Raw genomic sequence first — 56,464 nt, 5'->3', positions numbered from 1 at the left:
ATACGGACGTACGGCGCCCGGTGAGGCCCGACGCACCGGATCCCAGGGCGACTCCGGCGCCGACCAGCGCACTGCCCACGGCCTGTGCGGCGCCGTACGCGCCGGTGTCGACGAGCGGCGCGGTGCAGGCCGCCGCGACGGGGATCAGGCCGGAGAAGAGCGTGGCGCGCTCCGCGCCGATGCGCTGCATGCCCATGTACCAGCACACGAAGCCGACGACCGTGACGACCACCGTCTGCCACAGCAGCGCGGTGGCCTCGGTGGCGTCCGGCGTCCGAAGCCATGCGCCGCCGTCGGTGAGCACCCCGGCCACCGCCGACTCGACCGCGGCGATCCCGCAGACGGTGGCCGACAGCAGCCGTGGCCCGAGGGGGCGCAGCACGGGCACGGCGAGGACGGCGAAGCCCACCTCTCCGACCAGCGCGCACAGGGAGTACGCGAGGCCCGCCCCGTCGGTGCGACCCCAGCCCTGGACGGTGAAGGCGCCCAACGCGACGAGCGACGCCCCGTACAGGATCGGGCGGCGCGGGCGGCGGCGCTCGAGAAGGGGCACGACAACGGCCACGACGACCGGAGCGCAGCCCACGAAGACCCCTGGAACCGCCGGTTCCGCGGTGCGTTCCGCGGCGATCACGGCGAGGTTGAAACCGACCATGCCCACCGCGGCGAGCAGCGCGAGGCGCACCCACTGGTGTGGCGCGAGTCGTCGCAACGGCGCCGCACCACCCCGGCCGACCAGTGGCAGGAGCAGCACACAGGCGAGGCCGTAGCGCAGGAACTGGCCGCCCGCGTACGGGTAGTGGACCAGGACGCTGTTGGCGGTGAAGGATCCTCCGACGAGGACACAGGCGAGGGCGGCGAGCAGCGACCCCCGGGTGGTGGCGTTCATGGTGGTGACGTTATGAACGGGCGCGGTCCGGTTTAAGGTCCACTCTCATGTCGTCTTCGGGGACCAATCGCGGGGCCGCCGCCTGGGAGCTGCTTCTGCCGGCCGCTTCGGCGCCGCCGCGCGCGCGTGGCCGCACCCTGCAGGCCGCGTTGCGCGAGGCGGTCCGCTCGGGTCGGCTCGCGCCGGGCACCCGGCTGCCGTCCAGTCGCGAACTCGCCGCCGATCTCGGGGTGTCGCGGGGGCTGGTCACGGAGGCGTACGAGCAGTTGACCGCGGAGGGGTACCTGCGCAGCGACCGGGGCGCCGGGACCTGGGTCGGCGGCGCCGTCCGGGCGGCCCACCCACGCGCGCGTGATCTCGCGCCGCGCCCCGCCCCGGGCCGCGCCGACTTCCGTCCCGGAACACCGGACCTGTCCCTGTTCCCGCGCGCCGCCTGGGCGGCCGCACAGCGCGGAGTGCTCGCCGAACTGCCGCACCACGCGCTGGGCTACCCGGATCCGCGCGGCCTGCCCCGGCTGCGCACCGCCCTCGCGGAACTGCTCGCGAGGCGCCGTGGCGTGGTCGCGGACCCGGAGCGCGTCGTCGTGGTCTCCGGGGTCGCACAGGCGATGACACTGCTCGGATTCGTGCTCCACGCGCGCGGGGTGCGCGAGGCCGGTGTCGAGGACCCCGGAAGCCCCGAGCACGGCTCCCTGTACGCCTCGGCCGGCATCGGCGCCGTACCGCTGCCCCTGGACGAGGAAGGGCTGGCGACGGGACCGCTGAAGGCGTCGGGGGTACGTGCGGTGGTGACGACGCCCGCCCACCAGTTCCCCTCGGGGATCGCGTACTCCGCGCGGCGCCGCGCGGAGCTCCTGGACTGGGCGCGCTCGGTGGACGGTCTGGTGATCGAGGACGACTACGACGGGGACTTCCGGTACGACCGGCAGCCCGTCGGAGCCCTGCAAGGGCTCGACCCGGAACACGTCGCCTACACGGGGTCGGTCAGCAAGTCGCTCGCGCCGGGGCTGCGGCTCGGCTGGCTGCTGGTACCGGCGTCGCTCGCCGAGGAGGTCGTCGAGCGCAAGCGCACCATGGATCTGGGCAACCCCGTCGTCGACCAGGCCCTCCTGGCCCGTTTCGTGGAGCGGGGCGACTACGACCGGCAGTTGCGCCGCTGCCAGCGGGCCTACCGGGAACGCCGCGACGCCCTCGTATCCGCCCTGGCGGAGCACTTTCCCGGCACGGAGGTGTCCGGTATCGCGGCGGGTCTGCATGTCATCGCCGCGCTGCCCGAGCGGTACGGGCCACCGGACCACTTCCTCGAGCGGGCCGCTGCGGCCGGGGTGGCGGTGCGTCCGCTGACGGACTACGGGCAGACGGTCGACCGCGGTGGGGTCCGGCTGGTGCTCGGGTACGCCCACCAGTCCCCCGCGCGGATCCGCGAAGGCGTACGGCTGCTGGCGGAGGCGGTGCGTTCCTGAGGCACCCGGGTGGGTCGCCCCAGCGCTCGGGCGCCCGCCCGAAGTCGTACACCGGTCCCTTGTCCTCGGGGCAGTTGTTCATTTGTGGTTTGCGTGTGCGCTGCGGCGCACCAGTAGTTGTGGCCTTGCACCCGGCCGAATCCGTCCCTGGAGGCGCATTCATGTCAGACCGTCCGCAAGGCCCCTTCCCTGGTCGGCGCAGCGTGCTGCGCGGCTCTCTCGCCGCGTCGGCGGCACTGACCCTGCCCGCCACCCTCGGCGCGGCCCCGGCGTTCGCCCTGTCCGGACGCCCTAAGGCAGGTTGGGGCGTCCAGACCGGAGACGTGACCGCCGACTCCGGCCTGGTGTGGGTCCGTTCCGACCGCCCGGCCCGGATGATCGTCGAGACGTCCGCGACCGAGTCGTTCCGCAACACCCACAGATGGCATGGTCCGCTGCTCGGCGCGGACACGGACTTCACCGGCACGACGCGGCTGCGCGGGCTGCCCGCGGGGGAGCAGATCCACTACCGCGTGCTGCTCGCCGATCCCGACGACCCCAGGCGCACCGGCGAGCCGGTGTCCGGCACGTTCCGTACGACGCCGGCCGGGCGGCGCGGTGGGGTGCGCTTCCTGTGGTCCGGCGACCTGGCGGGGCAGGGCTGGGGCATCAACCCGGACCTCGGCGGCTACCGGATCTACGACGCGATGGCGAAGCTCGACCCGGACTTCTTCCTGTGCAGCGGCGACAACGTCTACGCCGACGGGCCGATCGCGGCGACCGCGGCGCTGCCCGACGGCAGTACCTGGCGGAACATCACCACCGAGGAGAAGTCCAAGGTCGCCGAGACGCTGGCCGAGTTCCGCGGCAACTTCCGCTACAACCTGCTGGACGAGAACCTGAAGCGCTTCAACGCCCAGGTGCCGTCGATCATCCAGTGGGACGACCACGAGGTGCGCAACAACTGGTACCCGGGCGAGGTGATCACGGACTCGGACCCGCGGTACACCGAGAAGAGCGTCGACGTCCTGGCCGCTCGGGGCCGGCGCGCGTTCAGCGAATACTTCCCCCTCTCGACGCTGCCGCCGGGCAGCAAGGACGGCCGCGTCCACCGGGTCATGCGGCACGGTCCGCTCCTGGACGTCTTCGTGCTGGACATGCGCACCTACCGCAACGCCAACTCTCCCGACAACCAGACCACCGATCCGCAGGGCATCCTCGGCGCCGAGCAGTTGGAGTGGCTGAAGCGGGAGTTGTCGCGGTCGCGTGCGGTGTGGAAGGTGATAGCCGCCGACATGCCGCTGGGCCTGGTCGTGCCGGACACGACCGAGGGGAAGCCGAACATCGAGGCGGTGGCGCAGGGCGACCCGGGCGCACCGCTCGGACGGGAGCTGCAGATCGCCGAGCTGCTGCGGTACATCAAGCACCGGCGGATCACAGGCACCGTGTGGCTGACGGCCGATGTGCACTACACCTCGGCGCAGCACTACCAGCCGTCGCGGGCCGCGTTCACTGACTTCGAGCCGTTCTGGGAGTTCGTCTCCGGCCCCCTGAACGCCGGTGCCTTCCCGGCGAACACGCTGGACGGCACGTTCGGTCCGGAGCGGGTGTTCGTGAAGGCCCCGACCGCCTCGAACGTCTCACCCGCCGGTGGCTACCAGTTCTTCGGCGAGGTCGACATCGACGGCGACAACGGCGAGTTGACGGTACGACTGCGTGAGCAGGACGGCAGCGTGCTGTTCACACAGGTGCTGCAGCCGGGACGAGTGGGGCAGTAGTCCGACCGTACGGCGGTGACGCGGCATTCGGGTCGCTGCCTCCCGTACCCTCGACGCGTCGGGCCGCGCACCGGAGTCATCCCCCGGTGCGCGCCCGCTTCGCCGTGCAGGTACGTAACCAACCCGGTCCAGCCGAGGCAAAACACTCGTAAAAAGAACTGCAAAAGGTGCAGAACGACACTTTACCGATCAGTCACAGACCGTTCGCGATCACGCAACACCGCTCCTTCACAGTAGGTGCATGACTCGAGGCATGTCAGATGTGAGCCGTGCACGGCACGGTCGCCCCGTCCACCACTGGCGGCGGGACGTTGTCGAACTGGCCGCCCTGTTCACGGCGGTCGCGGTCGCGGACGCCGTCGCCAACCTGATCGGGCACGGCCCCGACGGGCCGGCCCTGCTGGTGATCTCGGCCGCCGTCCTGGTCGCCACGGCCGGGTTCCACACATGGTGGGCACGGCGCCACGGTCACGCACCGCCGGCCGACGATACCGGTACCCGGCCGCTCGTCGACGGGCGAGCGGCCGGGCCGTCCGAGGAGACCGCGGCGGCACCGAAGGGCGTCGCCGCAGCGACGGTGCTCTGGCGGATGCGGACGACGGTGAAGGACGAGCCGGGTTCGCTGGCCGCGCTGTGCACCGCGCTGGCGCAGCGACAGGTCGACATCCTGAGCCTGCAGGCGCACCCGCTCGCGGAGGGCACAGTGGACGAGTTCCTGCTGCGCGCGCCCGCGGAACTGGCCTCCTCCGAGATCACCCGCGCGCTGTCGCAGGCGGGCGGCAAGGAGACCTGGATCGAGCGGGCCGATGCCCACGACCTGGTGGACGCGCCGACGCGGGTACTGGGCCTGGCCACGCGAACAGCGCTGGACGCGGCGGAACTGCCCCTCGCACTGAGGCAGTTGCTCGGCCGGTGCACCATTCGTTCACTGCCCGCCAAGTCCCCGGGGTCCGGCCGAGCGGAAGAAGACGCTCCGGTCGAGGGGGCGCTCGAGGACACGGTGATGCTGCTGCGCGCGCCGGAAGGCGGGGTGATCACCGTGGAGCGGCCGTATCTGCCGTTCACACCGACCGAGTTCGCCCGGGCGCGGGCGCTGGTGGAGCTGGACGCGCGGCTCGGTCCGCGCATGCCGCGCAGCCAGGACATGCTGACGATGTCGGAGGGCAGCGCCATCACCGTGCGCCGTGCCGATGTCTCCGACGTCGAGGCTGCGACGGCGATGCACGAGCGCTGCTCACCGCGCACGTTGACCATGCGCTACCACGGGCCGGTCGGCGACGCGGACCGTTACCTCAAGCACCTGCTCAGCCCACGGTTCGGGCGCACCCTCGCCGTGCAGACGGCGTCAGGGCGCATCGTCGGGCTCGGCCACCTCCTCTGGGACGGCGACGAGACGGAGATCGCTCTGCTCGTCGAGGACGACTGGCAGCGGCGCGGTATCGGCAGCGAACTGCTCGGCCGTCTCGTGACGATGGCCGTCGAGGCGGGCTGCGAGAGCGTGTACGCCGTCACACAGGCGTCCAACACCGGCATGGTCGCGGCGATGCGCGGCCTGGGCCTCCCTCTCGACTACCAGATCGAGGAGGGCACCCTGGTCATCACGGCCCGCCTGGACGCGACACCGGTGACGTCCCGGCTGCCGTACGACCACGGCCAGGGCCAGGTTCAGGGCCGGCGCGGCGCGCGGATCGTGCGGGACCAGTGACATCCGGCGGCCCCGGGCACCTAGGGGGTGTCGTTTGGATCACCCCGGGTCCGCGACGCCTGGCACGGCACCTCGCCGCGTTGTCGCATCACCCGAGTACGCCCAGTACGCGGGTCATGCTCCGCCTTGCGATGCACCGCACCATGCGCCGCGGCCTGATCCGAGGTGATCCAAACGACACCCCCTAGCCCGGGGCCGCCTCCGCCCCGCTGGTGGGGCTGACGCGGCACCCGTCCTCGTACGAGGATGTCCGCATGTCAGAGACGAAGAGCCCGCTGCCCCGCGAGGTCGCCGACGCCTATGTCGACGACCTCGTCGCCCTCGATCCGGTCCTCGGTACGTACCTCGGTGTGAAGGAGAGTTCCGGCAAGCTCCCAGACCCTTCGCCCGCGGGCCAGGAGGCCGTCGCGGAGCTGGCTCGGGCGACCCTCGCGCGGCTCGACGAGGCGGAGCGCCGGCCGGGCGCGGAGCGTGACATCGAGCGCCGCTGCGCGCGGCTGCTGCGCGAGCGGCTCACTGCCGAACTGGCCGTGCACGAGGCCGACGAGGGCCTGCGGTCCGTCGGCAACATGCACACCGCCGCGCACTCCGTGCGCCAGGTGTTCACCATCACGCCGACCGAGACGGACGAGGACTGGGCCGCGATCGCCGAGCGGCTGCGTGCGGTGCCGACCGCGCTGGCGGGGTACCGCCAGTCGCTCGCCCTCGGCCTGGAGCGCAAGCTGTACGCGGGCCCGCGCCCCACCGCGACGTTCATCGAGCAGCTCACCGAGTGGTCGGACACGGACGGGCAGGGCCGCGGCTGGTTCGAGGACTTCGTGTCGGCCGGCCCCGACTCCCTGCGCGACGAGCTGGACACGGCCGCCCGTACGGCCACGGGGGCCCTGGTGGAACTGCGGGACTGGATGCGCGACGTCTACGCGCCCACGATCGAGGGCGCGCCGGACACGGTGGGCCGCGAGCGGTACGCGCGCTGGTCGCGGTACTTCAACGGTACGGATCTCGACCTCGACGAGGCGTACGCGTACGGCTGGGCCGAGTACCACCGGCTGCTCGCCGAGATGCGGGCCGAGGCCGAGAAGATCCTGCCGGGCGCCGAGACCCCGTGGGTGGCACTCGCGCACCTGGACGAGCACGGCAAGCACATCGAGGGTGTCGACGAGGTCCAGGCATGGCTGCAGGGTCTGATGGACCAGGCGATCGACGCCCTGGACGGCACACACTTCGAACTCGCCGAGCCGGTACGGAAGGTGGAGTCCCGCATCGCGCCACCGGGCGGCGCCGCGGCCCCCTACTACACCGCGCCGTCGGCGGACTTCTCACGGCCCGGCCGTACCTGGCTGCCCACGATGGGGCAGACCCGTTTCCCCGTCTACGACCTCGTCTCGACCTGGTACCACGAGGGCGTCCCCGGCCATCACCTCCAGCTCGCCCAGTGGGTCCACGTGGTCGACGACCTCTCCCGCTACCAGGCGACCGTCGGCCTTGTCAGCGCCAACTGCGAAGGCTGGGCGCTGTACGCCGAGCGGCTGATGGACGAGCTGGGCTTCCTCACGGACGCGGAGCAGCGGCTCGGTTACCTGGACGCGCAGATGATGCGCGCGGCCCGGATCGTCGTCGACATCGGCATGCACCTGGAACTGGAGATTCCGGCGGACTCCCCCTTCCACCCGGGCGAGCGCTGGACTCCCGAGCTGGCGCAGGAGTTCTTCGGCGCGCACAGCAGCCGGCCGGCGGACTTCGTCGAGAGCGAGCTCACCCGCTATCTCTCGATCCCCGGTCAGGCCATCGGCTACAAACTCGGCGAGCGGGCCTGGCTGCTGGGCCGTGAGAACGCGAAGAAGCGCCACGGTGACGCCTTCGACGCCAAGGGGTGGCACATGGCTGCCCTGTCGCAGGGATCCCTGGGCCTGGACGACCTGGTGGACGAGCTGTCCCGACTCTGACGGCCACCGTCGGCGGCCGCGCGCGAGCCCGGCCGCCGTTCGCCGGCATCTCCACCGTCAGCGGTGGAAGCGAAGGCGGTCGGGCATGTCCGCGTCCGGCACCTTGATCACCTGGTCGCCCTTGCTGTGGGCCCGGGCGGGGTTCAGCAGCCGCAGTCCGCCGCGTCCACCGGCGCCGTCAGCGGGTCCGCCTCGCGCCGCTGCCGCCCCTCCCAGGTCTCGAACTCGAAGCCCTCGCGCACCCAGTACTCGAAGCCGCCGAGCATCTCCTTCACCTGGAAGCCGAGTTCGGCCAGGGCGAGGGCGGCGCGCGTCGCCCCGTTGCAGCCGGGGCCCCAGCAGTACGTGATCACCGGCACCGACCTGTCGAGAAGTTGCCCGGCCTGCTCGGGGATGAGCGCGGTGGGCAGATGGATCGCGCCCGGCACGTGCCCCTGGTCCCAGGACTCGGTGGAACGGGAGTCGAGGACGACGAAGCCCGGGTCGCCACCGGCCGCGAGCGCGCCGGCGACATCGGACACGTCGGCGTGGAAGGCGAGGCTCGCACCGAAGTAGGCGGCGGCCGCGGCCGGGGACGCCGGCGCCACGCGCAGTACGGGGTTCGTTGCATGCACAGTCATAGCCGAAAATCTATGTCCGGTGATCCACTTCCTGAAGGGGCGATCCACGGCATCACTCTTGATCTGCCGGGGATCTCCCTGCTACTCATCGCACATGACCGCGTATTCCCCGGACGCCACCGACTGGCGCATACTCGATGTCCTTCAGCGTGAGGCCAGATCCAGCTTCGCCGAACTGGCCCGTGCCGTCTCGATGTCCGCGAGCGCGGTCACCGAGCGGGTTCGGCGCCTGGAGGAGGCGGGCGTCATCCAGGGGTACGCGGCCGTCGTCGACCCGGAGCGCCTGGGGCTACCGATCCTCGCCTTCGTCCGGCTGCGCTATCCGAACGGCAACTACAAGCCGTTCCACGACCTGGTCGACGCCACGCCCGAGATCCTGGAGGCGCACCATGTCACGGGCGACGACTGCTTCGTCATCAAGGTCGCGGCACGCTCGATGAGCCACCTGGAGGAGATCTCGGGCAAGATCGGCGCCCTTGGCTCGGTGACCACGAGCGTCGTGTACTCCTCGCCTCTCCCCCGACGTCCACTGGGCCGCTGACACCGCCGCCACCCCACCCAGTCCGGTCAGTCCTGAAGGCCCCGCTGCCGCACGACCGACCCCGTTCTCCCCTTCACGACCTCCAACTGGGCGTGGATACGCCGCCGCAGGTCCGCGACATGGCTGACGATGCCGACGCTGCGGTCGCGTTCCCGCAGGGCGTCGAGGACGTCGAGGACCTCGTCGAGGGTCTGGTCGTCGAGGCTGCCGAAGCCCTCGTCGATGAAGAGCGTGTCGAGCCGCACTCCGCCGGCCTCGTCCGTGACGACGTCCGCGAGGCCGAGAGCCAGCGCGAGGGAGGCGAAGAACGTCTCGCCGCCGGAGAGCGTCGCCGTGTCGCGCTCACGCCCGGTCCAGGCGTCCACGACATGCAGCCCGAGCCCGCTGCGGCCACGGCCTGCCCGGTCGTCGGAGTGAACGAGGGTGTAGCGCCCGGACGACATGCGCCGCAGCCGTGCGGTCGCGGCGGCGGCGACCTGCTCCAGGCGGGCGGCGAGGACGTACGACTCCAGGCGCATCTTGCGCTCGTTCTCCGCAGAGGTGCCCGCGGCCAGCCCGGCCAGGCGTGCCACCCGGTCGTACTCCTCGCGCAGCGGCGCCAGGCGGCGTACGGAGGTGGCCGCGCGCGTGGACAGCCGGTCGAGCTCCGCGCAGCGCCGGGCGGCCGCGTCCTGGGCGGAGGCTGCGTCCCGGACCCGTCGGGCGGCGGACTCGGCCGCCTGCTGGGCGGACCCCGGGTCGGCGGGCGGCTGCTGGGCGGCGGCCGCCGTGTCGGCCTCGGCGAGCAGCGCGCGGACCTCCGCCTCCTCCGACTGCCAGGCGTCGAGCCGCCGTTGGAGGTCCCGGTGGGCCGCGTCGTCGAGGAGTGCGGCGGCAGCGGCCAGCGGCGTGTCGAACCCGGAGCGGAAGGCGGCGTCGGCGAGGCGCGCGTCGGCGTCCTTGAGGCGCTGCGCGGTGTCCTCGGCCGCGCGCACCGCGTCCGCGGCCTCGATGAGCAGCTCGACCTGTCGCTCCAGCTGCGCGGACCGCGCGGAAACGCTGTGGGCGGCGCCCCGGGCCCGCGCCAACTCCTCCTCCAGTGACGCCCTTTCCCGGTCGTTGCGGTCGCGGTGAGAGACGCGGGCCGCGGCGCGCAGTGCGGCCTCCTGCTGGGCGGCGACTCGCCGTTCATGCTCGAGCTCGGCCTGCGCGAGACGTTCACGCGCCGCGTGCAGCCCGGAAGCGGCAGCGCGCGCCGTGGCGTGCTGCCGCTCCAACTCTGCGGCCGCTTCGGCGAGTTGCTCGGTGGAGGCGATGCCCGCCGCTGCGGTCGCGGCGGCCAGCGACTCGCGTACGACGCCGAGTCGCCCCTCGAGCTCGGTGGCCTCCTCGTCGGCGCGCTGGTACGCGGCCAGGGCCCGCTCCTCCGTCCCCCGGTCGACGTGCCCGGCGACCTTCCGTGCGGGCGCGGGGTGTTCGGCGGCGCCGCAGACGGCGCAGGGCTCGCCGTCGACGAGACCGGCGGCGAGTTCCGCGGCAATGCCCTTCAGCCGCTGTTCCTTCAGGTCGAGCCAGTGGACGCGGGCGTCCGTCGCGCGTTCACGTGCGGCCAGGGCCCGCGCGTGGGCATCCTCCGTCTCCCTGGCGAACCGGTCGCGCCGGCGGGCGGCGTCGAGGCGGGCCTGGCCGGGATCGCGCTGCACGGCCAGCTGCTCGGCGCGCGCCGCCGCCGCCTGCGCGGACTCGACACGGTCCTGAAGGTCGGCCCGGGTCGCCTCCCAAGTGGCGAGCCAGCTCTCGGCGTCCTGGCGGACGTCGTCGTCGGCGCGCTCCTGACGGTCCAGGGAGGCACGCTCCGCGGTGAGTTCGGTGAGCCGGCGCTCGGCGCGGCGCGCCGATTCCAGGCCGCCCAGCTCCTCGGCCGCCTTGCGCGCCGCCGCCGCGAGCCCGGGCGCGCCGGCTCCGGCGAAGGTCTCCGGCAGGTCGGCACGCACGCGTGCCTCCGCCGCGGCCGCGCGCCGGTGTTCGGCCTCGACGTCGTCGCGCAGGTCGAGCGCGGGGGCCACCGCCTCGGCCTTGCGGGCACGCTCCATCCTCGCCCGCGCCTCCCGGTGGGCGTCGGCACGCTCCTCCAGCCGCGCGGCGCGCTCCCGCGCCTCCGTGAACCTGCGCTGCAGCCGCGCCACTTCCCGTACGTCGTCGAGTACGTGGTCGGCGGCGACCCGCGCGGACTCGGCGGCCGTTTGCGCGGTGCGCGCGACGGTCAGCCGTTCGCGGGCGGTGCTGCGGGCGTGGGCGGCCCAGGTCAGGACGGCGGCGGCGAGGCCGGGGTCGCCGGGCGCGAGCTCGGGCAGCGGCACTTCGACGATGTCCCCGGCAGCCTGTTGCATACGGTGCGCGTCGGCGAGCAGCCCCGTGTCCCCCTCGCGCACTTCGGCCTCGGCCGCGCGCCTTCGCTCGGCGAGGCGCTTCTCGACCTCGGCGAAGCGGTGCGTGTCGAAGAGGCGGCCCAGCAGCTTGCCGCGGGACTCGACATCGGCCCGCAGGAAGCGCGCGAAGTCGCCCTGGGGCAGCAGCACGACCTGGCAGAACTGCTCGCGGCTCATACCGAGCAGCTGGGTGATCTCCTCGCCGATCTCCTGGTGGGAGCGGCTGAGGTCCTTCCAGGAGCCCGCCGCCGCGTCGTACTCGCGCAGCCAGCTCTGTGCCTTGTCGGTCGTCGTGCCCGCGCCGCGCTTCTTGGGGCGGGCCCAGGGCGGCTGCCGGGTGATCTCCAACCGGCGTCCGGCGACGGTGAGTTCGAGACAGATCTCGGTGCGGGTGGCGGGTGCCGCGTGGTCGCTGCGCAGGGTCATGCCCTGGCCGCTCTGGCGTGCGCCGGGGACCGCTCCGTACAGCGCGTAGCAGACCGCGTCGAGGACGGACGTCTTCCCCGCGCCCGTCGGGCCGTGCAGCAGGAAGAGTCCGGCGGCCGACAGCTCGTCGAAGTCGACCTTCTGGGTGCCTCCGAAGGGCCCGAAAGCGGTGATGTCCAGGCGGTGCAGCCTCATCGGCCCCCCTCGAAGTCGCACTCACGTGGTCTGGTCACCGGGCGATCTCCCGTACGGCCTCGTCGGCGCGGACGGCGTCGAACGCGTCCCGCAGCACGGCCTGTTCCTGTGCGTCGACTCCCGCGCCGCGCACATGGGCCACGAAGTCCTCCGCGATCTGCTGCTCGCTGCGGCCCGCCAGTCGCCGGGCGTAGGAGACGTCCGGGTCCTCGGGGGCCCGCTCCGGGTCGAAGGCGAGGCTGAGCGTGTGCGGGAAGCGCTCGGTCAGTCGCGCCATAGGTTCGGCCGGGCGCACCGGGTCGGTGAGGGTCGCCTCGACCCATGCCTCCTCGTGGCGGACCAGCTCCGGGTCGGCGAGCAGTTCCTCCAGCCGGCCACGGATCCGGGCGAGCGCCCGCGGGACGGGGCAGTCGACCCGCTCCGCGCTCAGGGAACCTTCCGGGCCCAGGTCCACCAGCCACATGCTCTTGCGGTGGTCGGCCTCCGAGAAGGAGTACGGCAGCGGGGAGCCGGAGTAGCGGACGCGCTCGGTGATGGTCTGGCTGCCGTGCAGATGCCCCAGCGCGGCGTAGTCGACGCCGTCGAAGACCCCGGCCGGCACGGCGGCGACCCCGCCGACGGTGATGTCCCGCTCGCTGTCGCTGGCCGCACCGCCGGTGACGAACGCGTGGGCGAGGACGACGGAGCGGGTGCCCGGCGCGCGCGTGGCGAGGTCGGCGCGGACCCGGTCCATGGCGGCGGCGAGCACCGCCTCGTGCCCCGCCTTCTCGACCCCGAACTCGTCCTTCACCAGGGCCGGTTCGAGATACGGCAGTCCGTAGAAGGCGACGTCACCGTGGGCGTCGGCGAGGACCACGGGGGTGCCGCACGCCGAGGGCGCGGTCCGCAGGTGGATGCCCGCACGGCCGATGAGCCCGGCGCCGACGCCGAGCCGGCGCGCCGAATCGTGGTTCCCGGAGATCATCACCGTGGGCACACCGAGGTCGGCCAGTCGGTGCAGGGCGTCGTCGAAGAGCTCGACCGCTGCCAGCGGCGGCACCGCCCGGTCGTACACGTCCCCGGACACGACCACCGCGTCGACATCGCGCTCGCGCACGGTCGTGACGAGGTGGCCGATGAATTCGGCCTGGGCACCGAGCATGTTCACCCGGTGGAACGCCCGGCCGAGATGCCAGTCGGACGTGTGCAGCAATCTCAAGAAACCGCTCCGACCTGCACGTTTTCCCTCGCTACGCCTCTAAAACCAGCACGAACCACCACGGGCCCCCCATCAGCACCCACCACGCTAACGCCTATGGGCTCGTGATCCACACGAGTCTCAGCTACGCACCCGCTTCCGGCGCCACATTGCCGGACCACTCCCGGCGCGGGCGGCACACTGGACGCTGCGGTGGAACCCGTCGCCCGCCCGGTGCAGGGCCGGGGCGGGCGACGCGTTCGGGGATGTCAGAGCGACGTCATGACGTGCTTGATCCGGGTGTAGTCCTCGAAGCCGTACGCGGAGAGGTCCTTGCCGTAGCCGGACTTCTTGAACCCGCCGTGCGGCATCTCGGCGACGAGTGCCATGTGGGTGTTGATCCACACACAGCCGAAGTCGAGGTTCTTCGACATCCGCATCGCCCGCGCGTGGTCCTTGGTCCACACCGAGGAGGCCAGTGCGTAGTCGACGCCGTTGGCGTACTGCACGGCCTGGGCCTCGTCCGTGAACGACTGGACGGTCATGACCGGGCCGAAGACCTCGTTCTGGATGATCTCGTCGTCCTGTCGGAGGCCGGAGACCACGGTCGGGGCGTAGAAGTAGCCCTTCTCGCCGACCCGGTGGCCGCCCGCCTCGATCCTGGCGTGCTCGGGGAGGCGCTCGATGAAGCCGCTGACCTGGGCGAGCTGGCCCGCGTTGTTGAGCGGTCCGTACAGCACGTCCTCGTCGTCCGGCTGCCCGGTCCTGGTGTCGGCCGCGGCCTTGGCGAGGGCGGCGACGAACTCGTCGTGGACCGACTCGTGGACCAGGACGCGGGTCGCGGCCGTGCAGTCCTGACCGGCGTTGAAAAAGCCGCCGACCACCAGGTCCTCGACCGCCTTCGCCAGGTCGGCGTCCTCGAAGACCACCGCCGGGGCCTTCCCGCCGAGCTCCAGGTGGACCCGCTTCACGTCCTTGGCCGCGCTCTGGGCGACCTGGATGCCGGCGCGTACCGAACCGGTGATGGAGGCCATCGCAGGGGTCGGGTGCTCCACCATCAGGCGGCCGGTCTCACGGTCGCCGCAGACCACGTTGAAGATGCCGCGGGGCAGCGCCAGCTCCTCCAGGACACCGCCGATGATCTCGGCGATCAGCACCGTGGAGGCCGGGGTGGTGTCCGAGGGCTTGAGGACCACCGCGTTGCCCGCCGCGAGCGCCGGGGCGAACTTCCACACCGCCATCAGCAGGGGGTAGTTCCACGGCGCGACCTGTGCGCACACACCGACCGGCTCGCGGCGGATGATGGAGGTCATCCCTTCCATGTACTCACCGGCCGAGCGGCCCTCCAGCATCCGCGCCGCGCCCGCGAAGAAGCGGACCTGGTCGATGGCGGGGGCGAGTTCCTCGCTGCGGGTGAGGTGGAGCGGCTTGCCGGTGTCCCGGCTCTCCGCGGCGACCAACTCGTCGGCCCGTGCCTCCATCGCGTCGGCGATCTTCAGCAGCGCGCGCTGCCGCACGGACGGTGTGGTGTCGCGCCAGACGGGGAACGCCGCGGCTGCGGCCGCCATCGCCGCGTCGACGTCCGCCGCCCCCGAGAGCGGGGAGGTCGCGTAGACGTCACCGGTGGTGGGGTCCACCACATCGAGCGTGCGGCCGTCCGAGGCATCGGCAAGTACACCGTCGATGTAGTTGCGGAACGTGGTGCTCATGGAACGTCTCTCCTGGTCAGGCGGCGGTACGGGCGGACAGGTGCTCGTGGACGGCGGTCCAGCCGCCGTGGGCGGCGCGGGTGAAGACGATGGTCTCCCGCTCGTGGACCGTCTCCTCACCGGTGTCGGTGGCGACCCGGGTCTCCACGTCGTGGCTGAAGACGGCCGTGTCGCCGAAGTGCTGGATCAGCTGTGCGGACGAGACACAGCCGAGGATGCGGAAGCCGTCCTCGTCCACCCACCGCTGCCACAGCGCGCGGTACTCGGCCGTGGAGCCGAGCCGCTGCGGGGTGGTGTGGAAGACGAAGGTCGCGTCCGGAGCGAAGGCGCCGAAGTAGTCGTCGAGGCGGCCCTCGGCGAAGGCGGCGACGAGCGCGTCCGCGGCGGCCCGGACTTCCTGGACGGTGGTGGTACTCATGCACAGCTCCTGGTCACGGGCGTTCGGCGGCGGGGCCGGAACGCCCGGCGTTCGGTTACGGGGGTGACGGCGAGGGCTCAGTGGGCCACGGCGGTCTCGGTGACGGTCTCCTCGGTGCCGCCGGTGATCGGCGGCACCGGGGCGTCCGACGCCCGGACGAAGCGGGGTCCGGCCGGTCCGTACACGGCGCGCGGCTCGGGGAACAGGGCGAGCAGGGCGAGGTAGAGCACGGTCGCGAGGGCGAGGCCGACCGGCAGCGAGATGTCCGTGCCGCCCGCCAGGTCTCCGAGCGGGCCGACGAACTGGCCGGGCAGGTTGGTGAAGAGGAGCGCCACGACGGCGGAGACGAGCCAGGTGGACATGCCGCGCCAGTTCCAGCCGTGCGTGAACCAGTAGCGGCCGCCGCGCTGGCGGCGGTTGAAGACCTGCAGCGCCTCCGCGTCGTACCAGCCGCGCCGGGTGACATAGCCGAGCGTCATGACGATCATCCACGGTGCGGTGCAGGTGATGATCAGCGTGGCGAAGGTGGAGATGGACTGCGCGAGGTTGAGCGCGAAGCGGCCGACGAAGATGAACGCGATGGACAGGGCGCCGATGAAGAAGGTGGCCTGGACGCGGCTGAAGCGCGTGAAGACGCTGGAGAAGTCGAGACCCGTGCCGTACAGGGCCGTCGTGCCGGTGGAGAGGCCGCCGATCAGGGCGATCAGGCAGAGCGGCAGGAAGTACCAGCCGGGCGAGATCGCGAGCAGTCCGCCCACGTAGTTGGGGGCGGCCGGGTCGACGTACTTCGCAGCCTTCGACGCGATGATCGACGCGGTGGCCAGGCCGAAGAGGAACGGCAGCAGGGTGGCGATCTGGGCGAGGAACGCGGCCCCCATCACCCGGCGGCGCGGGGCCCCGGCCGGGATGTAGCGCGACCAGTCACCGAGGAACGCACCGAAGGAGACCGGGTTGGAGAGCACGATCAGCGCGGCGCCGATGAACGACGGCCAGAACAGCGGGTCGGCGGTGGAGGCGAAGGCTCCCGCGTAACCGGGGTCGAAGTCGCCCGCGAAGGCGAAGGCACCGAGCACGAAGAGGGCCGACGCCGCCAGCACCGCGATCTTGTTGACCAGCAGCATGAACCGGAAGCCGTAGATGCAGACGACCAGGACGAGCCCGGCGAAGATCGCGTACGCGATGCCGTAGGTGACGTCCGACTCGGGGACGTCGACGAGCCGGTGCGCGCCGCCGACGAGCGCGTCTCCCGAGGACCACACCGAGATCGAGAAGAACGCGATGGCGGTGAGCAGGGAGAGGAACGAGCCGACGACCCGGCCGTGCACGCCCAGGTGCGCGGAGGAGGAGACGGCGTTGTTCGTGCCGTTGGTGGGGCCGAACAGTGCCATCGGGGCCAGCAGCAGCGCACCCACGACGAGGCCGAGGACGGTCGCCGCGAGGCCCTGCCAGAAGGAGAGGCCGAAGAGGATCGGGAAGGCGCCCAGCACACAGGTCGCGAAGGTGTTGGCGCCGCCGAAGGCGAGCCGGAACAGATCGATCGGGCGGGCCGTGCGGTCCTCGTCCGGGATCCTCTCGACACCATAGGTCTCGATTTCGGTGATCGAGGTCGTCACGGGCGCTCCACCTTCCGTTCATGCATGGGGGACGATCCCACAGTGTGTGGCCCTGGGATGACCAGCCACAATTGTGTCCGTCACAAAGCCGTACGCTTTCTTCTGTGGCCAGCAACAAACTCACCGTCGAGGATCTGCTCTCCTTCCCCGCACTCCAGCTCTCCGTGAAGGCCGGCAGCGGCGGTCTGGGCCGGTCCGTGTCCTGGGCGCACGCCAGCGAGCTCACCGACCCGACGCCCTGGCTCCTGGGCGCCGAGGTGATCATGACGACGGGCCTGGCGATCCCCCGTGGCGCGGCCGGACAGCGCGCCTATCTGGAGCGGCTGGACGACGCCGGGGTATCCGCTCTCGCGCTCTCCGCACAACTGCACATGCCCCCACTCCACGACGCGTTCTTCCGGGAGGCGGAGGAGCGCGGCTTCCCGGTCCTCGAGGTCCCACTCGCCGTCCCGTTCATCGCTGTCGCCCAGGAAGTCGCGGCCTCGGTCCAGGAGGACGCCCGGCACCGGCTGGGCGCGCAGCTCCAGGTCTTCGGCTCACTGCGCTGGCTGGTCTCCGAGGACCTCGACACGCCGACACTTCTGCGCCGTCTCGAAGGCCTGTCGGGTTACGACGTCTACCTTTGCACGCCGCAGGGCCGCCCGCTCCTGCCCGGCGTTCCCACGCCGGATCCCGCTGTCCTGCCCGCTTCCGTCGACGCTCCACCGACGGTCCCCGGCGGATTCGTCCTTCCGGTGCCCGCACCCGGCGGCCCGGCGGGCTTTCTCGTCGCGTACGAGCGTCAGGGCGCCCAGCCCGCGGGACTCGCCGTCGTCCAGCACATTGCCACCGTGGCGGCGCTGCGGCTGGCGATGGTGCGCAACGAGCGCGAGACGCTGCGCCGCGAGGGCGCGGAGACGCTGGCCGAGCTGCTGCAGGAGGTGCTCGACCCGGAGGCGGCGCGCCGTCGGCTCGCCCGGCACGCGATCGAGGGCGACACCGTGCTCCTCGTGGTGCGCCACACCACCGACGAGGCGCTGCTGCTCTGTCTGGAGGACCATCCCCATCTGCTGCTCACCCGGGGCGAGGACCGCTACGTCCTGGGGGCGCCGGAGCTGGCGGTGGCCGTCGGTGAGCTGCCGGTCGTGGCAGCCGGGATGAGCCGCCCCTTTTTGCCGGGCGCCGCACTGAAGGTCGCCCAGCGCGAGGCGCTCTGGGCGGTCTCCAAGGCCGTGGAGTCGGGCCGCCCCGTCGTCCGGTACGGCGACGACTCGACGGGCCGGTGGCTGCCCGACGACCCCGCTGTCCTGACCGCACTGGTCGAGCACGTGCTCGGCGAGGTCCTGCGCTACGACGAGGCGCACGACTCGCAGTTGCTGGTCTCCGTCCGCACCTGGATGGAGCGCGACCGCCGTACCGAGACGGCCGCGGCGGCGCTCCACATCCACCCGAACACCCTCGCCTACCGGCTGCGCCGCTTCGGCGCTCTCGCCCACCGTGACCTGACGTCGACGGGGGCCCTGGCCGAGGTCTGGCTGGCGATCCAGGCAGCTGGGGCTCTGGGCCTCACCGACTGAGTACGGCTCGTGGCAGGCCGGGAGCGAGGAGGGGGCGGCGGCCACGGCGGGGCGTGCCGGGGATAACACCTGGTGGGGTCGTGCCACCTGCACGGTCAGCACCCGCTCGAGAGTGATCCCGGCCTGGGTGAAGAAGGCGTGGGCCCGCTGCCGGAAGCCGGTGGCGGTTTCCTACTTCTTGTCTGCGTGAAGGGCGGGTCGGAGGACATCACGGGCGGCTACCAGGTCTTCCACGGCGATCGCTCGGTTCTCGCGGATCGGGCGGGATGGCGTGGTGGCCCGCCTATGCGTCCCCGTACGCCTCTCCGCCCAGTTCGAACCCGGCCGTCCCCGCCGTTATATCGGCGAGCCACGCACGGAAGGGCTCCACGTCGGCGTCCGGCAGCCCGATCTCGATCGTGACGGCCTCGCCGTACCGCACGTCACGCACCTCGCGCCCGGTGGAGCGCAGATCGTTCTGGACCTTGCCCGCGCGCTGATGGTCCACGGTGACCGTGGCCAGCCGGAAACGCTTGCGCGTCAGCGTGCCGAGCGTGTCCAGCGCCTCGCCCACCGATCCGCCGTACGCCCTGATCAGTCCGCCCGCGCCGAGCTTGACGCCGCCGTAGTAGCGGGTGACGACGGCGACGACGTACCGCATGTCGCGGCGCAGCAGCATCTGGAGCATGGGGACGCCGGCGGTGCCGCCCGGTTCGCCGTCGTCGCTCGCCTTCTGGACGGCGGCGTCGGCTCCGATGACGTAGGCGTAGCAGTTGTGCGTGGCGTCCGCGTGTTCCTTGCGGATGCCCGCGATGAAGTCCTGGGCCTCCTGTTCGGTGGCCGCCGGGGCGAGGGCGCACAGGAAGCGGGAGCGGTTGACCTCGGTCTCGTGCACGCCCGCGCGGGCCACTGTGCGGTACTCGTCCTGCATCACGCCAGCGTATGCGCTGCACGCGGGCCTGCAGCACCACGGACCCCCCGCCGCCCTGCACGCGCGCGCGTGCAGCACCACGGACCCCGCCGCCCTGCACGCGCGCGCGTGCGGTCAGAGGCAGGGGCGGGGGATCTCCGTGCATCGGCCCCCCGCAGGCAGCGCGACGGCCCGGTCGTGGCGGGCAGATCCCCCCACGACGGACGGCCCGACCCGGCACCGGAATCCCCGCGCGGCCACCCCGGTCGACGCGCGGCCTCCCCGTACGACCACCCCCGCGGCAGGCAGATCTCCCCATGACGACCCGCACCCGGCACAGCGATCCCGTTCGACGACTCCGGCCATGGCGCGGCGAACCCGTGCGGCACCCCCGGTCGAGGTGGAGCCGCTCCGCGCGATCGCCCCCGGCGCGGGTGCGTGGGGCGATGTGGTGGATACTCGCTGATCGTTGCCCGACGCCGGAACGCCGGCCCGACCGATCGCAGGGAGATCGCAGCATGACCGGCATCCAGGTGGACACCACGGACTCGGCCGATCCTCTCGATCCGGCGCCCTCCAGCCCCACTCCCCGTTGGCGGGCATGGCTTTTGGAGGGCCTCAGCGAGCGGTCGGCCCGGCACCCGGGTCCGCACGCCACCCCGGACGCGGAGCACCGGGGCCACAAGTGGTGGCGGGTCATGTGCCTGACCGGCGTGGACTACTTCTCCACGCTCGGCTACCAGCCGGGCATCGCCGCCCTCGCGGCCGGACTGCTGTCGCCGCTCGCAACGCTCGTCCTGATCGCGCTGACCCTGCTCGGCGCGCTGCCGGTCTACCGCCGGGTCGCCAAGGAGAGCCCGCACGGCGAGGGCTCGATCGCGATGCTGGAGCGGCTGCTGCCCTGGTGGGCGGGGAAGGTCTTCGTTCTGGTGCTGCTCGGCTTCGCGGCCACCGACTTCATGATCACGATCACTCTGTCGGCGGCGGACGCCTCCGCGCACGTCGTGGAGAATCCTTTCGCTCCGCACTGGATGCACGGCGGGAACACCTGGATCACCCTCCTCCTGGTCGCCGCGCTGGGCGCGGTCTTCCTGAAGGGCTTCAAGGAGGCCATCGGCATCGCCGTGGCGCTCGTGGCGACGTATCTCACACTCAATGTCGTCGTTCTCACCGTCTCCGCCTGGGAGGTGCTGAGCCACCCGGTCAGGATCGGCAACTGGACCGACGCGATGACGGCGGAGCATTCCTCGCCGCTCGCGATGGTCGGCGTCGCGCTCCTCGTCTTCCCCAAGCTGGCGCTCGGCATGTCCGGCTTCGAGACCGGTGTGGCGGTGATGCCGCAGGTCAAGGGCGACGCGACGGACACGTACGAGAAGCCGACGGGCCGGATCCGCGACACCCGCAAGCTGCTCACCACCGCCGCCGTGATCATGAGCTGCTTCCTGCTGCTGTCCAGCCTCGCGACGACGATCCTGATCCCGCAGGACGAGTTCGAGAGCGGCGGCTCGGCGAACGGCCGCGCGCTGGCGTACCTCGCGCACGAGCACCTGGGCGAGGCCTTCGGCACGGTCTACGACATCTCGACCATCGCGATCCTCTGGTTCGCCGGCGCCTCCGCGCTCGCCGGCCTCCTCAACCTCGTCCCCCGCTATCTGCCGCGCTACGGCATGGCCCCCGAGTGGACGCGCGCCGTACGGCCCCTGGTGCTCGTCTTCATGGCGGCGGCCGTCTTCATCACGCTGTGGTTCCAGGCGGACGTCGACGCCCAGAGCGGGGCGTACGCGACCGGTGTGCTGGTCCTGATGCTCTCCGCCTCCTTCGCCTCGACGGTGGCGGTGCACCAGCGGGGCCACCGCGCCGCCGCGATCGGCTTCGGCGCGATCACCACGGTCTTCGGCTACACCCTGGTCACCAACGTCATCGAGCGCCCCGACGGCATCAAGATCGCGCTGATCTTCATTCTGGCCATCCTGCTCACCTCGCTCGCGTCCCGCGTGCGCCGCGCCTTCGAACTGCGCGCCGCAGACGTCACCTTGGACGAGGCGGCGGCCCGTTTCGTCGACGAGGCCGCGGCCGGCGGACCGCTGCGGCTGATAGCGAACGAGCCGCACGAGCACAGCACCCGGGAGTACCGCGCCAAGGAGTACAGCCAGCGCGAGCAGACCCACATCCCGGACGGCCGCCCCGTGCTGTTCCTGGAGGTCTTCGTGACGGACTCCTCGGACTTCACCGCCGACCTGACCGTGCACGGCGAGGAGAAGCACGGGGTGCGCAGGCTGCGCGTCGAGGGCGCGACCGTGCCCAATACCATCGCGGCCGTCATGATGCAGCTGCGCGACCGCACCGGCCAGGTCCCGCACGCCTACTTCAACTGGACCGAGGGCAACCCGCTGAGCCACCTCGTCCGTTTCCTCGTCTTCGGCGACGGCGAGGTCGCACCGGTCACCCGCGAGGTCCTGCGCCGCGCCGAACCCGACCCGGAACGACGGCCGCGCATCCACGTGGGCTGAGGCCTCAGGACTTCTTCTTGCCCCGCGGCACGGTCACACCCGTCAGCAGTGCCGTGCCCGGGGCCAGTTCGTCCCAGGAGCCGCCTTGCAAGTCGAGGAGCGCGATGGCGGAGGTCGGGAACTTCGTCCGTACGACGTCCAGCGCGTCATCGAGGCTTTCGCCGGCGAGTTCCAGCACGAGGTCCTCCAGCCCCGGGTTGTGCCCGACCAGCAGCAACGTCCGGATCCCGTCGGGGACTTCACGCACGGCCGCCAGCAACTCCGGTACGTCGGCCCCGTACAGCCGCCGATCCAGTCGTACCGGCGGCGGGGTGCCCCACTGCCGCGACGCCAACTCCCAGGTCTGGCGGGCGCGTACGGCGGTGGAGCACAGGGCCAGGTCCGGCAGGCAGTCGGCCTCGGCCAGGGCGCGCCCGGCGGCCGGGGCGTCACGGAGGCCGCGCGGGGCGAGGGGCCGTTCGTGGTCGGCGACGCCCGCGGGCCAGGCGGACTTGGCGTGCCGCAGGACGACGAGTCTGCGCAGCGGACCGGTTTCGGCGCGCTGACCGGCTCCGGCGCGCGCGATCACAGCGCCGCGCCGATGTCGCGGGTGAGTTCGAGCCCGAGGAGACGGTCCGCGTAGGCGTACGTCTCGAAGCGGGCGCCGTCCGGCACGTCCTCCGCGCTTTCGACGCGCCGCAGCACCTCGAGTACGGCGGGCACGTCGAGGTCGTCCTCCCATGCGGCGCGCAGTTCCTGTCGTACGCCCTCGGGCACGGGCTTGGACGGCCGGGTGGCCCAGGAGGCCACGGCCTTGCGCCAGCGGGCGAGCGTCTGCCGGGCGCCGTCGAGGTCGGCGACGGCGAGGTCGACGGCCTCCTGGCGCGGGGTCGCGAGCAGGACCATCCGCAGCAGCGACGGGTCGGCCACGCCGCTCACCCGGGCGACCTCGACCCGGACGCCCTCCGCGGCCGCCTCTCCCGACGTGAGCACATGAAGGGCCGGGCCCGCACCGCTCCGGTCGCCCTCGGCCGGGCGGATGCCGAGCTCGGCCGCGCGCGCCCGGAGCCCCGCGGGTGGGTCGGCCACCGTGACGACGGGGGTCCCGCCGATTTCCAGTGCCCTGGCGAGCACGTCGGCGACCAGCAGCACCCGCAGTGCGGACAGATCGTCCCGCTCCACGTGCGCCTCGACGCGGGTCAGACCACGGCGGGCACGGACGGCTTCGATGGGCTCGCCCGTTCGGGCGTCGGTGATACGCAGCACGGGGTGAGCGTAGGCGTGCGGAGGGCCGAGCGCAGGGAGGTGGGACCTATTCCGGACATGTCCGCCCCTGTGGTGCAGCCCGCTTCACCAGGGGTTCGGGAGGGCGCTCCCTCGTGGCGGCGGGCGGCGGACGGGATCGTTGATCTCGGCGGTCGACACCCCGTTGACCTCGAAGAACAGAGCGAACAATGCCCCGCTCCCCCGGCCCCGAAGAGGACCGCTCCCGATGACCATCCGTGTCCTGCTCGCCGACGGCCAAGCCCTCCTGCGGGCGACGTTCCGCATCCTGATCGACTCCTGCTCCGACATGGAAGTGGTCGACGAGGCCTCCGACGGCGAGGAGGCCGTCGACCTCGCGCGCACGCACCATCCCGACATCGTCCTCATGGACATCCGGATGCCCGGCGCCGACGGACTCACCGCCACCGCCACCATCCGCGCCGACCCCGGCCTGTCCACCACCCGCGTCCTCATCCTCACCACGTTCGAGACCGACGAGGACGTGGCCCGGTCCCTGCGCGCGGGGGCCAGTGGCTTCCTCGGCAAGGAGGTCACCGCGGACGTACTCCTGGACGGCATCCGGACCGTGGCCGCCGGCGACGCCCTCCTGTCGCCCCGCGCCGCGCACACCCTGGCCACCCGCTTCCTCGCCACGCCCGCGCCCAGCGCACGGCTGGCGCTCCCCGAACACCTGGCCGCTCTGACCGCCCGGGAGCGAGAGGTGACGGCATTGGCGGCCGAGGGAAAGTCGAACGCCGAGATCGCCGAGAAGCTCTGCGTCAGCCCACTGACCGTCCGCACCCACATCCACCGCGCCATGACCAAACTCAGGGCCCGCGACCGCGCCCAACTCGTCGTCATCGCCTACCAAACGGGCCTCGTGCAGATCCTTCGGCCCCCGCGATGACCGGTCGGTCCCGCTGCTCCCGGGCGGCGGCACCCTGGCGGCCGGCTGCCCGCCCGAATACGGCGGAAGCGCCGGCAGTCGCCCCGTACCGCCGGGTACGTGGCATCAGGCCTCGGGCGAGAAGGCGCGCACGGCGTCGATGTCGTCCTCGGCGTGGTCGAAGAAGTCGTCGGCCAGCCGATGGCACAGCGTGGCGAGCTGCCGCAGGTCTTCCGGGGACCAGTCCGCCAGTGCCACCAACATGCCTCGGCGGCTCGCCTCGCGGGTACGGTCGACCGCGTCCTGGCCGGTCGGCGTGAGCTCGATGCGCTGGGCGCGGCGGTCGTCGGGGTCCGGGACGCGCGTCAGATAGCCGGCCTTCTCCAACTGCTGCACCTGCCGGGTCACGTGGGACGCCTCGACCGACAGCAGGTTCGCCAGCTCACTGGGGCGCAGCGAGCCGGTATCGGCGACCTGCCGCAACAGCGCCACGGCGGCTCGGTCCAGCGGGAGTCCGGCCAGCGCCATAAGGCGTTCGTGCTGACGAACCCTGCTGGTCAGATACGAGATGCGGGTGAGTGCGCGCTCGATCTCGGCCACGTCCGTCGACGCGAGGGCGGCTGCTGTTGGCGGTGGTGTGGACATGGGGAGATTTTACCATCTACTTGCCTAAGTCAAGCAATGCGGGGCGCAAGATTGTTTGACCTCCCCGCTTCCCCGCCCACGGGGAATCACCGTGTGCCGGACGCTGTTTCCCGGCTGAGCATCCAGCCGACCTAGGAGACCGCCCGTGTACGGCGCCCCGGCAACGACCCGCAAGATCCTGACCGAGCTCGGTGACACCTGGGCGATCGTCGGCCTCTCGTCGAACCAACAACGTGCCGCATACAGAGTCGCCGACGTCCTGCAGCGCTTCGGCAAGCGCATCGTCCCGGTGCATCCGAAGGCCGAGACCGTCCATGGCGAGAAGGGGTATCCCTCCCTCGACACGATCCCGTTCGACGTCGATGTCGTCGACATCTTCCTCAACAGCGAACTGGCGGGTCCCGTCGCCGACGAGGCCGTCACCATCGGCGCCAAGGCCGTCTGGTTCCAGCTCGGCGTCATCGACGAAGCCGCCTACGAGCGGACCCGCGCCGCCGGACTGGACATGGTCATGGACCGCTGCCCGGCGATCGAGATCGGGTCCCTGCGTTAGGGGGTGTCGTTGGGATCACCTCGGATCAGGCCGCGGCGCCTGGTGCGGCGCATCGCAAGGCGGAGCATGACCCGCGTACTGGGCGTACTCGGGTGAGGCGACAACGCGGCGAGGTGCCGTGCCAGGCGTCGCGGACCCGGGGTGATCCGAACGACACCCCCTAGATCGTCGCGGGCCGAGCACGCGGCACGACGACCGGGGAGCCGTCGCCGGGGGCGCGGAGGATGTCGGCGTCCACGGCGTAGAGCCGGAACCCGGTTGACGCCCGGCGACGCGCCCGGGTTTGCTGCTCCGGTGTCCACCCTTGATTTCAAGATGCCGGACGACGAGGCCACTCTCGAGGACTGGCGGTACGTCCACAACGTGATCGTCCCTCCCGCCGCCCTGTCTCTCGACGAGGTTCGAGAACGCGCCGGGCGCAACCATCTCGAGGTCGCCCACCTCGGCGACGTCCTGGTGGGCTGTACGACCGTGCGACCGCCCAAGGAGGGCACCTCCACAGCCACGGTGATCGCCCGAGTGCTGCCCGACCACCGAGGTCAGGGGTTCGGCGGGGAACTCTACGAGCGCGGGCTGAAGCAGGCACGAGCGCTGGGCGCCGACGTGATCGAGACGGTCGTACTGGCGTCCAACGAGGACGGTCTCCGCTTCGCCCTGCGCCGCGGTTTCGTCGAAACGGAGCGCTACCTGCTGCCGGGCGACAGCGTCCACTGGATCGACCTGCGGCTGGCCTGAGCCCGACGCGACCGCATCACCGCTCGCGGTCGAGGAACGCCACCACCGTTTCCGTGAACCGTCGGGGGTCGCCGAGCCACGGGAAGTGACCGGCCTCCGGCTGAACGGTCAGCTCGGCCCGGCGGAACAACTCCACGACGGCGGCAGCGACAAGCGTGGAGCAGGGCGAGATCGCCGCCGGCCGAGTGGGCGCGGAGATCGACGCGTTCCAGCCCGAGGTGAGCGCGGAGGGCCTCGACATCCTCGACCTGCCGGTCGCAGCGGTACGTCGCCGGGTCGGCCGGGACCACGCGGGCGGGGACGGCCCGGCCGGACACCTCGGCAAACATGTGTTCACCTTTACTCCAGCGCGCGCACGTTGCCTCCGGTTCGCCCGGCGTACGCCTCCGATTGCTTCCCTCAGCGGATGGACCACATCAGGCGACTGGCCGAGGTGCGCCGGGGCGCAGCGGACCGGCTGGTGATCGTGTGGCTGGTCACTCTGCCCGCCGCCGCACTGGTCGGCGAGGTCGCCGCGGTGAGTACCGGAGTTACTGTCGAAGTAGTCATCGTCTTCGCCCTCGGCGCGCTGGGGCTCGCCCACGTCGAGGCCGCGCGAGGGCGACGGGGGCGCCGACGGCGGAAACGCCCTGGGATTCGCCCAGGCCGGGCTCTGCTTCCCCGCCTGCGCGGGCGTGGTGGCGTACGGCATGTATCTGATCGTGCCCCGGTTCCACTGACACGAGTGTCACGGGAGAAGACGGAAGAAGGGGTGGGCCGGATGACGGAACTGCTGACAGGTATGCGGGTCGACTACAGCGACCAGGACGAGCCCGTGCTGATCCGGCCGGACGGCAGCCCGGTGGAGACCTGGCGGGAGAACTACCCGTATGAGCAGCGCATGGAGCGCAAGGAGTACGAGTGGCACAAGCGGCTCCAGCAGATCGAACTGCTGAAGCTGCAGAGCTGGATCAAGGAGAGCGGGCGGCGCCTGGTCATCGTCTTCGAAGGGCGGGACGCGGCCGGCAAGGGCGGCACGATAAAACGGTTCACCGAGCACCTCAATCCGCGCGGCGCGCGGGTGGTGGCCCTGGAGAAGCCGACCGAGCGCGAGCGCGGGCAGTGGTACTTCCAGCGGTATGTCGAGCATCTGCCGACCGCCGGCGAGATCGTGATGTTCGACCGTTCCTGGTACAACCGCGCGGGCGTCGAGCGTGTGATGGGCTTCTGCTCGGACGACGAGTACCTGCGCTTCATTCGGCAGGCACCCGCCTTCGAGCGGATGCTCGTCGACGACGGAGTGGACCTGATCAAGTTCTGGTTCTCGGTGTCGCAGGGCGAGCAGCGCACCCGTTTCACCATCCGCCAGGTCGATCCCGTACGACAGTGGAAGCTGTCCCCCATGGACCTGGCCTCGCTGGACCGCTGGGACGACTACACCGCCGCCAAGGTCGCCATGTTCCGCGAGACGGACACCACGCAGGCGCCTTGGACCGTGGTGAAGAGCAACGACAAGAAGCGGGCCCGCGTCGAGGCCATGCGCAGCGTCCTGGCCCGCTTCGACTACGCCGACAAGGACCACGAGGTCGTCGGAAGCCCCGACCCGAGCATCGTGGGCGCGGCGGCGACCCTGCTGGAGGCGGGCGAGGACGACACGGCCCACTGAGTCTCAGTCGTGCGCGGGCCGGTCCGTGAGGCGGTGGTCCGCCAGGCTGAGCGCCTCGTCCACGACCCGGCGCAGATGGCCGTCGCGGAGGGAGTAGATCACACGGCGGCCCTCCTTGCGGGTGGTCACCAGGCCGGCCAGCCGGAGCCTCGCCAGGTGCTGGCTGACGGCGGGCCGGGCCGCGCCGCACTCCTCGGTGAGCGTCGAGACATCGGCCTCTCCCCCGCTCAGGGTGTGCAGCAGGGCGAGGCGCGTGCGGTCACCGAGCAGGGCGAGGAGTTCGGCGGCGAGCGCGAACTGCTCCTCGCCGGGGGTACGCGGGTGCGCATCATGCGCAGGTGACAGGTGCATGCGTGCGCTCATACGCACATAATGGCGTCAGGGATGCCGACGCGTCCACTCCCGCACCCGGAAGGGGACCGATGTGAGCGAGCACCAGCACCGTCACGAGCACTCTCACGGGCACGCCCATCACCATCCTCACCCCCACCCGCGCCCCCTCGTGAGTCGCCTGCGCCACCTCCTCGCCCCCCACTCCCACGAGACCGCCGACCAGCTCGACTCCGCGCTGGAGTCGTCGGCCCGCGGTATGCGTGCCCTGTGGATCTCCCTCGTCGTGCTCGGCGCGACGGCCCTGGCGCAGGCGGTCGTCGTCGTGCTCTCGGGGTCGGTCGCGCTGCTCGGCGACACGGTGCACAACGCGGCCGACGCCCTCACCGCCGTACCGCTCGCCGTCGCCTTCGTACTGGGCCGCCGCGCGGCGACCCGGCGCTTCACCTACGGCTACGGCCGGGCGGAGGACCTCGCGGGCATCGTGATCGTGCTGACGATCGCCGCGTCCGGGGCCTTTGCGGCCTGGACGGCGGTGGAGCGGCTGATCGACCCGCGTCCGATGCGACATATCCCGGTCGTCGCCGCGGCGGCGCTCATCGGATTCCTCGGCAACGAGTGGGTCGCCCGTCACCGCATCCGGGTCGGCCGCGAGATCGGCTCCGCCGCGCTCGTCGCGGACGGCCTGCACGCGCGTACCGACGGATTCACCTCACTGGCCGTGCTGGTGGGCGCGGGCGGAGCGGCGCTCGGGTGGCAACTCGCGGACCCACTCGTGGGGTTGGCGATCACGGCCGCGATCCTGCTGGTGCTGCGCGATGCCGCCCGCGAGGTGTTCCGGCGCGTGATGGACGCCGTCGATCCGGAGTTGGTGGACCTGGCCGAGCGGGCGCTGCGGGCGGTGCCGGGCGTGCGCGGGGTGAGTGAGCTGCGGCTGCGCTGGATCGGGCACCGGCTGCGCGCCGAGGTGGCAGTCGTGGTCGACGGCGAGGCGAGCGTGCGGCAGGCCCACCACATCGCCGTCGAGGCCGAACACGCCCTGTTGCACGCCGTACCGAAGCTCACCGCGGCCCTGGTGCACGCCGACCCGGCCCCGGCGCCGGGCGAGACGGACCCGCACCTGGCACTGGCCCATCACGCACTGCCGTGAGCCGTCACGCGACGCCCAGACCCTCCAGCACCACCGCGTTCGGCAGCTCGGCGAAGGCCTTCCCCGGCACCAGCAGCTTCCCGCGCCGCCGACCGCTGCCCACCAGTACATACGGCAGGTCGACGACCGCCGAGTCCACCAACACCGGCCAGTCGCCCGGCAGTCCGATCGGCGTGATGCCGCCGTACTCCATGCCGGTCTCGCCGGTCGCCGTGTCCATCGCCGCGAACGAGGCCTTGCGGGCGCCGAGTTGGCGGCGCACAACGCCGTTGACGTCGACCCGGGTGGTGGACAGGACGACGCACGCGGCGAGCGTGGTCTCACCGCCGCGCTTGCCCGCGACGACCACGCAGTTGGCGGACTGGTCGAGCAGTTCCTGGCCGTAGTGCTCGACGAAGACCGCGGTGTCGGCCCACTCGGGCTCCGTGTCGACGTGGACGATCTGGTCGGCGGGGACGGTGCCGTGCCAGTGACGTACGGCGTCGGCGACCGGGCGGACGAGCTCGTCCAGGCAGTCGGGGGCGGGCGTGGCGTGGTCGAAGTGTCCGATGGGTGCGCGCATGACCGCACGCTAACAGCCGTGCCGCCGCGCCCGGCCCGGGGTCTCAGTGCACCGGCGGGACGGACACGGTCATGATCATTTCCACCGGCACGTCGCCGTCATTGCCGTACGTGTGGGCCGTATTGGCCTCGAAGGAGGCGCTCGCGCCCGCCGGTACGCGGTGCTCCACGCCGTCGACGGTGAGGGTCAGTTCGCCCACCGTGACATGGACGAGTTCGACCGTGCCGACGGGGTGCGGGTCCGAGGCGCTGCCCTCGCCGGGCATGAGCCGCCAGTCCCACATCTCCAGCGGCCCCGGCGCCTCGGTGCCCGCCAGCAGCCGGTTGTAGCTGCCCGCGTCCGTGTGCCACAGCCGCACCGCCTGCTCGGCCGGGACGATGCGGACCTTGGGGCCCTGCTCGTAGTCGAGGAGGGTCGTGATGCTGACGCCGAGCGCGTCGCCGATCTTGACGACGGTGCCGAGGCTGGGGTTGGTCCTGGCCTGCTCGATCTGGATGAGCATGCCGCGGCTGACCGCGGCGCGGGCGGCGAGCGCGTCCAGGGTGAAGCCGCGCTCGGTGCGCCAGCGCTTGACGTTGCGAGCCAAGGACTGGGTCAGCAGGTCGAGATCCGACACGTTCCGTCCAATATTCTAAATGACAGAGTTCAATAAAGTGAACTATGGTGTGGTGCACCCCATCGTTCACCGAACTGTACTGCGAGGCGCGTCATGACAGCACTCTTCGCCCTGGCCACGAGCCTCCTGTGGGGCCTGGCCGACTTCGGCGGAGGGCTGCTGGCCCGACGGACCCCCGCCCTCACGGTCGTCGTCGCCTCGCAGACGATCGCGGCGACCGTCCTCGGCGTGATCGTGGTCGCCACCGGCGGCTGGAGCGAGGCCGGTCCGCAGCTGTGGTTCGCGGTGGCCGCGGGCCTGGTCGGCCCGGTCGCCATGCTCGCCTTCTACAAGGCGCTGGCCCTCGGCCCGATGGGCGTCGTCTCGCCGCTCGGCTCCGTGGGCGTGGCCGTCCCGGTCGCGGTGGGGCTCGTCCTGGGTGAGCGTCCGGGGCTGTTGCAGTTCGCGGGCATCGCGGTCGCCGTCGTCGGCGTCCTGCTCGCAGGGGGTCCGCAGCTCAAAGGCGCCCCCGTGCAGCGCCAGGCCGTCCTGCTCACCCTGGTCGCCGCGTTCGGCTTCGGCGCGGTGATGTCGCTGATCGCGGAGGCCTCGACCAACCTCACCGGCCTGTTCCTCGCACTCTTCGTGCAGCGCGTGACCAATGTGGCGGCGGGCGGAGCGGCCCTCTGCATCTCGGTGAAGCGCGGCGCGCCGGCCCTTCCCCCGGAGGGTTTCCCGTGGAATTCCCTCCCCGCGCTCGCCTTCGTCGGCCTCGCCGATGTCGGGGCCAACGGCACGTACTCCATCGCCGCCCAGCACGGCCCGGTCACCGTGGCCGCCGTCCTCGCCTCGCTCTATCCCGTCGTCACGGCCGTGGCCGCGCGCGGCATCCTCGGCGAACGGCTGCGCGGAGTCCAGGCGGCGGGCGCGGGCCTGGCGCTCCTCGGCACGGTACTGCTGGCCACGGGCTGAGCGCCGGGTCCGGCGGCCGCCTCAGGACTCGGCACGTACATCCCCGGGTTTCGCCCGCACGTCGCCGGAGGTGACCTCGGCGTCGAGGTCCAGCTCCGCGAGCCGGGCCGCGGACTCCTCGTCCAGCTCCGACAGCGCCAGCAACTGCTCCGGTGTCACCCCGTCCGGAATCGGTACCGGTGCCGGAGTCCGCAGCGGCGGCTGCCAGCCGTCCACCGCGTCCCAGCGCCGCACGACCCGCGCCGGAGCGCCCGCCACCACCGAGTGGTCCGGCACCACACCGCGTACCGCCGCACCGGCCGCCACCACGACGTTCCGCCCGATCCGCGCCCCCGGCAGGATCACCGCCCCGGTCCCGACCCAGCAGCCCGGCCCGATCTCCACCGGTTCCATCCGCGGCCACTGCTTCCCGATGGGCACGTGCGGATCGTCGTACGAGTGGTTGGTGGAGGTCACGTACACATACGGGCCGAAGTAGCAGTCGCTGCCGATGGTGACCGTCGTGTCGGCGATGACATGGCTGCCGCGGCCGAGCACGACACCGTCGCCGATGCGCAGGATCGGGTCGGAGCCGAGGTCGAGGTCGGGCATCAGACCGGCGGTCAGGGTGACCTGCTCGCCGACGATGCAGTGGGCGCCGAGGTGGATCCAGGGTTCGCCGAAGACGGTGCCGAGCGGGAAGGCGAGTCGGGTACCTGTTCCCATCGCGCCGAAGCGGAGACGCCCCGGCCGCTCTGCGGTGACGGAACCCGTGCGCTGCACCCAGGCCCAGCCCGCGTGGACGGCGCGCTGCGCGAGGCGGCGACGCCATGACGAGAACGTGTTCCTGCTCCTGGGCACCCGCTCACGGTACTCAGGGTGACGGGGGCCCAGCAGAGATCCCGGCTGTGATCTTCACCCCACCGGGGCCGGAGGCGATGGCATACGGTGCCGCTGTACCGACGACGACGAGGAGACGGCGATGACGCAGCAGGCGCTGATCAAGGGGATCGGCGGCAAGGATCCGCAGCTGGACGAGGACGCGTTCACGGCACCCACGTCCGTGGTCATCGGGGACGTCATCCTGCACGCGGGCGCCAGCGTCTGGTACGGCGCGGTACTGCGGGCCGACTGCGGCCCGATCGTCATCGGCGCAAACAGCAATGTCCAAGACAACTGCACCCTCCACGTCGACCCCGGCTTCCCCATCACCATCGGCGAGCGCGTCTCGGTCGGGCACAACGCCGTCGTGCACGGCGCGACCGTCGAGGACGACTGCCTGATCGGGATGGGCGCCACAGTCCTCAACGGGGCCGTGATCGGCGCCGGCTCGCTGGTGGCGGCCCAGGCACTGGTACCGCAGGGGATGCGGGTGCCCCCGGGCTCGCTCGTCGCGGGCGTCCCCGCCAAGATCAAGCGGCAACTGACGGACGAGGAACGCGAGGGCATCTCACTGAACGGCGCCCAGTACGTGAACCTGGCAAAAGCACACAGCACGTTGTAACGGGCAGGGGGAAACGCGCCCCTTCAGGGGCGCGGGGCCCTGACATCTGCGGCTCCGCCGCGTGGGCGCGACCAGCCGCATACGGCCCGCCGTCACAAACCGGCAGCCGCACGCGGCCCGCCGTCACAAACCGGCCGAAACCTACTCCGCGACCGCCACAGGCTCCGGCTCCGCCGCCGACTTCCTCGCCTTACGCCGAACGACCAGCATCGACGCCAGCCCGATGAGGACCGCGACCACCAGACCCAGCCACGAGAACCGCTTGAGCCAGGACTCGGCGACGACACCGACGTAGTAGATGACTGCGGTCGTGCCGCCGGCCCAGACGATGCCACCGAAGACGTTGGCGATCAGGAACTTCCAGTACGGCATCTTCAGCACACCCGCGAGCGGGCCCGCGAAGATCCGCAGCAGGGCGACGAAGCGGCCGAAGAACACGGCCCACATGCCCCACTTCTGGAAGGACCGCTCGGCCGTCGCGATATGGCCCTCGCTGAAGTGCTTGGGGAACTTCCCGCCGAGCCAGGCGAGCAGCGGTCGTCCGCCCTTGCGGCCGATGGCGTACCCGATGGAGTCACCGACGATCGCGCCGACGCTGGCGCACGTCCCGAGGATGACCGGGTTGATGCCTTCGTGCTGGGAGGACAGCAGCGCCGCCGAGACCAGGATGATCTCGCCGGGCAGGGGGATGCCCAGACTCTCCAGGCCGATGACCAGGCCCACCAGCGCGTAGATGCTGACCGCGGGCACCGTCTCGAGCCACTCCTGGACGTGCAACGCCGGTTCCTCCCGAATCACGTACTTCCGCGGCGTGCGCCCGGAGCGGGCGCACGCCCGGGAAGCCTACCGGTCAGCGCGGCACGGCCGTGTCCCACAGATCACATCGATGCTCCTGGTGCACGGTGGTGCTCAGCGTGTTCCCGCCCTGGGACGCGGTCCGCAGCGAGAGCGCCAGACCGGTGCGGTCGGGCATCCCGGGCTGCCCGACCGCCCGCGGCACCCCACCCCGGATGAAGGATCCCCAGTACTGGATCATCTGCCGCGACAGCGTCCGCTGCTCCGCGTTCAGCGGGGTCGTGAGACCGAAGTGCTTGAAGAGGTACTGCACCTCGTTCACGTGCGTCGCCCCGAAGTCGAAGCTGGTGCCCAGATTGCGCAGCGAGGCGAAGGGCGGCGAGGTGCGGTTTGCGGTCGGCGAACTCGTACGATTGAAGTGCTCTCCCAGCTGAAGCAGGGAGATTCCTACCTACCTTGCGGTGGCGGGCTTGACGCGCGGTGCGCGCCTGGCGACTGCCCTCCCGGCAGCCGGGATGAGCGCGTGGCCCATCCGGTACAGGTGCAAGATGTTCCGGGCTGCGTTGTGGTCGGCGTTGCCCGTCCATCCGCAGTCGGGGTTCTTGCACACGAACAGGGCCTGGGTCTCCCGGCTGCCGGGCGTGGTCAAGCCGCACGCGGAGCAGCGCCGGGAGGTGTTCGGGGCGGGGACCTTGGCCAGGGTGCCGCCGCGTCGGGCGAGCTTGTACGTCAGCATGGTGACCGTGCGGCCCCATGCCTCCCCGCTGATCGAGCGGTTCAGCCCGGATTTCTGGGCGACGTTCTTGCCTGGTTTGTCCATGGTTCCCTTGGCGGACTTGACCATGTTCGTGATCGTGAGTGCTTCCACCACGACGGTGCCGTACGCGTCGGCGATCTTGATGGTGGTCTTGTGCTGCCAGTCCGCGGCCCGGCGCTTGGCTTTCGCGCGGAGCCCTGCGATCTGGTCGTAGGTGTGGCGCAAGCGACCGGAGGTGCGTTCGCCGGGCTTGCGGTGCTTCTTGCGGCGGGCGGCGCGCTGCTCCAGGTCCAGGAGCCTGGCCTGTTCCCCGACGGTCAGCCATTCGCCGTGCCCGTACGTCTCGCCGTCAGACAGGGCGAGGGGCACGGTGATGCCCACGTCGAGGCCGGTTTCCGGCCCCTGGTGGGGGTCGGGCTGCGGTTCGAGGGTCTGGACGCGAAAGGCGATGTGCCAGCCGAGCGGGCCTTTGACCAGGCGCGCACCGGTGATGCGGGTGTCTTTGCCGGCGTGCTTGCCCACGGGGAGGTCTTTGGTCCAGCGGAAGCGGACACGGCCGATCTTCGGCAGGTTGACCATGCCCCACCGGCGATGGACACGAACGACGTTCAAATCCCGACCCTGCGGCACATCCACGGTCATCGCGGTGCGGAGGCGGGCCTTGAAGTTCGGGGCGTCCGACCGGCCGTCCCAGCAGTTCTTCCACGCCTGGAAATACGTCTTCAAGACCGCCTGCGCGGCCTGCGCGGGAAGGGCGGCGAGGAAGTCGATGTCCTGGCGGGCCCGGCGGATCGCGGCGTCCGCGTTCGCGAGAGTCCGCTTCTCCTTCGGCATCATCTGCCACCAGGCGTGCAGGAGATTCCACATCGTGCGGGCCGCGTGCGCCTGGTCATCAGCCTTGAGGGCGTCGGCAGGAGTCAGTGCCAGCCGGGCACGGTGCCCGAACTGCCGCTTCTCCAAGCCGCGATCACTCACCGTCGGCCGGCGGACGTGGCTGTCGTATTCCTGGCGCATGAACTGCTTCAGTTCGGCCTCGAAGTCCGTGCAGACCTCGCGCATGACCTCCTCGCAGCGGGTCAGCATGGCGTCGGTGAACGCCTTCCGCCGGTACTTGGTAACGAAGACCAAGTGGACGTGAAGGTTGTAGACGACGTGACGGCCGGTCCGTGTATTGGTTCATGTCACCACGATGGAACCCAAACCCAGATGTACCTGTGGGGCGGACACTTCTGGTCCGGCTCCTACTTCGCCGGGTCCTGCGGCGGGGCACCGCTGACCGTCGTCAAGCAGTACATCGAGAACCAGCAACGCCCCGCCGCCTGAGGACAACCCTGCGGACCCGTGCACCCGCGCGGGTCAGAGCAGTCCTGAGATGGCCTTCACCCCCGCCGTAAACGACTCCGTCGGTAAAGGGACAGGGCGGACATTGCGGCTCGTGTGCCGGTTGGATGCGGATCACTCGACCTGCGAGTTCACAGGCCCGGGTGATCCTCGCAGCCAAACCGTCAGAGAGCACGGGTACGGCGGGAAAACTATGACCGCCGGTGACTCGTGTCAATGAAATGAACAGAAACGGCTGACGCCCCGACAACAACCGAAGGGAGACTCAGAAACGCGGGAGCGGGGACGGGGCGGGGGCCGGAGCGGGGACGGGACGGGGACGGAGGCGGCGGAAACCGTCACGCCGCCGCGGGACCGGCCGCCACCACGAGTTCCGCGTTGCGGTCCCCCGCGCCGCCCGCCCAGCCCTCCTGAACACCGGCGGCCATGCCCTCGGCCAGACCGGGAGCGTTGTACGCCAGTTCCCGGTACAGCGAGGCGAGCCCGACCGCCGACAGGTCGCCGAAATCCGGGGCGGTGCGGTGCGGGGCGGCGGATTCGACGAGGGTGGTGAACAGGGACAGCGTCCCGTCCTGGTTGTCGGTCAGTTCGATCAGGCGGGCGTGGTGCGGATAGTCCACGTGGGACGCGGTGTTGACCTCCCAGAAGGAGCGGGTGGGCGTCGCGTGCGGGTGCGGTGTGATCCGGTTGACGTGGCTGTGGCCGTTGATCCAGGCGACCACGTTCGGGAACCGGCTGAGCAGGGCGATGACCTCCGCGCCGTCGTGCCGTGGCTCGTCGGTGCGGGCGGCGTCGGGGCGGCGGGTCATGCTCGGGCTGTGGTGGTGGCTGAAGACCAGGATGTGGGCGTCGTCGGCGCCAGGATTGCGGACGAGACGGCCGTCCGCGTCGTAGGACCGGGAACTGTGCGCGGCCAGGGTCCGTTCCAGCCAGCGGAGTTGGTCGGTGCCGAGGGAACCCTCGTAGTGGCCGCTGCGATAGGTGGTGTCGATGCTGATGCCGAGGACGCCTTCGGCCACCCGGAAGGTGTAGTACATCCGCTCGCCGTCCAGATTGTCCTGCGTATACCCGTGACCGACCGGACCGGCACCCCTATGGGCGGGGTCGAGGTGCGCGGCCAGATAGTCGTGCGGGGTGATGAGCCGGCGCCGCTCGTCGGCGATCACCGTCCGCGTCGACGCCCTGTGCCGGCGCAAAATCGCCTCGAGCACCTCGCTCTTGGGGTCGTCGCCCGTGTCCAGCGCCTTGGCGTAGGCGGCCGCGTCCGCGTCGGGGACGGACAGCAGCTTGCGGGAACCGACGGCGAACTCGTTCAGCGCGGGCGACAGACAGCCCCCGGGCAGATCGTCGTGGTTGCCGACCGTGGAGTACCAGGGGATGCGCAGCCCCGGGCTGGTCACCGGTCGTATCGCCGCGTCGAGGAAGCCGGGGATCAGGGGCAGCCCGCGCCGCTTGTCCAGGTCGCGCAGAGCCGCGTCGCCCGGGTGCCAGTAGAGCGGAAGGCCGGAGTTCTGTACGCCTTCGTACGCCGTCGGGTCCCCGGTGTTGGGCGTGATCCGGCCACCGCCCATCAGGGTCAGGAACCACTCCAACTCGATCGCGGAGTTGTTGTCGACGTTGTCGCCCGTCGTCATCACGAACGCGGGGCGCAGGCCCGTGTACGGACCGCCACCGAGCGCGTTCACCTGCTCCACGAGCGCCACCGCACCCGCCACCGTCAGCGCCTCCTGCGCTCGCCACGCGGTGGCACGGCGCGAGCGCAGGAACTCCGTGCGCAGCGGGTTCTGCACGTCGGCGAGATGAAGATCGGTGAACTGCACGAAGCACGCGAGCGCGGTACGCCGGTCCTGTCGCCCGGCACCGGGAGCGGCGAGCTCTCCCCGTACGGCCAAGGGCCAGCCGGGACCGGACACCAGCCGCCGATAGCCGCCGACGCGTGTCTCACCGCCGAGGCGGGCCGTGGTCTCCAGGGTGGTCGTCGCATACGGCGCGGACCGCCCGGCGGCGCGGGCCGGCTGCGGGGCGACGCCCGGTGCGTCGGACGCGGCGGAGGGGTGGCTGCGCGGCCTCGGGATGAGCACTGCCTCGCTTCCGGCCGCCCTCGACACCGCGCCCGCCGCCGCTCCCGTTCCCGCGACGGCGGCGGCGCCGGAGGCGAGCAGAAAGCGGCGACGGTTGATGGCTGACGCGGGTTCGATTCCGGCCATGGGGCGACCCTCCGGTGCCTTCGAGTGACTCACTGAGCGGAACCACTCATTCAGGCCACGGGGACGGAGGTGTGACCTCTCCATGAACGCCGCCGGAACAGGGCGGACAGCGAGAATCGGCCGGCACCGGCCGCGCGGCGGCGCTCAGCCAGTACGTCTCCGGCGGCGCCGCCAGTACCAGAGCGCACCGACCGCCGCGGATGACGTGGCCAGCGTGATGGCGAGTACCGGCCAACCGCTGCCGGCGATACGCAGGTCGACCAGGACGACCACGGCGGCCAGAAGGAGCGAGGCAAGGGCGTGCAGCACGGCCCCCAGCATCTCCGGATCGACGTGCACCCTCCGACGGCGCTTGGGGGTGCCGGTGCCGACGTCGGCGAAGTAGTGGGCCAGGGCACGGTCCGCCAGACGGGCATCGGCGCGCCGGTAGGACGCCGCCATGTACGGGAGCCAGACGAGGGGGGCGATCAGCCCCACCAGAAAGACCGCCGCGAGGAGCAGCCAGCGCCAGGCCTGGACCGCGAGACGCCGCACGGGCCCCGAGCGCTGCCCCGCGTCGGCGGGGACGAGCAGACCGAGCATGCGAGCCATGCGCAGGGTGACGTCCCAAAGGGCCGCCCATCGCCTCCGGCGCGGAGCGGGTCCGGCGCGGCTGACCCGGGACAGCGCCTCCTGCGCCTGTCGCGTGTCCTCGTACACACCCTGGAGGACGAGGAGTTCGCCGGCGCGGGCTCTCGCCGTGGGGTCACGGCCGTCGAGGGCGGCCAGTTCCAGGACGGTACGCGCCTGGCGGAGCAGTGCGGCGCAGAATGCGACGGGAACGAGCACGAGGAACGGGCCGCCCACGACGGCCCCCTTCGACATGACCGCTCGGCGACCGCGGACGATCACCCTGGCCCGGAGTTCCGCGTCGGCGGCATCAGGGTGCTCGCGCCGAAGCCGGTCCACGGATTCGGATACGGCCGGGCCTGTCCGGCGGACGGCGAAGGCGGCCAGGATCTCCGGGAGGTGCCCGGGATCGGCGAGGATCAAGGCCAGCAGGAAACGTTCCGGCGAGGGTTCGGCGGACCCGTCGGAGGGGGCGCCGGTCACCGGTGACCACACCGCCGTGGCCGGAGCGGCAGCCGTCGCGAGAGATGCGCTCGCCCCGCGTGACTCGGCCACCACCGGCCGCGGTGTCCTGCCGTGATCAGACTGCCCGAGTACGACATAGGTCGTATCTAGCACGAATCATCATCAATCAGGTGTCGGACGACCCCGGCAGAGGAACGACGGCCCGGCAGAGGAACGACAGCCCTGCGGAGGAACGACGGAGCCTCCGCACCACCCCCGCCCGCTCGCGCGCTCAGCGGCGACGACATCCCCCGACGACATCCCCCAAGGCTTCCAGGCCTTCGTCCGGATGGACCACGCCGCGCGCGGTACGCGCGATCAGCAGGTCTGCTGGCAACCAACCGCCCACCACCGAGGTGCACGGGAGGAGCAGGTCGTGCCCGAGGACGAGACCAGCCACGCCAAGGGGCCGGACCGCGCCCAGGACGAGTGGGAACGGCTGCGCGCACGCGTCGCCGCGCTCGAGACGGACCAGGCCGCACGCGCCCCCCGGCACCGGGCGAGATCTCTCCTCGCCGTGGTGCTCATCGTCCTCGGCTGCTTGCTCGCCCCGCTCGGCGCGGTCGCCTCCTGGACCGCCGGCGAGGTCGGTGACACCGACCGCTACGTGGCCACCGTCGCGCCGCTCGCCTCCGACCCGGACGTCCAGGACGCCGTCGCCCGTCGCGCCACCGACGCCCTGATGGAGCACCTCGACCTGTCCGCCCTGCTGTCGGAGGTGGCCCCCGAGGATCGGCCGCGCCTGGAGAAGGCGCTCGGCGCGCTGGGCGGCTCCCTCGAGAACGCAGTCCGCAGCTTCGTCCAGGACAAGGCACGCGCGGTCACGGCGTCCGACGCCTTCGCAACCATCTGGACCGATGTCAACCGCGGCGTCCACGCCGCCGTGGACAAGGCCCTCACCGGCAGCGGCGGCGGCGCGGTGAAACTCAACAAGAACACCGTGACCGTGGACCTCGGCCCGGTCATCGACCGCGTCAAACAGCGCCTGGTCGACGAGGGGATGACGGTGGCCGGGAAGATCCCGGAGATCCACACCGACTTCACCGTCCTCAAGGCCGACGACATCGGCAGGCTCAAGACCGGTTTCCGGATCCTGCAACTCGCCGGCAACTGGCTGCCGGTGCTCGCCGTTCTCCTGGTCGCCGTCGGCGTCCTGCTCTGCGTCCACCGTCGTCGCGCCCTGGTGGCGGCCGCGCTGGGCGTCGCCTTCGCCACGGGACTGCTCGGCATCGGTCTGACCGTCTTCCGCACCGTCTACCTGGACGCGCTGCCTGCCGACGTGTCCCAGCCCGCGGCCGCGTCCGTGTACGACACACTCACCCGGTTCCTGCGCACCACGGTCCGGATGGTGGTGACGCTGGGCGTGGTGATCGCGATCGCCGCGTGGGTGACCGGCCCGGGCCGCCACGCCACGGCCGTACGACAGTTGTGGACAGCGGGCATCGGAGCGGTCCGCTCCACCGCAGACCACCTCGGCCTGCGCACCGGACCCGTGGGTCCCTTCGTTCGTCGTCACCGCCGCTGGATCGCCTGGATCCTGGTCGCCGCGGCCATCCTGACGTACGTCCTGTGGAGCTACCCCACGGGCTGGGTCGTCGTCGGTCTCGCACTCGCGCTCCTCTTCGCGCTGGCGGTGGTCGACTTCCTGGCCGGGGAGACCGCGACTCCCCACGGCTGAATCAGGAGAGCGGGCCGCGCCTCCTCAAAGTCCCTTGACGCACGGGATGTTACCGATAACATCACTGCCCTGGGAACGCTCCCCGACCTCCACCGCCACCCGCGCCACCTCCACCCGCGCGCCGCCCCACCGGCGCGCGCTGCTCCCGCCGGCGCCCCGCCCCGTCCCGCCTCCCGGACCGGAGAAGTCCTGATGCCGCACCTTCTGCGCGTCTCCGCGCGCCCCGCACCGCCCCTGACCGGCCACCTCCCCTTCGCCGACGCACCGGCTGCGCCCGACCCCATCGAGGTGACCAGCCGCTATCTCACGCGCGGCGGCCGCCCCTGGTTCCCGGTCTCCGGCGAGTTCCACTACTCCCGCCACCCGGCCCGCCACTGGGAGGAGGAGCTGCTGAAGATGAAGGCGGGCGGTGTCACGGTCGTGGCCGCCTACGTCATCTGGATCCACCACGAGGAGGTCGAGGGCCGCGTCCGCTTCGACGGCGACCGTGATCTGCGGCGCTTCGCCGAACTGTGCGCCCGGCACGGCCTCGACTTCATCGCCCGCATCGGCCCCTGGTGCCACGCCGAGGTCCGCAACGGCGGCCTGCCGGACTGGCTGCTGGCCCGCGCCTGCACACCCCGCACCGACGACCCCGCCTATCTGGAGCCCGTACGCGGCTGGTTCGCGGCGATCGCCGAGCAGCTGCGCGGACTCGACCGGGCCCACGGCGGTCCGATCGTCGCGATCCAGATCGAGAACGAGCTGTACGACCAGCCAGGACACCTGCTGACGTTGAAGAGGATGGCGCAGGACGCCGGGCTGAGCGCACCGCTGTGGACGTCGACCGCCTGGGGCGGGGTCCAACTGCCTCCGGACGAGCTGCTGCCGCTGTACGGCGGCTACACGGAGGCGTTCTGGACGGAGGCGGACGGCGGCTGGCCGGAAACCTGCCGCAAGCACTTCTTCTTCACCCACCAGCGCGACGACGAGGGCATCGGCGCCGACCTGCGACCGACGACCGTACGGGGCGGTGATCCCGCGCCCACGGACCGCTTCCCGTGGGCCACCTGCGAGCTGGGCGGAGGCATGGCCGTCGCCTACCACCGCCGGCCGCGCGTCGAGCCCGACGACGTGGGCGCACTCGGCCTCACCAAGATCGGCTGCGGTTCGGTCTGGCAGGGCTACTACATGTTCCACGGTGGCACGAACCCGCTCGGCGAACTCAGCACGCTCCAGGAGTCCCACGCCACCGACTACCCGAACGACCTGCCCGTCCTCACCTACGACTTCCAGGCACCCCTCGGCGAGTACGGCCAGGTCAGGCCGTCGTACCACGAACTGCGCCTCCAGCACCTGCTGCTGGCCGACTTCGGCCCGCTGATCGCTCCCATGGAGTCCGTCCTCCCCGAACGGCAGCCCTCGGGCCAGTCCGACCGGGACACGCTGCGCTGGGCCGTGCGCAGTGACGGCACCGCGGGCTTCCTCTTCGTCAACAACCACCAGCCGCACGAACCGCTGCCGGCCCACCCCGGCACGACCTTCACGGTCGACTTCCCCGACGCCCCCGCACTGACGTTCCCCAGCACCCCGGTCACCGTCCCGACCGGCGCGTACTTCTGCTGGCCGCTGCGCCTCGACGTCGCCGGTCTACGGCTCGACTGGGCCACCGCCCAGCCGGTGTGCACGCTCGACGACAGCGGTCGTACGGTCCTGGTGCTGGCCGCCACCGACGGCATCGCGGTCGAACTCGCCCTGGACGCGGACACGGTGACGTCCGTCGACGCGCCCTCCGGAAGCGTCACCCAGGCCGACGACCGCATCCTGATCACCGGTCTGCGCCCCGGCACGGATGCCCTCGTCCAGGCGAAGACCGCGGACGGACACGACGTCGGCCTGCTCGTGCTCGACGCCGCCACCGCGCGCACCGCGTACCGGGGCGTGGCCTGGGGCGCCGAACGGCTGGTCCTCTCCCCCGACAGCGTCGTCTTCGACCACGACGAACTCCGCGTGCACGGCTCCGCGGCCCGGCCGTCCCTCGCCGTCCTGCCCAGTCCGAGGCGGCCGTTGACGGTGGCCGGATCCCCCCTGTCGGCGACGGCGGACGGCGTGTTCACCCGCTACACGACCGGGACCGACGAGGGGGCCGGTGGCCAGGACACCGCACTCGCCGCCACCTTGGTCCGCCCGGCGGGTCCGCCGCCCGAGACCGTGACCGGTCCGCTGGGCCGGGCGAGCGCCCCCGCGGACCAGCACTTCGCCGCCTCCGCGGCCGAGTACCGCGTGGACATACCGGGCGAACTCCCGCGCGAGGGAACGCTCCTGCGCATCCACTGGACCGGTGACGTAGGACGCGCGTACGTCGGGGACGCCCTCGTCGCCGACCAGTTCTTCTCGGGCCGCGTCTGGGACATCGGCCTCGACCGGCTCCCCGCGGACGACCTGCGCACCCACGGCCTACGGCTGCGGCTGCTGCCGCTGGCGGCCGACGCGCCGGTGTACGTACCCGAGCAGGCGGCCGACGGCACCGCGACGGCCGCCGTGCGGCACATCGAGTGGGTGACCACCCGCTCCTGGTCGGTCAGGGCGGACTGAGGAGCGGGAGCCACGTCCGGCGGGCCTATCCTGTGGGCCAGCCGGGCGGGTCAGGACCGCCGCCATGACGTCGGAGGACGCACCACCATGAGCCGAGGTGCCACGGACGGCGCCGCCCCCAAGGGACGCAGTCGACGCAGCTTCGCGGGGGCGCGCCCGGTGATGGACGACGTGGCCCGCCTGGCCGGTGTCTCGAAACAGACCGTCTCCCGCGTGCTCAACGACAGTCCCGCGGTACGCCCCGAGACCCGGGAGGCGGTCCTGGCAGCCATGCGCACGCTCGGCTACCACCCGAGCCGCAGCGCGCGTTCCCTGGCCAGCGGCAGGACGCGGATGCTCGGAGTGATCTCCTTCGACGCGGCGCGCTACGGGCCCGCCTCCATCCTGACCGCGATCAACACCGCGGCCCAGGAAGCCGGTTACCTGGTCAGCTCCATCGCGCTCGACACGGCCGACGGGGACACCCTGGTGAGCGCCGTGCACACACTGTCGGCCGAGGGCGCGGACGGCGTGATCGCCATCGCCCCGCAGCGCTGGGTGGGCCGGGCCCTCGCGGAGGCACAGTTCGACGCCCCCCTGATGGTGCTGGAGAACGACCTCGGGGACGACGTCTCCTACGTGACCGCGGACTCCCGCGACGGAGCGCGCCAGGCCACCGAACACCTGCTGGCGCTCGGCCACTCCACCGTCTGGCACCTTGCGGGCCCCACGGGCTGGCTGTCCGCGGAGCGCCGGGCGGAGTCCTGGCGGGCCACACTGGAGGCGGCGGGTGCCGCGGTCCCCGAGCCGCTCATCGGCGACTGGAGCGCGGACTCCGGGTACGAACTGGGCCGCCGGCTGGCCGGGCGCCCGGACGTCACGGCGGTGTTCGCCTCCAACGACCAGATGGCGCTCGGCGTGCTGCGCGCCCTGCACGAAGCCGGGCGGCACGTCCCGGGCAACGTCAGCGTCGTCGGGTACGACGACATCCCCGAGGCCGCCCATCTGCTGCCCCCGCTGACCACCGTGCGGACGGACTTCGCCGCGATAGGCCGACGCTCGCTGCGGCTCCTGCTGGCCCGCATCGACGGGGCGGCCGAGCCACGGACCGATCACGTCGAGCCGGTTCGGCTCGTGGTCCGCCGGAGCACGGGCCCCGCACCGCGGAAGCGTTGAGTCGTCGACATCGAAAGAGGCGGGCAGCCGCATCCGACCCCCGTCCGGTGCGGCCGCCCGCTGTCTTGAGGTGCTTGCCTCAGCCGTTCGGCCGCAAGGTCCACACCACGGTCATCTCGCCGGTCACGGCACCGTCCGCGCGCTGGATGGCAATGGCGACGGGGAACTCGGGGCGCCGGCCCGCGTCGAGCTCGGCGACGACCTCGGCGGCCGGGCGGCCGAGGGTCGCGGTGGCCGTGACCGGCCCCATCGCGAGCTTCTTGTACGCGATCTCGGCACTGACCGCGAGCGGCACGGCGCGCGACAGTTGCTCCCCGAACGCGGCGAGGACGATCGCCCCGCTCGCCGACTCGCCCAGCGTGAACATCGCTCCGGCGTGCGGCCCGCCGACGTGGTTGTGGTAGTCACCCTGGTCGGGCAGCGCCACCACGGCCCGCTCCGGCGTGGTCTCCACGAACTCGAGGTTCAGGGTCCGGGCCATCGGCACCGTGGCGGCGAGCATCTCGCCGATCGTCATCTGGTCTGCGCTCATGGCAGCATGTTACCCGTGAGTAGCGATCTTTGACCAGCACCGGGTGATGATCGTCGTATCGTTACGCCGCATGTGGCCAGGAGAGCAGCCGCCAGGGGGCGGGCGGAAGCCGCAGGACCGGAACCCGTACCAGCAGCCGGGGTACCAACAGCCGAACCCTTTCCCGCCGACTGGGGGCTGAAGTCGACCAGTTGGGCCACCTACGTGTCGGAGAAAGACGACCCCGAGGACAAACCGCTCATCGGCAGGGCGGCCCCCGCGCTCCTCAAGGAGGAGTGGTGCGGCTCCGACGACGACAAGGACGGCAACACGGACGAGACGGCGCTGGCCGCCGCGGGCACCAAGGGGCAGAGCGGCGCCAAGAACACCGCCGAAGTGGCACGCAACGACTCGGCGTGGTGGGCCTTCGGCGGCTACACGGACCAGAAGGAGACGTCGAAGAAGGTGCTCACCGTCGGCAAACCCAAGGCGTATACGACGACTTCGGGCATCACCGGCAGCGTCGCGACGACGTACTCGACCGGCGTCGCCAAGAAGAAAAAGTGCGACTCCGACGGCAAGGCCACCACGTTCGCCTTCAAGAACTCGGCGGGTGACTTCGTGTCCTGGACGCTCTACGGGGCCAAGGGCGTCGACGAAGAAGTGCCGGACGCGACCGTGCGGAAGTTCCTCGGCACGGTACGGCTGCACGGCGATCCGACGGGGGCCTGAGCTGCCCTGCGGGGTTCTGACCCGGCCTGTGGAGGGCCGGGGGCCCTGGAGCCACGGGAGGCGCCTGAGCCCGTGTCCGGTCCTCGTGCAGAGGGTTTGGCAAGCCGAGTGCGCTGCGGCGATAGTCAGCTTGTGACCTCTGCCGCCAACTCCCCACGACACCCGCGCCACCCCCGTCGCCCGTCCTGGGCGGGCCGCAACTACACCCTGCTGACCGCCGCGGCGGTCGTCACCAACCTGGGCAGCCAGGGCGCGCTGATCGCCTCGGCGTTCGCGGTGCTCGACGCGGGCGGCGACGGGGGTGCCGTCGGTCTGGTGGCGGCGGCGCGGACGCTGCCACTGGTGCTGTTCCTGCTGATCGGCGGCGCGGTCGCGGACCGGCTGCCGCGCCATCACGTGATGGTCGCGGCCAATGCCCTGAACTGCGTCTCGCAGGCGGCGTTCGCGATGCTTGTCCTCTCCGGTGAGCCGCGGCTGTGGCAGATGATGCTGCTGTCCGCGCTCGGCGGCACCGGGCAGGCGTTCTTCAGCCCGGCGGCCGAGGGCATGCTGATGTCCACGGTCAGCGGGGAGCAGGCAAGCCGCGCCTTCGCGATGTTCCGGCTGGCGATGCACGGCGCCGGGCTGGGCGGCGCGGCCCTCGGCGGAGCGATGGTGGCCGTGATCGGGCCCGGCTGGGTGCTCGCCGCGGACGCGGTGGCCTTCGCGGTCGCCGCGGCACTGCGTTCGCTCCTCGACGTGCGCCACATTCCGCCGCGCGAGCCCGGCGGCGGGCTGCTCTCCGATCTCCGCGAGGGCTGGCGGGAGTTCGTCGGACGACCATGGCTGTGGACGATCGTCGCGCAGTTCTCCGTGGTGGTCGCGGTCGTCGGCGCCGCCGACGCGGTCTACGGTCCGCTGGTCGCCCGGGACAGCCTCGGTGGAGCCGGGCCCTGGGGACTGGCCCTTGGCGCGTTCGGCGCCGGAACCGTCGGTGGCGCGCTGCTCATGATGCGCTGGAAGCCGCGCAGGCTCCTGCTCGCGGGCACCCTCAGCGTCTTCCCGCTCGCCACCCCGGCCGCCGCACTCGCCGTGCCGGTGCCGCTGGGGCCGCTGTGCGCCGTGATGTTCGTCAGCGGTGCGGCGATAGAGGTGTTCGGCGTCTCATGGATGACCGCGCTGCACCAGGAGATCCCCGAGGACAAGCTCTCGCGCGTCTCGGCGTACGACTGGTTCGGTTCGATCGCCATGGTCCCGCTGGCCACGGCCCTCGCGGGCCCGGCGGAAGATGCCTTCGGTCGTACGCCCGCCTTGTGGGGCTGCGCGACGCTGGTCGTCGTGGTCACGGCGGCGGTGCTGTGCGTCCCGGACGTACGGAATCTGACGCGGCGGACCAAGTCGGTGGCGCAGGGCGTGCCGACCCCGGACGTCGGGCCGGCGTCAGCCGATGCTGAAGGCTCCGCCGGGCGGCTCGGGTGAGGGGACCGCGTTCTCGTCGCGGACGGGTTCGGCGGCGCCGATGAACTCCCGCAGCGCGGGGCCGTGTTCGACGCGTGCGGGGAAGGCGTCGGAGGCGGTGCGGCGGGCGAGGGGGGCGGTGTCGAGCGGGCGGTGGGACGCCACGAGCACCGCGTTGCCGAAGCGTCGGCCGCGCAGCACGCCGGGTTCGGCGATCAGCGCCAGCTCCTCGAACACCGTGGCGAACGTGGCGAGTTGGGAGCGCAGGAAGGCGAAGGGCGCGGCGTCGGCGAGGTTGGCCAGGTAGACACCGTCGTCGCGCAGCACGCGCTCGGCGGCGTGCGCGTACGCCGTGGACGTCAGGTGCGCCGGGACACGGGAGCCCCCGAAGACGTCCGCGATCACGATGTCGGCGGACCCCGGCGCGGCGTATTCGAGCCAGCCGCGGGCGTCCGCGCCGTGCAGCGTGACGCCGGCGTCGTCGGGCAGCGGCAGGTGCTCGACGATCAGGGCCAGCAGGCCCTGATCGAACTCCACCACGTCCTGCCGCGAACCGGGCCGGGTCGCGGCCACATAGCGGGGCAGCGTCAGCGCGCCCCCGCCGAGGTGCAGCACGTCCAGCGTCCGCCCCGGTTCCACCACCGTGTCCAGCACATGCCCGAGCCGGCGGGCGTACTCGAACTCCAGATGGGTCGGCTCGTCCAGATCGACGTACGACTGCGGTGCCCCGTCGACCGTCAGCAGCCACGCCCGCTTCCGGTCGACGTCCGGCATCAGCTTGGCGGTCCCGTGATCCACGGCCCGTGTCACGGGTATCGGCTCGTCCACCGTTCCATTGTGCGGCCAGTTCTCAGCCCGTCCGACGTTTGAGGACGAGCCCTTCGGGCGAACGGGGGTCTGGGGGCGGAGCCCCCCCAGGTACGGGATGGGTAGGGGCGGAGGAGCGAAAACCCACAAGCCCGGCACCCGCCCCGGTACGGGAGAGCGGGTGCCCACCCTCCCAGGCAGGCACCCGAACCCCCCGACGCCGGTCAGCCGACCGACGTCACCGTCCCCGCACCCACGGTCCGACCCCCCTCGCGGATCGCGAAGCCCAGGCCGGGCTCCAGCGGCACCTCGCGTCCCAGCTCGACCGTCATCGTGACGGTGTCGCCGGGCCGGGCTACCGCCCGCTCGCCGAGGTCGACATCGCCGACCACGTCCGCGGTGCGGAGGTAGAACTGCGGCCGGTACCCGGTGGAGACGGGTGTCGTACGACCGCCCTCGCGCGTCGACAGGACGTACACCCGGGCCGAGAAACGGCGACTCGGGACGACGCTGCCGGGCGCGGCGACGATGTGCCCGCGCCGTACGGCGTCCCGCGGCACCCCGCGCAGCAGCAGCGCCACATTGTCCCCGGCCTGCGCCTCCTCCATGGGCTTGCCGAAGGTCTCCAGGCCGGTGACCACCGTGTCGACGGCCGCGCCGAGCACTTCGACGCGGTCGCCGACCCGGATCGTGCCGCGCTCGACCGCCCCGGTGACGACCGTGCCGCGCCCGGTGATCGTGAGCACGTTCTCGACCGGCAACAGGAACGGCGCGTCGAGGTACCGCTCGGGCATGGGCACGTAGGTGTCCACCGCGTCGAGCAGCGCGTCGATCGCCGCGGTCCAACGGGGGTCCCCCTCAAGGGCCTTGAGACCGGACACCCGTACGACGGGTACGGACTCGCCCCCGTAGCCGTGCGCGGAGAGCAGTTCGCGGACCTCCAGCTCGACCAGGTCGTGGAGCTCCTCGTCGCCCGCATCGGCCTTGTTGAGGGCGACGATCATGTGGTCGACGCCCACCTGCCGGGCGAGCAGCACGTGTTCGGCGGTCTGCGGCATGACCCCTTCGAGTGCGGAGACGACGAGGATCGCCCCGTCGAGCTGGGCCGCGCCGGTGACCATGTTCTTGACGTAGTCGGCGTGACCCGGCATGTCCACGTGCGCGTAGTGCCGGGTGTCGGTCTCGTACTCGACATGCGCGATGTTGATGGTGATGCCGCGCGCGGCCTCCTCCGGAGCCCGGTCGATCCGGTCGAACGGGACGAAGGTGCCGGAGCCGCGCTCGGCCAGGACCTTGGTGATGGCGGCGGTCAGGGTGGTCTTGCCGTGGTCGACGTGACCCATGGTGCCGATGTTCAGGTGCGGTTTGGTGCGCACGTAAGCCGTCTTGGGCATGGCTGTACCTCGAAGCCTCTTCAGTGTCAGCGGAGCTGAGTGATGGCCCCGGCGCGTAACGGCCGGGACGGGGACCCCAAGGGACTTGCCGACCCTCCCCCTGCGGGGTCCGCCGGACGATCCGGGAAGGGTCAGCTTCGGGCGCCGTCGACTGCGGCGACGATGATCGGGACGGCAGCCTTCGGCGCATCCGCGACTGCGGATGCTGCGAGAAGGAAGGCGTGCCGGAACATGAGGCGATCATTGCGGACGTATCCGGCCACGTCGAATGGTTTTTCGCGGGTGCTGACGACACGACGCGTCACCGGCCGCACAGCGGAGGAGAGTTGCCTCACATGGCGGCACGGACAGTCGACGGCGAAGTGGCGGTACGCGCACTTCGGAAGGGTGTCTGCGGGCGAACCGTTCGGCATGTCGAACCGTGCACCCGGCGTTCCCGAAGGTGTGACGCCCATGAGACGAACCATACGGCGATCACACACGCTGGTCGGTTACTGTCGCCGGATGCTCGATGCCACCACCCTCTCTGGGGGCACCGCCACGGCCGTTCCCGCGGTCCCCGCCACGGAGCTCTCCCTCGCGTCGGAGTTCGCCGTCGCCACCCCCACGGGCCTCGCCGCCCGCTGCACGAGAGTCCTGCTCTCGCCGTGGTCCCGGCTCTCCCTGCTCCTGGTGCTGCTCGCGACGGCCGCGGCGAGCGTACTGTTCTTCGAACCGCAGCGGCTGCTCTCCGACGGCTGGCCGCCGCAGCTCAGCGGTGCCGCGGCGGCCGCGGTGTTCGCGGTGGCGTACGGATTGTGCACGGTCGCGTTCGTGCCTCGGCCACTGCTCAATCTCGCGGCGGGCGCCCTCTTCGGCTCCCAGCTGGGCCTCGGCACCGCGCTCGCGGGCACGGTCCTCGGGGCCGGTGCCGCGTTCGGGCTCGGCCGGATCCTCGGGCAGGACGCGTTGCGCCCACTGCTGCGCGCCCGCTGGCTGAAGGCGGCCGACGGGCAGCTCAGCCGGCACGGCTTCCGCACGATGCTGATGGCCCGGCTGTTCCCCGGAGTCCCCTTCTGGGCGGCGAACTACTGTGCGGCCGTCTCCCGCATGGGCTGGCTGCCGTTCCTCCTCGCCACCGCCCTGGGCTCGATCCCGAACACCGCCGCGTACGCCGTCGCCGGCGCCCGCGCCTCGGCGCCGACCTCCCCCGCCTTCCTGATCGCGATGGGCTTCATCACGCTGCCGGCCCTGGCCGGCGCGGTGGTGGCCTGGCGCAAGCGGCACCACCTGCGCCGACGCTGAAAAGTACGAGGGTGCGGCACGGGACCCGGGCCGTGCGCGTTACACGGCCTCCAGCACCATCGCGTTGGCGAGGCCGCCCGCCTCGCACATCGTCTGCAGCGCGTAGCGCGCTCCGCGGGCGCGCATCGCGTGGACGAGGGTGGTTGTCAGGCGGGTGCCGCTCGCGCCGAGCGGGTGGCCGATGGCGATCGCTCCGCCGTGCACGTTGACCTTGAACAGGTCGGCGCCCGTCTCCTGCTGCCAGGCGAGGACGACGCTCGCGAAGGCCTCGTTCACCTCGAAGAGGTCGATGTCGCCCAGGGCCAGCCCCGCCTTGCGGAGCACCTTCTCGGTGGCGGGGATGACGCCCGTGAGCATCAGCAGCGGGTCGGAGCCGGTGACGGCGAAGCTGTGCAGGCGTGCGAGCGGGCGCAGGCCGAGGCGGGCCGCGGTCTCGCTCGACATGATGAGCACGGCCGACGCGCCGTCGTTGACGGGGCTCGCGTTGCCCGCCGTGACGGACCAGTCGATCTGCGGGAAACGCTCGGCGATGCTCGGGTCGTAGTAGGCGGGCTTGAGCCCGGCGAGTATCTCCACAGTGCTCGCGGGCCGCACGCTCTCATCACGGGCCACCCCCTCCAGGGGCGCGACCTCCGCGTCGAAAAGACCGTTGTTCCAGGCCGCGGCCGCTTTCTGGTGCGAGCTCACCGCGAAGGCGTCCAGCTGCTCGCGCGACATGCCCCACTTGGCGGTGATGAGCTCGGCGCTGATGCCCTGCCGCACCAGACCCTCCGGGTAACGCTCGGCGACCCCGGGTCCGAAGGGGTCCGTCGCGCCGAGCACGTTGGACCCCATCGGTACGCGGCTCATCGACTCCACACCGCAGGCCACGGCGATGTCGTACGCCCCGGACAGGACACCCTGCGCCGCGAAGTGCACGGCCTGCTGGGACGAGCCGCACTGGCGGTCGACCGTGGTCGCGGGCACCGCTTCGGGGAACCCCGCCGAGAGCACCGCGTACCGGGTGATGTTCGCGGCCTGCTCGCCGACCTGGCTGACGGTGCCGCCGACGACGTCGTCGATCAGCGCCGGGTCGACTCCGGAGCGCTCGATCAGGGTGCGCAGCGTGTGGGCGAGGAGTTCCACGGGGTGGACGTGGGCGAGGGAGCCGCTCGGCTTGCCCTTGCCGACGGGGGTGCGTACGGCTTCGACGATCACGGCGTCACGCATGTTCGATCTCCAAACTCATTGAGTTTGCTTTCCAAACCCGCTTGTGACTCCACGGTAGCTCAGCGGGTTGGACAAACCAACCCACCCCCTAGACTGGTGGCATGAAAATCGGTGGCATGAAAGACGCCCGCCCCTGCTCGATCGCCGCGACACTCGCCCTCGTCGGCGAGAAGTACTCCCTGCTCGTGCTGCGCGAGGTGTTCCTGGGCGCCACCCGCTTCGACCAGCTCGTCCGCAACATCGGCGCCCCGCGCGATGTGCTGACCGCGCGCCTCAAACGGCTCGTCGAGGCCGGCGTGCTCGAGAAGGTCGAGTACAGCGACCGCCCCAAGCGCTACGAGTACCGGCCCACCCGGGCCGGTCTGGAGCTGGAGCCGGTGCTGCTCACGCTGATGGAGTGGGGCGACCGCCATCTCCAGGAGGGCGGCTTCCGCCCGATGGTGCTGGAACACATCTGCGGCAACGAACTGGTCCCCCAGGTCGTCTGCCGAGAGTGCGGCCAGAAAGTCGAACACGACGACCTGACGGCACACCCGCAGGCCCCGGGCTGGACAGCGACGGGGCCTGCGGTGGCGTAAGGCCTGCTGGGCCTGCTCACCGGGTCCGGTCGGTCCCCTTGTAGACGTCGAGCCGACCACACATGCCGAACCGGCCGTGCGCGGACGGCTGTTCGGCCCGTACGAGGGCATCGCCGAGGTGGGACGTGTCGCCCCGCTCCAGACGGTCGAGCTGGTGCCCCGTGGCCGCGGCGGCGGCCTCGGCGCCGCGCCGCCACCGCTCGCGCCACTCGGCGAGCCGTGGCCGCACCAGCGCGGCCGCGGCCCGATGGAAGGCGGCGAGCGGCTCGGGCCCGTCCGCTTCGCGCAGCGCCCGGTAGCCGTCAAGGGCGAGGTCGCGCCGGGCCCGGGCGACGCGCTCCTGCTCCTCCTCGGGCGCGTCGGCCGGGATGACCGTCGCGGCCGCGTACGTCTCCGGGTCGGTCAGGTACTCCGGAGGCAGCGTGAGCACGGCGTCGCCCGCCTCGGGGAGCCCGTTGTTCTGCATGAGGACGGTGATGCGCAGATCGTCCTCGTTGACGAGCCGGTGGATGGTGCCGGGCGTGAACCAGGCGACCGTGCCGGACTCGAGCGGCGTGACCTCGTACCCGGACGTTGTCAGCGTCTGCACCGCGCCGCGCCCGCCGGTGACGACGTACGCCTCCGAACAGGTCAGGTGCAGATGGGGAGTTCCGCCGGACACGCCGTCCGCGGCGGGCCAGTCGTAGACGCAGAGGTGCGAGACGGCGACGGCGCCGGGGAGTCCGGTGAACTCCGGGGTCCGATGGAGGCCGCTCACCACGGGTGCTCCTCCAGGTACTTGGCGACCTCCTCGCGTTCCCAGGCTCCGTCGGCCACGACGACCCGGTAGCGGCGGGTGAGGGTGTCGCCGGGAGCGAGTTCCAGTTCGTCGAAGAAGGCGAGCGAGGGGGCGACGGCGGCGAACGGATCGTTGCGTACGAACCAGTGGGCCGGGTGGGCGCCCGCCGCTCCGGTGTGGTCGTTCTCGGGGGCGTGCGCGAAGACGAGCGTCGCATGGCCGTCGGAGCCGTCGTGCTCACCCGAGTACGCGAGCCAGGGCGCCTGCTGTCCCATCAGCCCGGGCCCTTCGGAGTCGGGACCGATCACCCGTCCGTCCCGGAAGGCGCGCGGTCCGCGCCAGAACAGGCCCGTATAGCCCGCCATCTCCCGCCCCGCGGTGGTCGGACTGCCGAAGCGCAGCGGTTCGTCCCGCCGGTTGGTGACCGCGGTGCTCCAGGTCAGCGCCCACGAGCCCGACGCGGGATCGACGTCATGCACCTCGAAGCGGCGCTCCTCGTCGGCCCACAGCTCACCGTCGTACGGATGCCACGTCAGGCGCTCCGTGACGACCGCGCGGGCACCGTCCGAAGCGACCTCGTCGAACGTCACGTGCGCCATCGATCCGACGCGCTCCGGGAGTTCGAGATATCCCTCGCCGTGGACGTATGTGTTGCCGCCCCACAGGTTCTGTCCGGAGAGGTGCGAGGCCGTCATCTGAAGGCCCTTGTGCCAGCGGTGGTCGTTGGGCCGGTAGTCCGTGACGACGTCGCCCGCCAGCGTCCGAAGGGGATGCAGATACGGCTTCGGGGCCTCCCAGGGCGCCTCGGGACGGTAGACGTAGCTCAACAACTCGACGCCGGTGGTCTCGTCACTGATCGTGATGCGATCACCGTGGGCGTGCACGATTCGCAGACCGCCCTGCGCGGACGTGGTCATGCGGACACCTCCTGATTCGCGGCGGACTCGGACGGCGAAGCGGACTCGCTCTCGGCCGACGAGGACGCGGCAGGCGCCCAGCCCGGCGCACCCCCGTGCAGAGCCGTGTAATACGGATCCCCCGGCCCGATCTCCCCGGCGCGGACGGTCGTGTCCGTGAACGCCGACTTGTAGAGCGCGCTGATCAGCTCCAGGCTGGTACGCCCGTCGCTTCCGCTGCTGCGCGGCCGTTCGCCCGCGCGCATGCTCGCGACCAGATCCCGCAGCTGGGCGAGATGCGAACTCGGCACGTCCGTGCCGAAGTCCCGCCAGGCCACCACGTCGCCCTCCGGCACGTCCGGTGCCGGGGTGATCCGCCAGTTGGCGTTGCTGTGGCCGTACAGATGCGTGAGTTCGACGGTGGCGCGCTCGCAGTCGATGCGGATGCGGCTCACCTCGTCCGGGCTCAGGACGCTGTTGACGACGGTCGCCAGCGCGCCGTTCTCGAAGCGGACGAGAGCGGTCGAGACGTCCTCCGTCTCCACATCGTGCACCAGGCGTCCGGCCATCGCCCGTACCTCGCTCCACGGCCCCATCAAATCGAGCAGCAGGTCCATCTGATGGATGCCGTGTCCCATCGCGGGCCCGCCGCCCTCGGTCTCCCAGCGCCCGCGCCAGGGCACGGCGTAGTAGTCGGCGTTGCGGTACCACGTGGTCTGGCAGTGCGCGACGAGCGGACGGCCCATGGCCTCCTCGGCGATGAGGCGCTTCACATGCCGAGCGCCCGAGCCGAAGCGGTGCTGGAAGACGATGGCGGCGTACGGCCCTCCGCCCTTCCCTTCCTCCGCCTCGACGGCGTCGAAGTCCGCGATCGTCAGCACCGGCGGCTTCTCGCACCACACCCAGGCTCCGGCGCGCAGCGCGGCGACGGTCTGGTCGCGGTGCAGGGTCGGCGGGGTGCAGATGGCGACCAGGTCGGGCCGCTGCTCCTCGAGCATGCGGTCCAGATCGGTGTACGCGTGCGGGATGCCCGTCTGCGCGCAGAACTCCTGGACGGCGTCCTCGACGATGTCGACCGCTGCGACGATCTCCGTCTCGCCCTCCTCGGCGAGCTGGGCGAGCGCGGGGACATGACTCCCGCGCGCGATGGCACCCGTACCGATGACGGCGGCCTTGATGCGACGGCCGTCGAGCGGGGCCTCGGGACGGTTCGGGGTCGGGTTCGGGTCCGGGTTCGGGGAGGTAGGGGGGCTGGTTGCGTTGCGGGATGTGCTCATGTGCGTGATCAGCGCTCCATCGGACGTGACGTCAGACGTTGGCCCACGCATGGTGTCACCGAGGCGCAACCGGCGACAGCAAGCGCTTTCTGTTCCGCTGCAACGTATGCGGCGCCCAAGCAGCAGGTCAACACCATCGACAACGTTGCCTCTCACCCCGGCCCGCAACCGTCCCCGCCCCACTGCGAAACCCCTGTGGCAGGGCTGTCATCGGGGGACGCTACGCTGCCTTCAACACCCGTGATCACCGCACACAGCGGCACGGTGCGCCCATCGCCCCTCCCACGATCAGCACTGGACCACATAACTCCATGTCTTGGTTTGAATCCCTCATCCTCGGACTCGTCCAGGGGCTGACCGAGTTCCTTCCCGTTTCCTCCAGTGCGCATCTGCGGCTGACCGCCGCGTTCTCCGGCTGGGAGGACCCCGGGGCGGCCTTCACCGCGATCACCCAGCTCGGGACGGAGGCCGCGGTACTGATCTACTTCCGCAAGGATGTCGCGCGGATCCTCTCGGCGTGGTTCCGCTCGCTGACCAACAAGGCGATGCGGAGTGATCACGACGCCCAGATGGGCTGGCTGGTGATCGTCGGCTCGATTCCGATCGGCGTGCTCGGGGTGACGCTCAAGGACCAGATCGAGGGTCCGTTCCGCGATCTGCGGGTCACCGCGACGATGCTGATCGTGATGGGCGTGGTCATCGGTATCGCCGACCGGCTCGCGGCACGCGACGAGACGGGCGGGAAGCACCGGGCGGCCAAGCAGCGCAAGACACTGCAGGACCTGAACACCAAGGACGGCCTCCTCTACGGCCTCTGCCAGGCGATGGCGCTGATCCCGGGCGTCTCCCGGTCCGGCGCGACGATCAGCGGCGGCCTCTTCATGGGCTACTCCCGCGAGGCGGCGGCCCGTTACTCCTTCCTCCTCGCCATGCCGGCCGTGCTCGCCTCCGGGCTCTTCGAACTCAAGGACGCCAGCGAGGGCGGCCATGTCTCCTGGGGCCCGACGGCCTTCGCCACGGTCATCGCGTTCGCGGTCGGTTACGCCGTCATCGCGTGGTTCATGAAGTTCATCTCGCACAAGAGCTTCATGCCGTTCGTCTACTACCGCATCGCGCTCGGCATCGTCATCATCGCGCTGGTGGCGACGGGCGCACTGAGCCCGCACGCCGCCGAGTCGGCGGGCTGACGGCGCCTCCGGCGGGGCTAGGGCCTGTCCGGCGGATCAGGTCGGAGGGAAGCGGCGGTGCCTTGTCGGCGCAGGTGAGCGGGGTCTGGTGCGTCGAGCTGCAAGGCGGAGGAGGGCGTCGACGCGATGGG

General features: G+C 71.6%; 48 protein-coding genes and 5 pseudogenes. 23 read left to right on the top strand and 30 right to left on the bottom strand.

The genetic code is table 11. The features are described 5' to 3' along the window. Positions 1–487: 487 nt before the first annotated feature. A pseudogene (locus ACX28W_RS32140) lies at positions 488–889 on the bottom strand (EamA family transporter); the annotation flags it as partial. Between the two features lie 47 nt (positions 890–936). On the opposite strand from ACX28W_RS32140, the gene pdxR reads away from it, so the two are divergent. The 4 genes from pdxR (at position 937) to ACX28W_RS32120 (ending at position 7,760) form a co-directional block, all read left to right on the top strand. After that, positions 937–2,352, top strand: coding sequence for a MocR-like pyridoxine biosynthesis transcription factor PdxR (pdxR, locus tag ACX28W_RS32135; protein ID WP_459003425.1), 1,416 nt, complete (start codon positions 937–939; stop codon positions 2,350–2,352). 161 nt (positions 2,353–2,513) lie between these two features. Then, the gene (locus ACX28W_RS32130; protein WP_459003423.1) at positions 2,514–4,109 is read left to right on the top strand and encodes an alkaline phosphatase D family protein; all 1,596 of its coding nucleotides are present in this window, start codon (positions 2,514–2,516) and stop codon (positions 4,107–4,109) included. A gap of 253 nt (positions 4,110–4,362) precedes the next feature. Continuing rightward, complete coding sequence (locus ACX28W_RS32125) at positions 4,363–5,814, top strand: GNAT family N-acetyltransferase (protein WP_459003421.1); 1,452 nt, start codon at positions 4,363–4,365, stop codon at positions 5,812–5,814. 254 nt (positions 5,815–6,068) lie between these two features. Beyond that, positions 6,069–7,760, top strand: a complete 1,692-nt coding sequence (locus ACX28W_RS32120; RefSeq protein WP_459003419.1) for a DUF885 domain-containing protein — start codon at positions 6,069–6,071, stop codon at positions 7,758–7,760. Between the two features lie 143 nt (positions 7,761–7,903). Here the strand turns inward: ACX28W_RS32120 and ACX28W_RS32115 are convergent, their stop codons facing one another. Further along, on the bottom strand, positions 7,904–8,380 hold the full coding sequence (locus ACX28W_RS32115; RefSeq protein WP_459003417.1) for a rhodanese-like domain-containing protein: 477 nt from the start codon (positions 8,378–8,380) through the stop codon (positions 7,904–7,906). A 94-nt stretch (positions 8,381–8,474) separates the two neighbouring features. Here ACX28W_RS32115 and ACX28W_RS32110 point away from each other — a divergent pair, with 94 nt between their 5' ends. Further along, entirely contained in the window at positions 8,475–8,921 is a 447-nt protein-coding gene (locus tag ACX28W_RS32110; RefSeq protein ID WP_459003415.1) for an Lrp/AsnC family transcriptional regulator, read from the top strand. 26 nt (positions 8,922–8,947) lie between these two features. On the opposite strand, the gene ACX28W_RS32105 is transcribed toward ACX28W_RS32110, so the two are convergent. The 5 genes from ACX28W_RS32105 to ACX28W_RS32085 all read right to left on the bottom strand — a co-directional run bounded on the left by ACX28W_RS32105 (position 8,948) and on the right by ACX28W_RS32085 (position 16,867). Next, positions 8,948–11,950 carry an AAA family ATPase gene (locus ACX28W_RS32105; RefSeq protein WP_459003414.1) on the bottom strand — a complete coding sequence of 1,001 codons (3,003 nt, stop codon included), beginning with the start codon at positions 11,948–11,950 and terminating at the stop codon, positions 8,948–8,950. Positions 11,951–11,984: 34 nt separating this feature from the next. After that, entirely contained in the window at positions 11,985–13,148 is a 1,164-nt protein-coding gene (locus ACX28W_RS32100; RefSeq protein WP_459003412.1) for an exonuclease SbcCD subunit D, read from the bottom strand. A 248-nt stretch (positions 13,149–13,396) separates the two neighbouring features. Further along, positions 13,397–14,836 carry a gamma-aminobutyraldehyde dehydrogenase gene (locus ACX28W_RS32095; protein ID WP_459003411.1) on the bottom strand — a complete coding sequence of 480 codons (1,440 nt, stop codon included), beginning with the start codon at positions 14,834–14,836 and terminating at the stop codon, positions 13,397–13,399. A 16-nt stretch (positions 14,837–14,852) separates the two neighbouring features. Next, positions 14,853–15,254, bottom strand: a complete 402-nt coding sequence (locus ACX28W_RS32090; RefSeq protein WP_459003409.1) for a nuclear transport factor 2 family protein — start codon at positions 15,252–15,254, stop codon at positions 14,853–14,855. A 77-nt stretch (positions 15,255–15,331) separates the two neighbouring features. Then, the gene (locus ACX28W_RS32085) at positions 15,332–16,867 is read right to left on the bottom strand and encodes a purine-cytosine permease family protein (protein WP_459003407.1); all 1,536 of its coding nucleotides are present in this window, start codon (positions 16,865–16,867) and stop codon (positions 15,332–15,334) included. 104 nt (positions 16,868–16,971) lie between these two features. On the opposite strand from ACX28W_RS32085, the gene ACX28W_RS32080 reads away from it, so the two are divergent. Continuing rightward, on the top strand, positions 16,972–18,423 hold the full coding sequence (locus tag ACX28W_RS32080; protein WP_459003406.1) for a PucR family transcriptional regulator: 1,452 nt from the start codon (positions 16,972–16,974) through the stop codon (positions 18,421–18,423). Between the two features lie 283 nt (positions 18,424–18,706). Here ACX28W_RS32080 and ACX28W_RS32075 read toward each other — a convergent pair whose 3' ends face one another. Then, a complete protein-coding gene (locus ACX28W_RS32075) occupies positions 18,707–19,333 on the bottom strand; it encodes a YigZ family protein (protein ID WP_459003405.1) in 627 nt (208 codons plus the stop codon). Positions 19,334–19,830: 497 nt separating this feature from the next. Between ACX28W_RS32075 and ACX28W_RS32070 the strand changes: the two genes are divergently transcribed. Further along, the gene (locus tag ACX28W_RS32070) at positions 19,831–21,822 is read left to right on the top strand and encodes an APC family permease (RefSeq protein ID WP_459003403.1); all 1,992 of its coding nucleotides are present in this window, start codon (positions 19,831–19,833) and stop codon (positions 21,820–21,822) included. Positions 21,823–21,826: 4 nt separating this feature from the next. On the opposite strand, the gene ACX28W_RS32065 is transcribed toward ACX28W_RS32070, so the two are convergent. After that, a complete protein-coding gene (locus tag ACX28W_RS32065) occupies positions 21,827–22,390 on the bottom strand; it encodes a SixA phosphatase family protein (RefSeq protein ID WP_459003402.1) in 564 nt (187 codons plus the stop codon). Further along, positions 22,387–23,067, bottom strand: coding sequence for a hypothetical protein (locus tag ACX28W_RS32060; RefSeq protein ID WP_459003400.1), 681 nt, complete (start codon positions 23,065–23,067; stop codon positions 22,387–22,389). Before ACX28W_RS32060 ends, ACX28W_RS32065 begins: the two co-directional genes overlap by 4 nt. A 226-nt stretch (positions 23,068–23,293) precedes the next feature. Here ACX28W_RS32060 and ACX28W_RS32055 point away from each other — a divergent pair, with 226 nt between their 5' ends. Further along, positions 23,294–23,974: a response regulator gene (locus tag ACX28W_RS32055; protein ID WP_459003399.1), complete on the top strand. Its 681-nt coding sequence runs from the start codon at positions 23,294–23,296 to the stop codon at positions 23,972–23,974. A gap of 105 nt (positions 23,975–24,079) precedes the next feature. Here the strand turns inward: ACX28W_RS32055 and ACX28W_RS32050 are convergent, their stop codons facing one another. Beyond that, positions 24,080–24,598: a MarR family winged helix-turn-helix transcriptional regulator gene (locus ACX28W_RS32050; protein WP_459003397.1), complete on the bottom strand. Its 519-nt coding sequence runs from the start codon at positions 24,596–24,598 to the stop codon at positions 24,080–24,082. 145 nt (positions 24,599–24,743) lie between these two features. On the opposite strand from ACX28W_RS32050, the gene ACX28W_RS32045 reads away from it, so the two are divergent. Then, positions 24,744–25,151, top strand: coding sequence for a CoA-binding protein (locus ACX28W_RS32045; protein ID WP_459003396.1), 408 nt, complete (start codon positions 24,744–24,746; stop codon positions 25,149–25,151). Between the two features lie 160 nt (positions 25,152–25,311). On the opposite strand, the pseudogene fecE reads toward ACX28W_RS32045, so the two are convergent. Beyond that, positions 25,312–25,398, bottom strand: a pseudogene (gene fecE, locus ACX28W_RS32040) (Fe(3+) dicitrate ABC transporter ATP-binding protein FecE); the annotation flags it as partial. A 47-nt stretch (positions 25,399–25,445) separates the two neighbouring features. Between fecE and ACX28W_RS32035 the strand changes: the two are divergent. Next, complete coding sequence (locus tag ACX28W_RS32035; protein ID WP_459003394.1) at positions 25,446–25,886, top strand: GNAT family N-acetyltransferase; 441 nt, start codon at positions 25,446–25,448, stop codon at positions 25,884–25,886. Between the two features lie 146 nt (positions 25,887–26,032). Here the strand turns inward: ACX28W_RS32035 and ACX28W_RS32030 are convergent. Further along, positions 26,033–26,173: pseudogene (locus ACX28W_RS32030) on the bottom strand (alpha/beta fold hydrolase); the annotation flags it as partial. A gap of 473 nt (positions 26,174–26,646) precedes the next feature. Here ACX28W_RS32030 and ppk2 point away from each other — a divergent pair. Continuing rightward, the gene (gene ppk2, locus ACX28W_RS32025; protein WP_459003463.1) at positions 26,647–27,531 is read left to right on the top strand and encodes a polyphosphate kinase 2; all 885 of its coding nucleotides are present in this window, start codon (positions 26,647–26,649) and stop codon (positions 27,529–27,531) included. A gap of 3 nt (positions 27,532–27,534) precedes the next feature. On the opposite strand, the gene ACX28W_RS32020 is transcribed toward ppk2, so the two are convergent. Then, on the bottom strand, positions 27,535–27,894 hold the full coding sequence (locus ACX28W_RS32020) for an ArsR/SmtB family transcription factor (protein WP_459003392.1): 360 nt from the start codon (positions 27,892–27,894) through the stop codon (positions 27,535–27,537). A gap of 61 nt (positions 27,895–27,955) precedes the next feature. Between ACX28W_RS32020 and ACX28W_RS32015 the strand changes: the two genes are divergently transcribed. Further along, entirely contained in the window at positions 27,956–29,011 is a 1,056-nt protein-coding gene (locus tag ACX28W_RS32015; RefSeq protein WP_459003390.1) for a cation diffusion facilitator family transporter, read from the top strand. Between the two features lie 4 nt (positions 29,012–29,015). Here the strand turns inward: ACX28W_RS32015 and ACX28W_RS32010 are convergent, their stop codons facing one another. Beyond that, complete coding sequence (locus ACX28W_RS32010; RefSeq protein WP_459003389.1) at positions 29,016–29,573, bottom strand: YbaK/EbsC family protein; 558 nt, start codon at positions 29,571–29,573, stop codon at positions 29,016–29,018. Positions 29,574–29,616: 43 nt separating this feature from the next. Further along, positions 29,617–30,189: a helix-turn-helix domain-containing protein gene (locus ACX28W_RS32005; RefSeq protein ID WP_459003387.1), complete on the bottom strand. Its 573-nt coding sequence runs from the start codon at positions 30,187–30,189 to the stop codon at positions 29,617–29,619. A gap of 93 nt (positions 30,190–30,282) precedes the next feature. On the opposite strand from ACX28W_RS32005, the gene ACX28W_RS32000 reads away from it, so the two are divergent. After that, positions 30,283–31,140, top strand: a complete 858-nt coding sequence (locus ACX28W_RS32000; RefSeq protein WP_459003386.1) for an EamA family transporter — start codon at positions 30,283–30,285, stop codon at positions 31,138–31,140. Positions 31,141–31,161: 21 nt separating this feature from the next. On the opposite strand, the gene ACX28W_RS31995 is transcribed toward ACX28W_RS32000, so the two are convergent. After that, a complete protein-coding gene (locus tag ACX28W_RS31995; protein WP_459003384.1) occupies positions 31,162–31,980 on the bottom strand; it encodes an acyltransferase in 819 nt (272 codons plus the stop codon). 121 nt (positions 31,981–32,101) lie between these two features. Here ACX28W_RS31995 and ACX28W_RS31990 point away from each other — a divergent pair, with 121 nt between their 5' ends. After that, a complete protein-coding gene (locus tag ACX28W_RS31990) occupies positions 32,102–32,623 on the top strand; it encodes a gamma carbonic anhydrase family protein (protein ID WP_459003383.1) in 522 nt (173 codons plus the stop codon). 141 nt (positions 32,624–32,764) lie between these two features. Here the strand turns inward: ACX28W_RS31990 and ACX28W_RS31985 are convergent, their stop codons facing one another. The 4 genes and pseudogenes from ACX28W_RS31985 to ACX28W_RS31970 all read right to left on the bottom strand — a co-directional run. Beyond that, positions 32,765–33,400, bottom strand: a complete 636-nt coding sequence (locus ACX28W_RS31985; RefSeq protein ID WP_459003381.1) for a DedA family protein — start codon at positions 33,398–33,400, stop codon at positions 32,765–32,767. A 73-nt stretch (positions 33,401–33,473) separates the two neighbouring features. Next, positions 33,474–33,848 (bottom strand): carboxylesterase family protein, encoded by a 375-nt coding sequence (locus tag ACX28W_RS31980; protein WP_459003461.1) that lies wholly within the window; start codon positions 33,846–33,848, stop codon positions 33,474–33,476. Positions 33,849–33,869: 21 nt separating this feature from the next. Beyond that, positions 33,870–35,189, bottom strand: a complete 1,320-nt coding sequence (locus ACX28W_RS31975; RefSeq protein ID WP_459003460.1) for an RNA-guided endonuclease InsQ/TnpB family protein — start codon at positions 35,187–35,189, stop codon at positions 33,870–33,872. Next, positions 35,163–35,342: pseudogene (locus ACX28W_RS31970) on the bottom strand (transposase); the annotation flags it as partial. The pseudogene ACX28W_RS31970 and the gene ACX28W_RS31975, both read right to left, overlap by 27 nt. A 51-nt stretch (positions 35,343–35,393) precedes the next feature. On the opposite strand from ACX28W_RS31970, the pseudogene ACX28W_RS31965 reads away from it, so the two are divergent. Next, positions 35,394–35,498 (top strand): annotated as a pseudogene (locus ACX28W_RS31965) (transposase); the annotation flags it as partial. A gap of 356 nt (positions 35,499–35,854) precedes the next feature. Here ACX28W_RS31965 and ACX28W_RS31960 read toward each other — a convergent pair. Further along, entirely contained in the window at positions 35,855–37,723 is a 1,869-nt protein-coding gene (locus ACX28W_RS31960) for a TIGR03767 family metallophosphoesterase (RefSeq protein ID WP_459003379.1), read from the bottom strand. Between the two features lie 144 nt (positions 37,724–37,867). Further along, complete coding sequence (locus tag ACX28W_RS31955; protein ID WP_459003378.1) at positions 37,868–38,950, bottom strand: hypothetical protein; 1,083 nt, start codon at positions 38,948–38,950, stop codon at positions 37,868–37,870. Between the two features lie 262 nt (positions 38,951–39,212). Here ACX28W_RS31955 and ACX28W_RS31950 point away from each other — a divergent pair, with 262 nt between their 5' ends. The 3 genes from ACX28W_RS31950 (at position 39,213) to ACX28W_RS31940 (ending at position 44,243) form a co-directional block, all read left to right on the top strand. Further along, positions 39,213–40,514 carry a hypothetical protein gene (locus tag ACX28W_RS31950; protein WP_459003377.1) on the top strand — a complete coding sequence of 434 codons (1,302 nt, stop codon included), beginning with the start codon at positions 39,213–39,215 and terminating at the stop codon, positions 40,512–40,514. Between the two features lie 192 nt (positions 40,515–40,706). Then, on the top strand, positions 40,707–43,088 hold the full coding sequence (locus ACX28W_RS31945; RefSeq protein ID WP_459003375.1) for a beta-galactosidase: 2,382 nt from the start codon (positions 40,707–40,709) through the stop codon (positions 43,086–43,088). 87 nt (positions 43,089–43,175) lie between these two features. Continuing rightward, a complete protein-coding gene (locus ACX28W_RS31940) occupies positions 43,176–44,243 on the top strand; it encodes a LacI family DNA-binding transcriptional regulator (RefSeq protein WP_459003374.1) in 1,068 nt (355 codons plus the stop codon). A 79-nt stretch (positions 44,244–44,322) separates the two neighbouring features. On the opposite strand, the gene ACX28W_RS31935 is transcribed toward ACX28W_RS31940, so the two are convergent. Beyond that, complete coding sequence (locus tag ACX28W_RS31935; RefSeq protein WP_459003458.1) at positions 44,323–44,760, bottom strand: DUF4442 domain-containing protein; 438 nt, start codon at positions 44,758–44,760, stop codon at positions 44,323–44,325. Positions 44,761–44,979: 219 nt separating this feature from the next. On the opposite strand from ACX28W_RS31935, the gene ACX28W_RS31930 reads away from it, so the two are divergent. Then, complete coding sequence (locus tag ACX28W_RS31930; RefSeq protein WP_459003373.1) at positions 44,980–45,486, top strand: hypothetical protein; 507 nt, start codon at positions 44,980–44,982, stop codon at positions 45,484–45,486. A gap of 132 nt (positions 45,487–45,618) precedes the next feature. Continuing rightward, positions 45,619–46,944 (top strand): MFS transporter, encoded by a 1,326-nt coding sequence (locus tag ACX28W_RS31925; RefSeq protein ID WP_459003371.1) that lies wholly within the window; start codon positions 45,619–45,621, stop codon positions 46,942–46,944. Here the strand turns inward: ACX28W_RS31925 and ACX28W_RS31920 are convergent. Both ACX28W_RS31920 and tuf read right to left on the bottom strand, forming a co-directional pair. Beyond that, positions 46,906–47,751, bottom strand: coding sequence for a spermidine synthase (locus ACX28W_RS31920; RefSeq protein WP_459003369.1), 846 nt, complete (start codon positions 47,749–47,751; stop codon positions 46,906–46,908). The genes ACX28W_RS31925 and ACX28W_RS31920 overlap by 39 nt on opposite strands. Before the next feature lie 203 nt (positions 47,752–47,954). After that, entirely contained in the window at positions 47,955–49,124 is a 1,170-nt protein-coding gene (gene tuf / locus ACX28W_RS31915; protein WP_459003367.1) for an elongation factor Tu, read from the bottom strand. A gap of 504 nt (positions 49,125–49,628) precedes the next feature. On the opposite strand from tuf, the gene ACX28W_RS31910 reads away from it, so the two are divergent. Next, entirely contained in the window at positions 49,629–50,408 is a 780-nt protein-coding gene (locus tag ACX28W_RS31910) for a TVP38/TMEM64 family protein (RefSeq protein ID WP_459003365.1), read from the top strand. Between the two features lie 39 nt (positions 50,409–50,447). Here ACX28W_RS31910 and ACX28W_RS31905 read toward each other — a convergent pair whose 3' ends face one another. Continuing rightward, positions 50,448–51,617: a thiolase family protein gene (locus ACX28W_RS31905; protein ID WP_459003363.1), complete on the bottom strand. Its 1,170-nt coding sequence runs from the start codon at positions 51,615–51,617 to the stop codon at positions 50,448–50,450. A gap of 116 nt (positions 51,618–51,733) precedes the next feature. On the opposite strand from ACX28W_RS31905, the gene ACX28W_RS31900 reads away from it, so the two are divergent. After that, positions 51,734–52,195: a winged helix-turn-helix transcriptional regulator gene (locus ACX28W_RS31900; RefSeq protein WP_459003362.1), complete on the top strand. Its 462-nt coding sequence runs from the start codon at positions 51,734–51,736 to the stop codon at positions 52,193–52,195. A gap of 16 nt (positions 52,196–52,211) precedes the next feature. Here ACX28W_RS31900 and ACX28W_RS31895 read toward each other — a convergent pair whose 3' ends face one another. The 3 genes from ACX28W_RS31895 to ACX28W_RS31885 are packed head-to-tail and all read right to left on the bottom strand — an operon-like array spanning position 52,212 to position 55,146. Beyond that, entirely contained in the window at positions 52,212–52,952 is a 741-nt protein-coding gene (locus tag ACX28W_RS31895; protein WP_459003360.1) for a cupin domain-containing protein, read from the bottom strand. Further along, complete coding sequence (locus ACX28W_RS31890; RefSeq protein ID WP_459003358.1) at positions 52,949–53,890, bottom strand: DUF6807 domain-containing protein; 942 nt, start codon at positions 53,888–53,890, stop codon at positions 52,949–52,951. Before ACX28W_RS31890 ends, ACX28W_RS31895 begins: the two co-directional genes overlap by 4 nt. Beyond that, positions 53,887–55,146 (bottom strand): Gfo/Idh/MocA family protein, encoded by a 1,260-nt coding sequence (locus ACX28W_RS31885; RefSeq protein ID WP_459003356.1) that lies wholly within the window; start codon positions 55,144–55,146, stop codon positions 53,887–53,889. The genes ACX28W_RS31890 and ACX28W_RS31885 overlap by 4 nt, the downstream gene beginning before the upstream one ends. A 311-nt stretch (positions 55,147–55,457) precedes the next feature. On the opposite strand from ACX28W_RS31885, the gene ACX28W_RS31880 reads away from it, so the two are divergent. After that, positions 55,458–56,333, top strand: coding sequence for an undecaprenyl-diphosphate phosphatase (locus tag ACX28W_RS31880; RefSeq protein WP_362080541.1), 876 nt, complete (start codon positions 55,458–55,460; stop codon positions 56,331–56,333). Positions 56,334–56,464 lie beyond the last annotated feature (131 nt).

Source organism: Streptomyces sp. SD15 (assembly GCF_054462255.1).
Note: the sequence above shows the minus strand (reverse complement) of the source record. Positions and strands in the feature narration are given on the sequence as shown.

What these genes read in the sequence shown, in the direction of transcription:
- ACX28W_RS31910 (WP_459003365.1), top strand. Translation starts at nt 49,629, where the DNA reads ATGCTCGATGCCACCACCCTCTCTGGGGGCACCGCCACGGCCGTTCCC.
- ACX28W_RS32110 (WP_459003415.1), top strand. Translation starts at nt 8,475, where the DNA reads ATGACCGCGTATTCCCCGGACGCCACCGACTGGCGCATACTCGATGTC.
- ACX28W_RS32125 (WP_459003421.1), top strand. Translation starts at nt 4,363, where the DNA reads ATGTCAGATGTGAGCCGTGCACGGCACGGTCGCCCCGTCCACCACTGG.
- ACX28W_RS31990 (WP_459003383.1), top strand. Translation starts at nt 32,102, where the DNA reads ATGACGCAGCAGGCGCTGATCAAGGGGATCGGCGGCAAGGATCCGCAG.
- ACX28W_RS31900 (WP_459003362.1), top strand. Translation starts at nt 51,734, where the DNA reads ATGAAAGACGCCCGCCCCTGCTCGATCGCCGCGACACTCGCCCTCGTC.
- ACX28W_RS32130 (WP_459003423.1), top strand. Translation starts at nt 2,514, where the DNA reads ATGTCAGACCGTCCGCAAGGCCCCTTCCCTGGTCGGCGCAGCGTGCTG.
- ACX28W_RS32055 (WP_459003399.1), top strand. Translation starts at nt 23,294, where the DNA reads ATGACCATCCGTGTCCTGCTCGCCGACGGCCAAGCCCTCCTGCGGGCG.
- ACX28W_RS31975 (WP_459003460.1), bottom strand. Translation starts at nt 35,189, where the DNA reads ATGCGCCAGGAATACGACAGCCACGTCCGCCGGCCGACGGTGAGTGAT.
- pdxR (WP_459003425.1), top strand. Translation starts at nt 937, where the DNA reads ATGTCGTCTTCGGGGACCAATCGCGGGGCCGCCGCCTGGGAGCTGCTT.
- ACX28W_RS32000 (WP_459003386.1), top strand. Translation starts at nt 30,283, where the DNA reads ATGACAGCACTCTTCGCCCTGGCCACGAGCCTCCTGTGGGGCCTGGCC.
- ACX28W_RS32010 (WP_459003389.1), bottom strand. Translation starts at nt 29,573, where the DNA reads ATGCGCGCACCCATCGGACACTTCGACCACGCCACGCCCGCCCCCGAC.
- ACX28W_RS32070 (WP_459003403.1), top strand. Translation starts at nt 19,831, where the DNA reads ATGACCGGCATCCAGGTGGACACCACGGACTCGGCCGATCCTCTCGAT.
- ACX28W_RS32105 (WP_459003414.1), bottom strand. Translation starts at nt 11,950, where the DNA reads ATGAGGCTGCACCGCCTGGACATCACCGCTTTCGGGCCCTTCGGAGGC.
- ACX28W_RS32075 (WP_459003405.1), bottom strand. Translation starts at nt 19,333, where the DNA reads ATGCAGGACGAGTACCGCACAGTGGCCCGCGCGGGCGTGCACGAGACC.
- ACX28W_RS31890 (WP_459003358.1), bottom strand. Translation starts at nt 53,890, where the DNA reads ATGACCACGTCCGCGCAGGGCGGTCTGCGAATCGTGCACGCCCACGGT.
- ppk2 (WP_459003463.1), top strand. Translation starts at nt 26,647, where the DNA reads ATGACGGAACTGCTGACAGGTATGCGGGTCGACTACAGCGACCAGGAC.
- ACX28W_RS32090 (WP_459003409.1), bottom strand. Translation starts at nt 15,254, where the DNA reads ATGAGTACCACCACCGTCCAGGAAGTCCGGGCCGCCGCGGACGCGCTC.
- ACX28W_RS31960 (WP_459003379.1), bottom strand. Translation starts at nt 37,723, where the DNA reads ATGGCCGGAATCGAACCCGCGTCAGCCATCAACCGTCGCCGCTTTCTG.
- ACX28W_RS31935 (WP_459003458.1), bottom strand. Translation starts at nt 44,760, where the DNA reads ATGACGATCGGCGAGATGCTCGCCGCCACGGTGCCGATGGCCCGGACC.
- ACX28W_RS31880 (WP_362080541.1), top strand. Translation starts at nt 55,458, where the DNA reads ATGTCTTGGTTTGAATCCCTCATCCTCGGACTCGTCCAGGGGCTGACC.
- ACX28W_RS32020 (WP_459003392.1), bottom strand. Translation starts at nt 27,894, where the DNA reads ATGAGCGCACGCATGCACCTGTCACCTGCGCATGATGCGCACCCGCGT.
- tuf (WP_459003367.1), bottom strand. Translation starts at nt 49,124, where the DNA reads ATGCCCAAGACGGCTTACGTGCGCACCAAACCGCACCTGAACATCGGC.
- ACX28W_RS31905 (WP_459003363.1), bottom strand. Translation starts at nt 51,617, where the DNA reads ATGCGTGACGCCGTGATCGTCGAAGCCGTACGCACCCCCGTCGGCAAG.
- ACX28W_RS31940 (WP_459003374.1), top strand. Translation starts at nt 43,176, where the DNA reads ATGAGCCGAGGTGCCACGGACGGCGCCGCCCCCAAGGGACGCAGTCGA.
- ACX28W_RS32095 (WP_459003411.1), bottom strand. Translation starts at nt 14,836, where the DNA reads ATGAGCACCACGTTCCGCAACTACATCGACGGTGTACTTGCCGATGCC.
- ACX28W_RS32050 (WP_459003397.1), bottom strand. Translation starts at nt 24,598, where the DNA reads ATGTCCACACCACCGCCAACAGCAGCCGCCCTCGCGTCGACGGACGTG.
- ACX28W_RS32115 (WP_459003417.1), bottom strand. Translation starts at nt 8,380, where the DNA reads ATGACTGTGCATGCAACGAACCCCGTACTGCGCGTGGCGCCGGCGTCC.
- ACX28W_RS31945 (WP_459003375.1), top strand. Translation starts at nt 40,707, where the DNA reads ATGCCGCACCTTCTGCGCGTCTCCGCGCGCCCCGCACCGCCCCTGACC.
- ACX28W_RS32120 (WP_459003419.1), top strand. Translation starts at nt 6,069, where the DNA reads ATGTCAGAGACGAAGAGCCCGCTGCCCCGCGAGGTCGCCGACGCCTAT.
- ACX28W_RS31885 (WP_459003356.1), bottom strand. Translation starts at nt 55,146, where the DNA reads ATGAGCACATCCCGCAACGCAACCAGCCCCCCTACCTCCCCGAACCCG.